At 62.1% G+C, this 55,652-nt stretch carries 54 protein-coding genes and 1 pseudogene (2 of these 55 only partly in view); 23 read left to right on the top strand and 32 right to left on the bottom strand.

Translation table 11 applies throughout. The features are described 5' to 3' along the window. Positions 1–453, bottom strand: the beginning of a protein-coding gene (locus CXQ82_RS27855; protein WP_101273207.1) for an MFS transporter. Its footprint begins 750 nt before the window's first position; 453 of the gene's 1,203 nt are visible here — the first part of the coding sequence; its start codon is at positions 451–453; its stop codon lies off the left edge, out of view. Positions 454–629: 176 nt separating this feature from the next. On the opposite strand from CXQ82_RS27855, the gene CXQ82_RS27850 reads away from it, so the two are divergent. Continuing rightward, on the top strand, positions 630–2,711 hold the full coding sequence (locus CXQ82_RS27850; RefSeq protein WP_101273206.1) for a mechanosensitive ion channel family protein: 2,082 nt from the start codon (positions 630–632) through the stop codon (positions 2,709–2,711). Positions 2,712–2,825: 114 nt separating this feature from the next. Here CXQ82_RS27850 and CXQ82_RS27845 read toward each other — a convergent pair whose 3' ends face one another. Continuing rightward, on the bottom strand, positions 2,826–7,073 hold the full coding sequence (locus CXQ82_RS27845) for a DEAD/DEAH box helicase (protein ID WP_101273205.1): 4,248 nt from the start codon (positions 7,071–7,073) through the stop codon (positions 2,826–2,828). 167 nt (positions 7,074–7,240) lie between these two features. Between CXQ82_RS27845 and CXQ82_RS27840 the strand changes: the two genes are divergently transcribed. Continuing rightward, complete coding sequence (locus tag CXQ82_RS27840; RefSeq protein WP_101273204.1) at positions 7,241–8,125, top strand: sugar nucleotide-binding protein; 885 nt, start codon at positions 7,241–7,243, stop codon at positions 8,123–8,125. Positions 8,126–8,261: 136 nt separating this feature from the next. On the opposite strand, the gene CXQ82_RS27835 is transcribed toward CXQ82_RS27840, so the two are convergent. The 5 genes from CXQ82_RS27835 to CXQ82_RS27815 form a co-directional block, all read right to left on the bottom strand. Beyond that, positions 8,262–8,960 carry an OmpW family protein gene (locus tag CXQ82_RS27835; protein ID WP_101273203.1) on the bottom strand — a complete coding sequence of 233 codons (699 nt, stop codon included), beginning with the start codon at positions 8,958–8,960 and terminating at the stop codon, positions 8,262–8,264. Between the two features lie 95 nt (positions 8,961–9,055). After that, positions 9,056–9,577: a DUF3299 domain-containing protein gene (locus CXQ82_RS27830; protein ID WP_101273202.1), complete on the bottom strand. Its 522-nt coding sequence runs from the start codon at positions 9,575–9,577 to the stop codon at positions 9,056–9,058. A gap of 11 nt (positions 9,578–9,588) precedes the next feature. Further along, positions 9,589–10,854, bottom strand: a complete 1,266-nt coding sequence (locus CXQ82_RS27825) for an ABC transporter permease (protein ID WP_101273201.1) — start codon at positions 10,852–10,854, stop codon at positions 9,589–9,591. A 1-nt stretch (position 10,855) separates the two neighbouring features. Next, entirely contained in the window at positions 10,856–11,566 is a 711-nt protein-coding gene (locus CXQ82_RS27820; protein ID WP_101273200.1) for an ABC transporter ATP-binding protein, read from the bottom strand. A gap of 150 nt (positions 11,567–11,716) precedes the next feature. Beyond that, a complete protein-coding gene (locus CXQ82_RS27815; RefSeq protein ID WP_101273199.1) occupies positions 11,717–12,319 on the bottom strand; it encodes a DUF2796 domain-containing protein in 603 nt (200 codons plus the stop codon). 132 nt (positions 12,320–12,451) lie between these two features. On the opposite strand from CXQ82_RS27815, the gene CXQ82_RS27810 reads away from it, so the two are divergent. Then, a complete protein-coding gene (locus tag CXQ82_RS27810) occupies positions 12,452–12,799 on the top strand; it encodes a hypothetical protein (protein ID WP_101273198.1) in 348 nt (115 codons plus the stop codon). On the opposite strand, the gene trxA is transcribed toward CXQ82_RS27810, so the two are convergent. From trxA to CXQ82_RS27790, 4 genes are all read right to left on the bottom strand, one after another. Next, positions 12,796–13,668 carry a thioredoxin gene (trxA, locus tag CXQ82_RS27805; protein ID WP_101273197.1) on the bottom strand — a complete coding sequence of 291 codons (873 nt, stop codon included), beginning with the start codon at positions 13,666–13,668 and terminating at the stop codon, positions 12,796–12,798. The genes CXQ82_RS27810 and trxA overlap by 4 nt on opposite strands. A 72-nt stretch (positions 13,669–13,740) precedes the next feature. Then, positions 13,741–14,742 carry an Abi family protein gene (locus CXQ82_RS27800; RefSeq protein WP_101273196.1) on the bottom strand — a complete coding sequence of 334 codons (1,002 nt, stop codon included), beginning with the start codon at positions 14,740–14,742 and terminating at the stop codon, positions 13,741–13,743. A gap of 263 nt (positions 14,743–15,005) precedes the next feature. Continuing rightward, a complete protein-coding gene (locus CXQ82_RS27795) occupies positions 15,006–15,659 on the bottom strand; it encodes a methyltransferase (RefSeq protein WP_101273195.1) in 654 nt (217 codons plus the stop codon). Further along, the gene (locus CXQ82_RS27790; RefSeq protein ID WP_101273194.1) at positions 15,656–16,111 is read right to left on the bottom strand and encodes a YbaY family lipoprotein; all 456 of its coding nucleotides are present in this window, start codon (positions 16,109–16,111) and stop codon (positions 15,656–15,658) included. The genes CXQ82_RS27795 and CXQ82_RS27790 overlap by 4 nt, the downstream gene beginning before the upstream one ends. A gap of 140 nt (positions 16,112–16,251) precedes the next feature. On the opposite strand from CXQ82_RS27790, the gene nrdR reads away from it, so the two are divergent. From nrdR to CXQ82_RS27735, 11 genes are all read left to right on the top strand, one after another. After that, positions 16,252–16,722, top strand: coding sequence for a transcriptional regulator NrdR (gene nrdR, locus CXQ82_RS27785; RefSeq protein ID WP_015886108.1), 471 nt, complete (start codon positions 16,252–16,254; stop codon positions 16,720–16,722). Further along, positions 16,719–17,855, top strand: coding sequence for a bifunctional diaminohydroxyphosphoribosylaminopyrimidine deaminase/5-amino-6-(5-phosphoribosylamino)uracil reductase RibD (ribD, locus tag CXQ82_RS27780; RefSeq protein WP_101273193.1), 1,137 nt, complete (start codon positions 16,719–16,721; stop codon positions 17,853–17,855). The genes nrdR and ribD overlap by 4 nt, the downstream gene beginning before the upstream one ends. Before the next feature lie 48 nt (positions 17,856–17,903). After that, positions 17,904–18,566 (top strand): riboflavin synthase, encoded by a 663-nt coding sequence (locus CXQ82_RS27775; RefSeq protein WP_029299435.1) that lies wholly within the window; start codon positions 17,904–17,906, stop codon positions 18,564–18,566. 15 nt (positions 18,567–18,581) lie between these two features. After that, entirely contained in the window at positions 18,582–19,673 is a 1,092-nt protein-coding gene (ribBA, locus tag CXQ82_RS27770; RefSeq protein ID WP_101273192.1) for a bifunctional 3,4-dihydroxy-2-butanone-4-phosphate synthase/GTP cyclohydrolase II, read from the top strand. 88 nt (positions 19,674–19,761) lie between these two features. Continuing rightward, positions 19,762–20,238, top strand: a complete 477-nt coding sequence (gene ribE, locus CXQ82_RS27765; protein WP_003176356.1) for a 6,7-dimethyl-8-ribityllumazine synthase — start codon at positions 19,762–19,764, stop codon at positions 20,236–20,238. Next, positions 20,235–20,735: a transcription antitermination factor NusB gene (gene nusB, locus CXQ82_RS27760; protein WP_101273191.1), complete on the top strand. Its 501-nt coding sequence runs from the start codon at positions 20,235–20,237 to the stop codon at positions 20,733–20,735. Before ribE ends, nusB begins: the two co-directional genes overlap by 4 nt. A gap of 18 nt (positions 20,736–20,753) precedes the next feature. Beyond that, positions 20,754–21,719: a thiamine-phosphate kinase gene (thiL, locus tag CXQ82_RS27755; protein WP_101273190.1), complete on the top strand. Its 966-nt coding sequence runs from the start codon at positions 20,754–20,756 to the stop codon at positions 21,717–21,719. Positions 21,720–21,783: 64 nt separating this feature from the next. Continuing rightward, positions 21,784–22,500 carry an ABC transporter substrate-binding protein gene (locus tag CXQ82_RS27750; RefSeq protein WP_101273189.1) on the top strand — a complete coding sequence of 239 codons (717 nt, stop codon included), beginning with the start codon at positions 21,784–21,786 and terminating at the stop codon, positions 22,498–22,500. Between the two features lie 129 nt (positions 22,501–22,629). Continuing rightward, the gene (ribA, locus tag CXQ82_RS27745) at positions 22,630–23,247 is read left to right on the top strand and encodes a GTP cyclohydrolase II (RefSeq protein WP_016978544.1); all 618 of its coding nucleotides are present in this window, start codon (positions 22,630–22,632) and stop codon (positions 23,245–23,247) included. Beyond that, positions 23,244–23,663, top strand: coding sequence for a nuclear FMR1 interacting 1 family protein (locus tag CXQ82_RS27740; protein WP_101273188.1), 420 nt, complete (start codon positions 23,244–23,246; stop codon positions 23,661–23,663). Before ribA ends, CXQ82_RS27740 begins: the two co-directional genes overlap by 4 nt. After that, positions 23,660–24,448: a cobalamin-binding protein gene (locus CXQ82_RS27735; protein ID WP_101273187.1), complete on the top strand. Its 789-nt coding sequence runs from the start codon at positions 23,660–23,662 to the stop codon at positions 24,446–24,448. Before CXQ82_RS27740 ends, CXQ82_RS27735 begins: the two co-directional genes overlap by 4 nt. A gap of 99 nt (positions 24,449–24,547) precedes the next feature. Here the strand turns inward: CXQ82_RS27735 and CXQ82_RS27730 are convergent, their stop codons facing one another. The 7 genes and pseudogenes from CXQ82_RS27730 to CXQ82_RS27700 all read right to left on the bottom strand — a co-directional run bounded on the left by CXQ82_RS27730 (position 24,548) and on the right by CXQ82_RS27700 (position 31,983). Beyond that, a complete protein-coding gene (locus CXQ82_RS27730) occupies positions 24,548–26,437 on the bottom strand; it encodes a TonB-dependent receptor domain-containing protein (RefSeq protein WP_101273186.1) in 1,890 nt (629 codons plus the stop codon). A 142-nt stretch (positions 26,438–26,579) separates the two neighbouring features. Then, positions 26,580–28,478, bottom strand: coding sequence for a 1-deoxy-D-xylulose-5-phosphate synthase (gene dxs / locus CXQ82_RS27725; protein WP_101273185.1), 1,899 nt, complete (start codon positions 28,476–28,478; stop codon positions 26,580–26,582). 110 nt (positions 28,479–28,588) lie between these two features. Then, entirely contained in the window at positions 28,589–29,476 is an 888-nt protein-coding gene (gene ispA, locus CXQ82_RS27720; protein ID WP_101273184.1) for a (2E,6E)-farnesyl diphosphate synthase, read from the bottom strand. Beyond that, entirely contained in the window at positions 29,473–29,715 is a 243-nt protein-coding gene (locus CXQ82_RS27715; RefSeq protein WP_003176346.1) for an exodeoxyribonuclease VII small subunit, read from the bottom strand. Before CXQ82_RS27715 ends, ispA begins: the two co-directional genes overlap by 4 nt. 77 nt (positions 29,716–29,792) lie before the next feature. Then, positions 29,793–30,922: pseudogene (locus tag CXQ82_RS27710) on the bottom strand (Fic family protein). Positions 30,923–31,019: 97 nt separating this feature from the next. After that, complete coding sequence (locus CXQ82_RS27705; protein ID WP_101273183.1) at positions 31,020–31,400, bottom strand: MerR family transcriptional regulator; 381 nt, start codon at positions 31,398–31,400, stop codon at positions 31,020–31,022. Beyond that, on the bottom strand, positions 31,339–31,983 hold the full coding sequence (locus CXQ82_RS27700; protein ID WP_101273182.1) for an NAD(P)H-dependent oxidoreductase: 645 nt from the start codon (positions 31,981–31,983) through the stop codon (positions 31,339–31,341). Before CXQ82_RS27700 ends, CXQ82_RS27705 begins: the two co-directional genes overlap by 62 nt. A 189-nt stretch (positions 31,984–32,172) precedes the next feature. On the opposite strand from CXQ82_RS27700, the gene CXQ82_RS27695 reads away from it, so the two are divergent. Together CXQ82_RS27695 and CXQ82_RS27690 are read left to right on the top strand one after the other, a co-directional pair. Beyond that, positions 32,173–33,255 (top strand): YhcG family protein, encoded by a 1,083-nt coding sequence (locus tag CXQ82_RS27695; protein WP_101273181.1) that lies wholly within the window; start codon positions 32,173–32,175, stop codon positions 33,253–33,255. Between the two features lie 180 nt (positions 33,256–33,435). Further along, complete coding sequence (locus CXQ82_RS27690) at positions 33,436–34,755, top strand: sensor histidine kinase (RefSeq protein ID WP_101273180.1); 1,320 nt, start codon at positions 33,436–33,438, stop codon at positions 34,753–34,755. A 49-nt stretch (positions 34,756–34,804) separates the two neighbouring features. Here CXQ82_RS27690 and ycaC read toward each other — a convergent pair whose 3' ends face one another. The 10 genes from ycaC to CXQ82_RS27640 all read right to left on the bottom strand — a co-directional run bounded on the left by ycaC (position 34,805) and on the right by CXQ82_RS27640 (position 45,207). Continuing rightward, on the bottom strand, positions 34,805–35,437 hold the full coding sequence (gene ycaC, locus CXQ82_RS27685; protein ID WP_101273179.1) for an isochorismate family cysteine hydrolase YcaC: 633 nt from the start codon (positions 35,435–35,437) through the stop codon (positions 34,805–34,807). A 383-nt stretch (positions 35,438–35,820) separates the two neighbouring features. Continuing rightward, positions 35,821–36,591, bottom strand: a complete 771-nt coding sequence (locus CXQ82_RS27680) for a S24 family peptidase (protein WP_101273178.1) — start codon at positions 36,589–36,591, stop codon at positions 35,821–35,823. A 212-nt stretch (positions 36,592–36,803) separates the two neighbouring features. Beyond that, complete coding sequence (ppa, locus tag CXQ82_RS27675; RefSeq protein WP_003176323.1) at positions 36,804–37,331, bottom strand: inorganic diphosphatase; 528 nt, start codon at positions 37,329–37,331, stop codon at positions 36,804–36,806. Between the two features lie 109 nt (positions 37,332–37,440). Then, positions 37,441–38,256 (bottom strand): zinc-dependent peptidase, encoded by an 816-nt coding sequence (locus CXQ82_RS27670; RefSeq protein WP_101273177.1) that lies wholly within the window; start codon positions 38,254–38,256, stop codon positions 37,441–37,443. Positions 38,257–38,262: 6 nt separating this feature from the next. Continuing rightward, entirely contained in the window at positions 38,263–38,919 is a 657-nt protein-coding gene (locus CXQ82_RS27665) for a DedA family protein (RefSeq protein WP_101273176.1), read from the bottom strand. 289 nt (positions 38,920–39,208) lie between these two features. Then, positions 39,209–39,667: an N-acetyltransferase gene (locus tag CXQ82_RS27660; RefSeq protein ID WP_003176320.1), complete on the bottom strand. Its 459-nt coding sequence runs from the start codon at positions 39,665–39,667 to the stop codon at positions 39,209–39,211. Positions 39,668–39,758: 91 nt separating this feature from the next. Next, a complete protein-coding gene (gene eutC, locus CXQ82_RS27655) occupies positions 39,759–40,592 on the bottom strand; it encodes an ethanolamine ammonia-lyase subunit EutC (protein ID WP_101273175.1) in 834 nt (277 codons plus the stop codon). Further along, positions 40,589–41,983, bottom strand: coding sequence for an ethanolamine ammonia-lyase subunit EutB (locus tag CXQ82_RS27650; protein ID WP_101273174.1), 1,395 nt, complete (start codon positions 41,981–41,983; stop codon positions 40,589–40,591). The genes eutC and CXQ82_RS27650 overlap by 4 nt, the downstream gene beginning before the upstream one ends. A 64-nt stretch (positions 41,984–42,047) precedes the next feature. After that, complete coding sequence (gene eat, locus CXQ82_RS27645; protein ID WP_028618090.1) at positions 42,048–43,481, bottom strand: ethanolamine permease; 1,434 nt, start codon at positions 43,479–43,481, stop codon at positions 42,048–42,050. 205 nt (positions 43,482–43,686) lie between these two features. Next, positions 43,687–45,207, bottom strand: a complete 1,521-nt coding sequence (locus CXQ82_RS27640) for an aldehyde dehydrogenase family protein (protein ID WP_101273173.1) — start codon at positions 45,205–45,207, stop codon at positions 43,687–43,689. A gap of 275 nt (positions 45,208–45,482) precedes the next feature. On the opposite strand from CXQ82_RS27640, the gene CXQ82_RS27635 reads away from it, so the two are divergent. From CXQ82_RS27635 to CXQ82_RS27620, 4 genes are read left to right on the top strand one after another with little or no spacing between them, the layout of a single operon-like run. After that, positions 45,483–47,384, top strand: coding sequence for a sigma-54-dependent Fis family transcriptional regulator (locus CXQ82_RS27635; RefSeq protein ID WP_101273172.1), 1,902 nt, complete (start codon positions 45,483–45,485; stop codon positions 47,382–47,384). A 57-nt stretch (positions 47,385–47,441) separates the two neighbouring features. Then, complete coding sequence (mpl, locus tag CXQ82_RS27630) at positions 47,442–48,791, top strand: UDP-N-acetylmuramate:L-alanyl-gamma-D-glutamyl-meso-diaminopimelate ligase (protein WP_101273171.1); 1,350 nt, start codon at positions 47,442–47,444, stop codon at positions 48,789–48,791. Next, the gene (ubiX, locus tag CXQ82_RS27625) at positions 48,788–49,417 is read left to right on the top strand and encodes a flavin prenyltransferase UbiX (protein WP_003219402.1); all 630 of its coding nucleotides are present in this window, start codon (positions 48,788–48,790) and stop codon (positions 49,415–49,417) included. Before mpl ends, ubiX begins: the two co-directional genes overlap by 4 nt. After that, positions 49,410–49,694, top strand: a complete 285-nt coding sequence (locus CXQ82_RS27620; protein WP_101273170.1) for a YceK/YidQ family lipoprotein — start codon at positions 49,410–49,412, stop codon at positions 49,692–49,694. Before ubiX ends, CXQ82_RS27620 begins: the two co-directional genes overlap by 8 nt. A 148-nt stretch (positions 49,695–49,842) precedes the next feature. Here the strand turns inward: CXQ82_RS27620 and CXQ82_RS27615 are convergent, their stop codons facing one another. The 3 genes from CXQ82_RS27615 to CXQ82_RS27600 all read right to left on the bottom strand — a co-directional run bounded on the left by CXQ82_RS27615 (position 49,843) and on the right by CXQ82_RS27600 (position 52,949). Further along, positions 49,843–50,484, bottom strand: a complete 642-nt coding sequence (locus tag CXQ82_RS27615) for an oxidoreductase (protein WP_101273169.1) — start codon at positions 50,482–50,484, stop codon at positions 49,843–49,845. Positions 50,485–50,513: 29 nt separating this feature from the next. After that, positions 50,514–52,232 (bottom strand): C13 family peptidase, encoded by a 1,719-nt coding sequence (locus tag CXQ82_RS27610; protein ID WP_101273168.1) that lies wholly within the window; start codon positions 52,230–52,232, stop codon positions 50,514–50,516. A gap of 261 nt (positions 52,233–52,493) precedes the next feature. Then, positions 52,494–52,949 carry a MaoC family dehydratase gene (locus CXQ82_RS27600; protein ID WP_101273166.1) on the bottom strand — a complete coding sequence of 152 codons (456 nt, stop codon included), beginning with the start codon at positions 52,947–52,949 and terminating at the stop codon, positions 52,494–52,496. A 181-nt stretch (positions 52,950–53,130) separates the two neighbouring features. Between CXQ82_RS27600 and CXQ82_RS27595 the strand changes: the two genes are divergently transcribed. The 3 genes from CXQ82_RS27595 to CXQ82_RS27585 are packed head-to-tail and all read left to right on the top strand — an operon-like array spanning position 53,131 to position 54,812. Next, the gene (locus CXQ82_RS27595; RefSeq protein WP_101273165.1) at positions 53,131–53,484 is read left to right on the top strand and encodes a CidA/LrgA family protein; all 354 of its coding nucleotides are present in this window, start codon (positions 53,131–53,133) and stop codon (positions 53,482–53,484) included. After that, entirely contained in the window at positions 53,481–54,197 is a 717-nt protein-coding gene (locus CXQ82_RS27590) for an LrgB family protein (RefSeq protein WP_101273164.1), read from the top strand. Before CXQ82_RS27595 ends, CXQ82_RS27590 begins: the two co-directional genes overlap by 4 nt. Before the next feature lie 21 nt (positions 54,198–54,218). Next, positions 54,219–54,812: an LON peptidase substrate-binding domain-containing protein gene (locus tag CXQ82_RS27585; RefSeq protein WP_101273163.1), complete on the top strand. Its 594-nt coding sequence runs from the start codon at positions 54,219–54,221 to the stop codon at positions 54,810–54,812. Here CXQ82_RS27585 and CXQ82_RS27580 read toward each other — a convergent pair. Then, a protein-coding gene (locus tag CXQ82_RS27580) for a bifunctional DedA family/phosphatase PAP2 family protein (RefSeq protein WP_101273162.1) crosses the window boundary here: on the bottom strand, positions 54,806–55,652 show its 3' portion. 470 nt of this gene lie beyond the right edge of the window; only the last 847 of its 1,317 coding nucleotides appear in the window; the start codon falls outside the window, past its right edge; its stop codon occupies positions 54,806–54,808. The genes CXQ82_RS27585 and CXQ82_RS27580 overlap by 7 nt on opposite strands.

Below are 55,652 nucleotides of genomic sequence, written 5' to 3'. Positions count from 1 at the left end.
GCCGATAAACGTGCCCAGCGGCACGCCGGTGACCAGTGCCACGGTCAGCCCGGTAAACATGATGGCAATCGCACTGGCGGCTTTCTCCTTGGGCACCAGGCTGGTGGCGATGGTTGAGCCAATCGAGAAAAACACCCCGTGGGCCAGGCCGGTGACAATCCGCGCCAGCACCAGCGATTCATAGCTCGGAGCCTGCCAGGCCAGCAGGTTGCCGAGGGTAAACAACACCATCAGCGACAGCAGCAGGAGCTTGCGCGGCACCTTGCCGGTGAGGGCGGTGAGTACCGGCGCGCCGATGGCCACGCCCAGGGCGTAGAGGCTCACCAGCAGGCCGGCGGACGGCAGGTCAACGCCAAGGTCGGCGCCGATAGTGGGTAACAGGCCAACGATGACGAACTCGGTCGTCCCGATGGCAAAAGCGCTGAGGGTCAGCGCGAGCAAGGCAATGGGCATGGCTGCAACTCCGGTGGGTTTCAATCAGGAGCGCAGTGTCGGGTTTTGGCTTGTGCGGAAAAATACCGATATGGGCATTTGATAGTTGCCAGCAAGTCAAAGATCCCAAAGCAGGGGAACGATCAGGGCTCAAACCCGTCAGTTTCTTACACACCCAGCTGAAGGAGCCCGGAGTTTTGCCGAATCTAAAGACTGCATTACTGCTCGGCGCGCTGCTGTTGTGTGGCAGCGGCGCACTGCACGCCGCGGCCGCCGCGCCCGAACCTGAAGCGCCGGCCAAGCCGGAATTGCTGGTGGAAGGCGGTCTGCTGGGAGCCATCAGCTCCAGCATTGACGATGTGCAGCAGAAGCTGGACCTCAACCAGAACCTGATCGATGAGTGGCGCCTGCGTGCCGACCGCGCGGCGGATGAAGTCGGGCGGTTGGTCAACCAGACGACGGAGCGCTCGCCGTGGAGTGTGGCCGGCGACTTCCTGCTGCTGTCCGGGGTATGGGTCGGTGCATTTACGCTGTTGACGCTGCTCGGGCGGTTTATCGTGCAGCGGCTGGGCCGACGCAGCTTCTTCGAACGGCGCAAACGCCTGCTTGCAGTGCTCGGGTATGTGCTGCCTTACACGATCCCCGCGCTGATCTGCCTGCCGCTGACCTTGTCCGTCAGCCATTTTTTACCCACGTCCATTGGCCGCGCGTTGGCACTGTGTTTTGCCTACGCCACCAGTAGCGGGATTTTTTCCACCTCCATGCTGCTGTGCGTCATCGTTATGTTTAACGTCGGCCACAAACGCCCGGCGGTGCAGATTATTCGCGACTACTGCCCCAAGCCGCTGTTCCTGATCGGCTTCCTCGCGGCCCTCAGTGACGCGCTGACCAGCCCGCAGATCGCGCGCCAGCTGGGCGGTAATATCACCAGCAGCATCGCGGTATTTACCGGCCTGTTCGCGGCGGTGATCTTTGGCGTGCTGGTGGTGCGCCTGCGCCGTCCGGTGGCGCATCTGATCCGTAATCGGCCGTTGGCCTCGCGCCTTAAACACCCGGCATTGCAGCAATCGCTGCGGGTGTTTTCCGGGCTGTGGTACTGGCCGATCCTGTTGATGGTGCTGGTCTCGGCGATCAACCTGATCGGCGCCGGCGACGATAACCAGAAAGCCCTGCGGTGCGCGCTGTTCACCACGCTGCTGTTGATTGGCACGGTGTTCCTCAGCACGGTGTTGCAGCACCTGTTCAAGTCGCGCAGCCAGGTGGCGGTCCAGCGCAGCAGCGCTTACAAGGAGCGCTTTCTCAGCCTGTTGCACGCGATCCTGCGCATCGTCATGGCGATTGCCTTTATCGAGATTCTCGGGCGGATATGGGGGGTGTCGCTGTTCGAGTTTGCGCAGCGCAACTCGGTGGGCCGGGCGATCAGCGATTCACTCAGCAGCATCGGCCTGATCCTGCTGATGACCTGGCTGTTCTGGGTGGTGCTCGACACCGCGATCCAGGAAGCGCTGAAACCGCCGGTAAACAAACGCTCCAGCCGCCAGCCCAGCACGCGGGTCAAGACCATCCTGCCGCTGCTGCGTAATGCGATAAAAATCATCCTGGTGGTGATCTGCGCGATCACCACCATGGCCAACCTGGGCATCAACGTGGCACCGCTGCTGGCGGGTGCCGGGGTGGTCGGCCTGGCCATCGGTTTCGGCTCCCAGCAACTGGTGCAGGATGTGATCACCGGCCTGTTCATCATCATTGAAGACACGCTGTCGATCGGCGACTGGGTGGTGCTCGACTCCGGCCACGCCGGCACGGTCGAAGGCCTGACCATCCGCACCCTGCGCCTGCGCGACGGCAAGGGTTTTGTGCACTCGGTGCCATTCGGGCAGATCAAGGCGGTGACCAACCAATCGCGGCAATTTGCCTATGCGTTCTTCTCGGTACAGTTCACCTACGACACCGACGTGGACAAGGCCGTGGAGCTGATCCGCGAGGCCGGCCAGTCGATCCGCGACGACGTGTTCCTCAAGTACAACCTGCAAGGGCCGCTGGAGGTATTCGGCGTCGACAAAATGGACCTTAACGGCGTGGTGCTCACCGCGCAGTTCCGGACTGTGTCGGGCGGGCAGTATGCGGTGAGCCGTGCGTTTAACCAGCGGCTCAAAAAGCTTGTGGATAACTGTGATGAGGTGCATTTCGCGCAAACTTATCCACAGCAGGTTTTGTTGCCCAAGCGCGGGGAGCCGGAGGCGGTGGCGATTACCGAGCAGCCGCGTACCTCGGGGTAGGTGGTGCCTGGGCGGACGCTATCGGGGGCAAGCCCCCTCCCACACTTGAATGTGTTCACAGATCAAAATGTGGGAGGGGCGGTGCGACGATTCGGCTTGCCCCCGATGGGGCCCTCAATGCCTGATCAGCTTCTCCTGCACCGCCTGCTGATCAACCTCCACCAGCACCTGCTGCTTGCCGCCGACCATCACTGCCGCCGGCAAGCCATCCCGATACACAATGCGGTTGCCACTCACTGCCGGCACTTTATCGCCCGGCAGCAAGGTTCCCACCAGGTTCAACGGGTCCGCCCCACACACCGCAATCAAACTCCCGTCATGGGGCCTGCGCCGCACCTCGCGCAGCAATGGGATCGCCTCAGGCAAGGCAAACTGCTCACCCGCCAACCCGCTGACAAACCGCCCGCCGCGAATCTCACCCCGTGCCTCCAGCCGGTGAAAGGTGCGCAGCAACTCGCGCCAGCTCGGTAGCCAGTCCGCCTCGCGCTCGAGTATCCGCCAGAACACCACGCCATAGCGGCGCAGCAAAGTCATCGCCACGTGTTCAAGTGTCTCCGCCGAGTGTGGGCCGGCGGCGGTGGCAGGGCGGCGGATCAGCGCCCAGCGCCCGGCATCGTCCATGCCGCCGATAAACGCCCCACGCCCGCGCCGGCTGCTACGTGCCTGGCGTTTGCTGGCTGGCGTGGTCAGGGCGCGCAGGCCGGCGAAGCTGTCGGCATTGACCAGGCCCGCGCCCACCAGCTCCTGCAGGGCGGTTTCCAGTTCGCTGCGCAGCAGATGCGCCTCCTGCACCAGCTCATCAAAGAACAGCGCACCGTGTTCGCGCAGGGCCAGGTGGACTTTTTGCGCCTTCGGCGACAGCGTCGTGCTGTCGCCAGGCTCAGTCAACCCGCTCCATAACCCCACCTGGCTGCGCGGCAGCAGCACCACCGGGGTACTGCGCAGCGCGATGGCGCTGGCCTTGTGACTCAGGCGCATCCATACCCACTTGCCGCTGCGGCACAGTTCATCGAGCCAGGTGGCGCTGTAATCCTTGAGACGCGCACTGAGCAAGTCACTGTCCCAGGCGGATGCGGCGGCGGCATAGCCTTCGAACTGTCCGATAATTTTCGGCAGCACGGCGCTGCCCTGGCCGCGAGTGCTCTGGGACAGATGCTGCCAGTCGAACAGAAAACGCATGAAGTCCTGCAACGCCACCGGCTCGATCTCACGGCGCAGACGTTTGACCGTGTAGCGATGAATGCGCGCCAGCAAATGCCGCTCGCACCATTGCTCGTGCGTGGCGCCGGGGCTGAAGCGACCGCGCAGCACATAGCCTTCCTGCTCCAGCCGGGCCAGGGCCTGGGTGACGTCGGCCACCGCCAGGCCCAGGGGCGCGGCGATCTCGATCAGCGTCAGCGGGCCAAAACCGCCGAGGCGCGCGCGTAGCACTTCCACCACCGCGTCCTCGAAGGTCCAGGGCTCATCGAAGCCCGCCAGCAGCGGCAGGTTGTTGGGGTAAATCGCCTGCAGACAGCCCAGGCGCTCAACTGCCACCCACAGGCCGTTGTGCAATTGATAGGCGCGCCCAGCCGTGGCCAGGGCTTGCAGCCACTGCGCCCACTGCGGCGTGACTTCGTTGGCGGCAATGCACGCCAGGCTCATCAGCGCCTCATGCATTTCATCCAGCCCATGGGGCGTCGGCCAGGCTTCTTCACGCACGCCGGCAATGGCGTCGGCATCCAGTGCGCCGAGGTCGTCGGTGCTCTGCGGGTCGCTCCAGCGCCGGTTGAGCACGGCCTGGGTGCGGCGTTCTTCCAGCGGCGCATCATCAAGAAAGGTGTAGGGCCGCGCGCTGAGAATCTCGGCAGCCATCGGCGAGGGGGCGGGCAGGTCGCGGCTGATCAGGCGCACCGCGCCGCGCTCCATGCGTCGCAGCAGGGCCAGCCAGGCGTCGCTGTCCATGGCTTCGTGCAGGCAGTCGTCGAGGGTCTGTTCCACCAACGGGTGTTCGGGTACTTCGCGTTCTCCGGCGAGGTTTTCCAGGCAGGCAATCTGGTCGGGAAACACGCTGGCGATCAGGTCTTCGCTTTTCATGCGCTGGATCTGCGGCGCCACTTTGCGCCCGCCGGTGTAGCGCGGCAACGCCAGGGCCACGCCGGCATTCCAGCGCCAGCGCACACCGAACAGCGGCGCATCCAGCACGGCCTGGATCAGGATGTGTTCGGCGCTGTGGCTGTGCAGATAACGCCATACCTCGTCCAGCTCGAAACTGTGGCTGGTGGACAGCGACAGCACGATTGCATTTTCGCTGGCCGCCGCCTGCAGTTCGAAGTTGAACGTGCGGCAAAACCGCTTGCGCAGGGCCAGGCCCCAGGCACGGTTGACGCGGCTGCCGTACGGGGTGTGGATGATCAGTTGAGTACCGCCGGATGCATCGAAAAACCGCTCCATGATCAACGTGTCCAGCGACGGCAGCGCACCGAGGACCAGGCGTGCGCGGGCCAGGTAATCGAGGATCTGCTCGGCGCTGGCGCGGTTCAGGCCAAGGGTGCCGGTGAGCCAATCCTGGGCCGGCTGCAGCTCGCCGGGCGTGGCGCCGAGCAACGCGTCCAGGTGGCCCTGCAAACGCGCCACGGCGGACGACAACTCGTTGCTGCGCCCCGGCGCTTCGCCGAGCCAGAACGGTATGGTCGGCGGCTGGCCGTGGGCATCCTCGACCCGCACCTTGCCGGCCTCGACCCGCAGGATGCGATAGGAGGTATTGCCGAGCTGGAAGATATCCCCGGCGATGCTTTCCACCGCAAAGTCTTCATTCACGCTGCCGATGTTCAGGCTCTGGGGCTCCAGCAGTACGCTGTAGTCGGCGTTGTCGGGGATGGTGCCGCCGCTGGTCACGGCGGTCAGCCTGGCGCCACGGCGACCGCGCAGGGTGCGGGTCAGGGCATCGCGGTGCAGGTAGGCGCTTCGGATGCCCTGGCGACCGTTGTAGCCCTCGGCGAGCATCTGCAACAGCGCCTGGTAGTGGCGCTGGTCCAGTGCGGCGTAGGGCGCGGCGCGGTGGATGAGGTTCAGCAGGTCTTGCTCCGGCCATTCGCGGGCGCTGACTTCGGCGATGATTTGCTGTGCCAGCACCTCCAGCGGGGCGACTGGAATGTGCAAGGTGTCCAGCTCACCCCGGCGCACGCAGTCGAGCAGCGCGGCGCACTCGATCAGGTCGTCGCGGGTGGTGGCGAACAGGCGCCCCTTGGGCGTGCCACCCACCTGGTGGCCGGAGCGGCCGACCCGTTGCAGAAAGCCGTTGATAGACCCAGGCGAGCCGATCTGGCACACCAGGTCGACATCGCCGATATCAATCCCCAGCTCCAGGGACGCGGTGGCGATCAGCACTTGCAGCCCGCCGGCCTTGAGCCGTTGCTCGGCATCCAGGCGCAGCTCTTTGGCCAGGCTGCCATGGTGGGCAGCCACGGCGGTCTTGCCCAGGCGTTCGCTCAAATGTCGGGCCAGGCGTTCGGCCAGCCGCCGGGTGTTGACGAACACCAGCGTAGTGCGGTGTTCGCGGGCCAATTCGGCAAGGCGGTCGTAGACCAGCTCCCACACATCGTTGGCCATCACCGCCGACAGCGGCACCGGCGGTACTTCGATACCCAGGTCGCGGGGGCGGGCGTGGCCGATATCGACGATGGCGCACTCACGGCCGGTGCCCACCAGAAAGCGTGACACCGCTTCGATAGGCTTTTGCGTGGCCGACAGGCCGATGCGGGTCAGCGGCTCGGCGCACAGCCCTTGCAGACGCTCCAGGCTCAGCGCCAGGTGGCTGCCGCGTTTGCCGGCGGCGATGGCGTGGATCTCATCGACAATCACCGTGCGCGTGCTGGCGAGCATCTGCCGGCCGGAGTCCGAGCCGAGCAGCACGTACAGCGATTCCGGGGTGGTCACCAGGATATGCGGCGCGCGCTTGCGCATCTGCGCGCGGTCTTTTTGCGCGGTGTCGCCGGTGCGCACGGCGGTGCGGATGACCAGCGGCGGCAAGCCCATGCCCTGCAAATGCTCGGTGATCCCGGCCAGCGGGGTCTGCAGGTTGATCTGGATATCGTTCGAGAGCGCCTTGAGCGGCGACACGTAGATCACCTGCGTCTCATCCGGCAGTTGCCCGCCGTGGGCCATACCCTGGTGGACGAGGTCGTCCAGTACCGCAAGGAACGCCGTCAGCGTCTTGCCGGAGCCGGTGGGCGCGGCGATCAGGGTCGAGCGGCGCTGGCGAATCAGCGGCCATGCCTGGGCCTGGGCGCTGGTCACCGAGGCGAACGTGGCGCGGAACCAGGCGCTGACCGCGGGGTGGAAACCGCTCAAGGCGGTGTCGGTTGATTCGGGAAGATTCATCTAGTGATTGATAGCCCGTGGTCCAACAAGTTGCAAACACGTACTTTATCCGTGACGGTTGCGCTACAAACCCGCAAAATGCAACGATTCTGGCAAATGCCAGCGGCATGGCTCACGGGCCTGCCGACCATAGCCATCGTTCCAAACAGACCGGGCCTGCACACTCTATGCGAATGCGCCTTATGTTACTGGGCGGCGGGAATGCCCTCGGGCAGGCGCTGATTCGCCTTGGTGCAGAGGAAGACATTGGTTTCCTCGCACCCAAACCGCCCCAAGACGGCTGGGATGCCGCGAGCCTTACCCAATTGCTCGACGACACCCGTCCCGATGCGTTGATCAACCTCGCCTACTACTTCGACTGGTTCCAGGCCGAAGCGGTCAGCGAAACCCGCTTGGCCGCCCAGGAGTTCGCCATCGAACGCCTGGCCGAACTGTGTCAGCACCACAACATCACCCTGGTGCAGCCGTCCAGCTACCGTGTGTTCGATGGCTCCCGCGCCACCGCCTACAGCGAAAAGGACGAACCGGTGCCTTTGGGCCTGCGTGGCCAGGCGTTGTGGCGCATTGAGCAGAGCGTGCGCGCCACTTGCCCGCAACACGTGCTGCTGCGCTTTGGCTGGCTGCTGGATGACAGCGTCGACGGCACTCTCGGGCGCTTCCTCGCCCGGGCCGAGAAACCCGATGAATTGCTGATGGCGGATGACCGTCGCGGCAACCCGACGCCGGTGGACGATGCCGCGCGGGTGATCATCTCGGTGCTCAAGCAACTCGATTGCGCGGCGCCGCTATGGGGCACTTACCACTACGCCGGGCATGAGGCGACCACGCCGCTGGCGCTGGGCCAGGCGATCCTCACCGAAGCGCGCAACTTCCACCCGTTGGCCATTGAATCGCCAACTGCCCAAGCCCACGCGGCCCGGCCGGATGCGGCGGATGAGCCGCAGCACGCGGTGCTGGCCTGCAAGAAAATCCTTCACACCTTCGGCATCAAGCCACGGGCGTGGCGGGCGGGGTTGCCGGCGTTACTGGATCGGTTTTATCGCCATAGCTGACAAAACCCGAAACCCCAATGTGGCAGGGGACCAAATGTGGGAGGGGGCTTGCCCCCGATAGCATAGTGTCAGTCAACAGATTCATTGGCTGATCCACCGCTATCGGGGGCAAGCCCCCTCCCACATTGCGTGTTGCTTAGAACTTGTAGCCAATACCCACCATGTAGACCATCGGGTCCACGTCCACATTGACCTTGGCGCGAGTGCCAGGGGCCACGGCGTTGTTTTCCACCGTCGCCTTGGTGCTGATGTCGATATAGCGCGCCTGGGCGTTGATCATCCACTTGTCGTTGATCATATAGTCAGCGCCGATCTGCGCGGCCCAGCCCCAGGAGTTCTCGGCCTTGAAGTTGTTGAAGCCGGCGCCTTGTGCGCGACTGCCGACGTGTTCGTCGTAGATCCAGGTGTAGTTGATGCCAGCGCCCACGTAGGGTTGGAAGGCGGACTTGTTGTCCAGTGGGTAGTACACGACGCTCAAGGTCGGCGGCAGATGCTTGAGGGTGCCCAGCTTGCCATTGGCGGCGCCGAGGGCCGTGCCCTTGATCTTCACGTCGTGCTCGAACGGCGTGGCGGCCAGCAGCTCGATACCGACGTGGTTGGTGAGCATGTAGGCAAAGTTCAAGCCCAGCTGAGTGTCGCTGCTCATGGTCGCCTTGCCGCCCAGGTTGGTGCCGGCCAATGGGCCCTGGTCAACCTTGACGTGGCCGCTGTCGGCTTTCGGGTTCACGGTGATTGCACCGGCACGAACCAGAATGTCGCCCGCTTCGTGAGCGTGAGCGACAGGGGCGGCGAGGGCGAGCGCGAAGAGGGACGCGCCGAGCAGAGACTTGTTCATGGGAGCTCCAAAAGGACGTTTAAAAGTTGTACGTCCAATGGTAAAGATCGTTCCGCGCGATCTTTTGACTCAGCTCAATGAAAGGGCGATCAGCTCTACTCCGGCAGTTCGTAGATATAAATCTTCTCGGCATCCATCTGGTAACCGGCGTCGGCCAGTTCGCTGCTGGACGGCTTGACCTGCATCGCGCCCTCGATCCAATAAGGCTGGTAAAGCTCATCGAGCTTCACGCCGACCTCGCTTTTCACATGCACAATCTGGTTCGACGGCGGTGGCGGCACATGGATGCACGCGCCGAAATACGGCACCAGCAGGAACTCGGTGGTGCGGCCTTCCTCGCTGACTTCCAGCGGCACGATATACCCCGGCAGGCGAATATGCTGGCCATCCAGACTCTGCACCACCGGCGCGTTAGGCAGGTCTTGCTTGGCTGCTGGCGCCGCCTCGACGGACAAGGCATCGGCCATGTTCGACAGGTCGTGCAGCGGTTTCATGTTGGGGATTTCCGGCGGTGCGTCCGGCGGAATCATCTCCTGCCAGGACAGGTCCTTGGGCTGTTCCTCAGCCCAGGCGGGCACCACCACCAGCAGCAATAACGCAAACAGAGCGCGACGCATCAGAGCCTTCCTCATAAACGTATGGACAGGCCATCGGCCAACGATTGTCGATAGGCGCGCCACGCGGGCACGCTGCCCATCAACAGCGCGGCGGCCAGGATACCGGCGAGCAGGGTCCATTCATATTCGCTCGGCCAGGCCATCGGCAGGTCCAGGCCATAGTTGGCCTGCAAGTACCCGCGCGAGGCGGCGATGCACACATACAACAAGCCCAGGCCCGCGATCACGCCGGACAAGGCCAGGGCGAAGGCTTCGAAGATCAGCAACGTCGCGATATGCCACGGGCGCGCGCCGACTGAACGCAGGATCGCCATTTCGCGGCGGCGTTCGTTGAGGCTGGTGAGGATCGCCGTGAGCATGCCGATCAACCCTGTGAGCACCACAAACAGCGAGATCACAAACAACGCTTTTTCGGCAGTGCCCATCATGCTCCACAGTTCTTGCAGGGCCACGCCGGGCAGGATCGCCAGCATCGGCTCACCACGGAATTCATTGATCTCGCGCTGCAGGGCGAAGGTGGAAATCTTGTTGTTCAGGCCGAGCATAAACGCGGTGATGGCCTGCGGGGTGAGGTCCATATTGCGTGCCTGGTCGGCGCTGATGCGGCCTTTGCCCTGGGCCGGCACGCCGTTGTGCCAGTCGATATGGATCGCTTCCATGCCGCCAAGGCTGATATGCAGCGTGCGGTCCACCGGCGTGCCGGTGCGTTTGAGAATGCCGACCACGGTGAAGGGTTTGTCATCGTGTTTCACCAGGCTGACCACCGCCACGCCGTGGGCCAGCACCAGCTTGTCGCCGAGCTTGTAGTGCAGCGCCTCGGCCACTTCGGCGCCGAGTACCACTTCGAACGGGTCGGTGGCGAAGGCGCGGCCGCTGGCCAGTTCGAGGTTTTGTTTGCGGCCGTACTGGTAATGCTCGAAATACGACTCGTTGGTGCCCATCACGCGGTAACCGCGATGGGAGTCGCCGAGGGAAATCGGGATCGCCCATTTCACCTGGGGGCTGGCGGCAAAATGCTCGTAGCTGTCCCAGCGGATATTGTTGGTGGCGTTGCCAATGCGAAACACCGAATACAACAGCAGGTTCACCGAGCCCGACCGCGCGCCGACGATCAGGTCGGTGCCGCTGATGGTGCTGGCGAAGCTGTTGCGTGCCTCGACGCGCACGCGCTCCACCGCGAGCAGCAAGCACACTGAAAGCGCGATGGCGAAGGCGGTGAGGATCGCGGTAAAGCGGCGGTTAGCCAGGCTGGCCATGGCTAGACGGAACAGATACATCTCAAACCTCTGCGGGCGTGGCGGCGCGATTGAGTTCGGCCAGCGACAGGTTGCGGTCGAACAGCGGCGCCAGGCTCTGGTCATGGCTGACAAACAACAGGCTGGCCCCGGCTTCACGGCACTCGGCGAACAGCAGTTGAAGGAAGGCTTCGCGGGCGTCGTAGTCCAGGGCCGAGGTGGGTTCGTCGGCGATCACCAGTTCGGGTTGGCCGATCAGGGCACGAGCGGCGGCCACCCGTTGCTGCTGGCCGATGGACAGCGAATCGGCGCGCCGCTCCAGCAGGTCCTTGTCCTTTAAACCGAGGTGCGCGAGCAAGGTGGCGGCGGCCTTGTCGACACTGCCGTGACGCTGGATCGCCCGTTGCGCACGCACCTTGGAAAAGTGGCAGGGCAGTTCGACATTCTCGCGCACCGACAGAAACGGCAGCAGGTTGAACTGCTGAAAGATATAGCCGGTGTGGTTCACCCGAAAACGATCGCGGGCGCCGGCCGAGAGTTCGGTGAGCTCCTGTCCGAGCAGGCGGATGCTGCCTCGGCTGGGTTTCTGCACGCCGCCCAGCAGGCCGAGCAAGGTGGTTTTGCCACTGCCGCTGGGGCCTTTGAGAAACAGGGTTTCCCCGCGTTCCAGGCGAAACGCGGGAATATCCAGCAACTGTGGGTGACCGGGCCAGTTGAAGCCCAGGTCGTGCAGTTCGATTAACGCTTGGGTCATAGGGAATCAGTGGTCTGGTTTGATTTGGATGATGACACCGATCAAATGTGGGAGCTGGCTTGCCTGCGATGGCAGCGCCGCAGTGTGCCTGATATACCGCAGCGCCTGGATCGCAGGCAAGCCAGCTCCCACAGTGATTGGGTTTTCAGATCAGAATTTCAGGGTAGCGGCCTGTGCTGTTGCTTCAACACCTTGCTGGCCGCTCGGACCGATCAGTTGTACCTGAATTTTCTGGGTGGCGGGGAAGGTCTTGAACACCTGGGTCAGGTCCAGGTTGCTCAGGGCGGTCGGCGTGGCACAGGTGAATTGGTAGTGGGCGTGGATCTCGCTGTGGTCGTGATGATGCTCGTGGGCGCCGCCTTTGGCGTCTTCGTCGTGATCATCATCATCGTGATCGGCTTCCGGCTTGTCACCGAACAGTGGGCTGTTGAGTTCCTGGGTGCTGATCACGCAACCGGCGGCCTTGGGCAGGTTGAACAGGGCCAATGGGTTTTCCAGCTGCTTGCGTGCGGCGGCGACCTTGGCTTTGTCGGCGGCGCTGGTGGCCAGGTGTTCGAAGCCCACCAGGTTCATCGCCGGGCTGTCCAGCTCAAGCTCCAGGGCCTGGCCGTCGAGTACCGCATTGAGGCGGCCGACGCCGTGCTCGTGGGCGCCGAGGCTGCCGTGTTCATGCTCATGGTCGTGTTCATCCGCCGCATGGGCGATGGCCAGTGGCAACAGGGCAAACGGCAAAGCGAGCAGCAGACGGCGCATGGGAAGGCTCCAGAACATGAAAGTTATGTTATGTGATCTTATAACAATAGTGCCAGAGTTTGACCGCCCGCTTGGCGTTGCGCAAGCCACATGGGAGCATGCCTGTCAGAAAAAAGTGCAGGAGTAAGGACGATGTTGCGAATTCGTGGAACCGTTGGCGACCTGCCGGTGGACTTGACCCTGGAGCTGGACGACGGCGATTGGGCGCGGCTCGGCGCGCAGTTACAGGCGGCCCCGGTTGCCAGTGCGGCCGCCGCGCCGGTGGTGCCGGTCAAGCACAATGACGATCTGTGGCAGAACGCCCAGGACCTGTTGCGCAACGCCGGCCAACTCAGCGGCCTGGAATTGCTCGACCAACTGGAAGGCTTGGCCGGCGATGCCTCGGCGGGCAAGCGCCTGCTGGTGCGCCTGCGCCATAGCGCCAAGGTCAAGGTGAGCAGCGGCGGGGATACGCCGCTGTACAGCTGGGTCGGCGATTAGTACAACGCGGCGAACAACTTGCGGCGGTACACAGTTACCAGCGGGTGGTCGTTGCCCAGCAGTTCGAACACCTGCAGCAAGGTCTTGTGCGGCAGGCCTTCGCTGTAGCTGCGGTTGCGGATAAACAGCTTGAGCAAGCCTTCCAGCGCCGCGTCGTACTGCTGGCGCGCCAGTTGCTGGATGGCCAGTTGATAGGCTGCTTCATCGTCCTGCGGGTTTTGCGCCAGGCGGCTTTTCAAGTCGGCGGCGTCGGGCAGGTCGGCAGCCTGGCGCAGGAAGGTGATCTGCGCCTTGGCGCCGGCCAGTGCGGCCTTGTGGTCGTCGCTTTTCACCGCGTCCAGCACGGCTTGGGCTTCACCCAGCTCACCGCGTTCGGCCAGGCAACGTGCGTACAAAATCAACCCGGCGGCGTTGGTGTTGTCCTCGCCCAGCAATGCCACCAGCACCGCTTCGGCATCGCTGATACGGCCTTCGGCAAACAGTGCCTGGGCCTGCTCCAGCGGGTCAGCCGCCGCTGGCGGCGGCATCTGCACATGCGGCTCCAGCATCGCCCGCACAGCAGATTCCGGTTGCGCCCCGGCAAACCCATCCACCGGCTGGCCATCCTTGAACAGCACCACCGTCGGCAGGCTTTGAATGCCAAAGCGCGCAACGATGTCCTGCTCGGCCTCGCAATCGACTTTAGCCAGCAATAGCTCGCCCTGATAACTCTCGGCAATCTGCGCCAGCATTGGCATCAGCGCCTTGCACGGCGCGCACCACTCGGCCCAGAAATCCACCAGCACGGGTTTCTCGAAGGAGTTCTGGATCACCGCCTGGTCAAAATTGGCAGTGGTGACATCGAAGATGTACGGCGAGGGATTACTCATGGGGCGTCTCGAATAAAGCGGGAATGGGGCAACTATAAGGGCTGGCGCGGGCGACCGGAAGCGGCATGGCGTTCAGGTGCGCGGCGCGTGCCAAAAAGGGTCTTGATGCCAGTCTGCAGGGAACCCCATCGCTTTCAGGCTAACGTCGGGGAACTCATGGACCAGTTGATACAAGCGTTGATTCCAGCGAGCATGCGGACTGACCTGATGCATCAAGTGATTCAGAATGCAGAGGGCCGAAAAAATGCGTGTATGCGGCCCTGGCTTAAAGAGATGCCCCGGCCAGAGGAAGGTGGCTTTTCTCGGCAACTCGGGGCGAATACCCAGTTCCCGGTTCCACATCCGCGAGTGATGGGCACACATGTTTCGAATGGTGGTCAGAGTGTGCAGCCATGACTGCATCAGGGGGGCCGCAAGTCCCAGGCTCTTGGCAATGACCTTTTTGTCTGAGTCCTTGGCCAGGCCCTTGTACAGGTGAGACAAGTCGCCCAGCGTCAATTCTTCCAACATGGCCCAGCCAGGCATCAGGGGAGGATCCGCGTAGGTCACCGGGTAGTGCCGGGCATAGCTTTCTTTCGATCTGTGACGTTTAAGAATGGATTTTCTTTTGTCATCTGCGTGCAGCCTGTCGATGCGCTCACATTCACGCTGGTAGTCACGTGTCGCGTTGGATTGTTTGATCGACAGGCTTGTCAGCAGGCGCTGATGATCAAATGCAGGGTGAAACATCTGTGGGCTGATATACCAGTGACAGCCATGGACAGGTCCCATGTGGTTACTGATAGCGGCGCGCGCTGCAATTTCAATTCTTTCGATGGCATCCATCGTCAGTAGACGAAGTCGACGGTCAAAATCGTAGAGGCGGGTTAGTTGACGAAATTGGCTACCGTCCCGAAAGCGATGCTCGATATCTTCCGGCTGTTGGAAGGGCCGCATATAGGGGCTTAATCGAAAGAAGCTGACTACCCGTAAAAAAGACTCGGCGCGAGCCTCATTTTGAATACACAAGCCGCGGCGCTTGAGCAGTTCCACCTGAGCAGGAACGTCAATGGCGGGCTTGCTGAATGACCTCATGCCCAAAAAGTACCGGGCATAAAAAACCCGCACAATTTGTGCTTGGCTACTGACGCAACCAGAGGCATGGCGGGTGTGTTGCCGCAGAGGTTAGGTAGGCGCCCGGCTTTTTGCAAGGCTTTTACCGGGCGGTTAGTAAGCGAAGTTTTCTGGAGAGGCATGCCGGTCGATTGTCCAAGCCGCGTGCGATAGGAGCGCATTTTCCACCGCGTTCCATTCTCTGTCTCAATCAACGTATTGCCAGAAATTTGTAACGCGTGGGCTTATCGCCGCGAATGGTACAAGCTCACCTTGCGAAACTCCCACGGCTCGGCCAAGTCCGGCAGGGTCAATGCATCGAGTATCTCCAACCGCTGATACGCCGGGTGCTGAAAGTCTCGCACCCGTGAGTCTGCTACCAGTGCTTCGCGACCACGGCTGAGGAAGTGGTCCAGCAACGGCAGGTTCGCCCGGTCGTAGAGCACGTCGGCGACCAGGATCAGGTCGAAGCGGTCGGCTTCGGCAAAGAAATCTGCCGAATACGCCAGCTCCACGCCATTTAGCTCGGCGTTTGCCCGGCAAGCCGCCAAGGCCAGTGGGTCCAGGTCGCAGGCCACCACCTCCAGGGCCCCGGCTTTGACGGCGGCGATCCCGGCCACGCCGGAACCGGCACCGAAATCCAGCACGCGTTTGCCTGCAACCCACTCCGGGTTTGCCGCCAGGTAGCGCGCCAGCGCCAGGCCGCTGGCCCAGCAAAAACTCCAGTAGGGCGGTTCGTGCAGGATGCGCCGGGTTTCTTCGGGGCTGAAGGCGCGGTCCATGTTGTCCGCATCCAGCAGCCACAGCGACAGCTCGGTGCCCGGCAGCGCGCAGGGCACCAGCTGCGCGTCGCCGATCAGTTCGCTGAGGGCCTCCTGCAGGGCCAGCGGTGGGGTCATGGCGCCTTGTCGAGTTGCAGGGGGCCGGTGGTCTGGGTGATCGGTTGGGTGATGCGTACGGGGGGCAGGTGCAGGATCAACTGGCCCGACTGGCTGGCGCGACCGCGCAATTCCACGCGCGCACCGGCCGGGAAGGCTTCCGGGTTGTAGCGCAGGCGGAAGGCCAGGGGCTGGCCGTTGCCGGTCAGCACGCTGCTGGCCAGCAGTTGTTGTGGGCGCGAGCGGTCATCGATCACCAGCAGCGCCATTTCGACTTCGGCACCGGCCGGCACGTTGGTGAGGCTGCCGCTGATTTCCCGCTGGAAGGCGGGCAGGGGGCCGAGGTCTTCGATGCCTGGGACTTTTTTCTCTTGTGCCGGCATCGGTTGAGGTGCGGCCGGCTTGGGGGCTTCGCTGCTGCAGGCGACCATAAAACTGAACAAAGTGAGCAAAACCAGTGGTCGTAACTGCATGTACGGCTCCAGAAAGGACAAAATCCGTGGCTTAAAAAATATGAAACATAATAGTCAGCCTATATACCGTAAAGGCTATGGCTTGTCTTGCCACGGGGATGCGCTACCATGGCCCTCCCATTTTTTGTTGCCTGCCTACCATGCACTGTCCCTTCTGCGGTGCCAACGACACCAAGGTCATTGACTCGCGTCTGGTCGCCGAGGGCGATCAGGTACGTCGCCGGCGTGAATGCTTGGCCTCTGGCTGCGGTGAGCGTTTCACCACCTTCGAAACCGCCGAACTGGTATTGCCCCGTCTGATCAAGTCCGACGGCAGCCGCCAGCCTTTCGACGAAGAAAAACTGCGCGCCGGTATGCAGCGCGCCCTGGAAAAACGCCCGGTAAGTGTGGAGCGGTTGGAAGCGGCGCTGGTGCATATCAAGCACAAGCTGCGCGCCACCGGCGAGCGCGAGGTCAAGAGCCTGGTGGTTGGAGAACTGGTGATGGGCGAGTTGCAAAAGCTCGATGAAGTCGCCTATATCCGTTTCGCCTCGGTGTATCGACGTTTCCAGGATCTCAATGAGTTCCGCGAAGAGATCGACCGCCTGGCCCGTGAGCCCGCCAAAGAATGAACCAGCCGTCTGCCGAACAAGCCGCCCTCGACGCCCATTACATGGCCCGTGCCCTCGAACTGGCGCGCAAAGGCCTGTACACCACCCATCCCAACCCTCGCGTGGGTTGCGTGATCGTGCGCGATGGGCAGATTGTCGGCGAAGGCTGGCACGAGCGCACCGGCGAACCCCATGCCGAGCCGAATGCCCTGCGTGCCGCCGGTGACAAGGCCCGGGGTGCCACGGTGTATGTGACTCTCGAACCGTGCAGTCACCACGGGCGTACCCCGCCATGCGCCGATGCGCTGGTGAGTGCTGGCGTCGCACGGGTGGTGGCCGGCATGCAGGACCCCAACCCTGATGTGGCGGGGCGTGGCATGCAGCGCCTGGCCCAGGCCGGTATCGAGATTTGCAGCGGCGTGCTGGAAAAAGACGCCCGCGCCTTGAACCCCGGCTTCCTCAAACGCATGGAACACGGCCTGCCGTTTGTGCGGGTCAAGCTGGCGATGAGCCTGGACGGTCGCACCGCGATGGCCAGCGGCGAAAGCCAATGGATCACCGGCCCGGCCGCCCGCGCCGCCGTGCAGCGCCTGCGCGCCGAGGCCAGTGTGGTACTGACCGGCGCCGACACCGTGCTGGCCGACGGCGCCCGCCTCACCGTGCGCGCCGCCGAGCTGGGCCTGGATGAAGCCACCACCGCGCTGGCGATGTCGCGCCCGCCGCTGCGCGTGCTGATCGACGGCCGCCTGCGTGTGCCGCTCAACGCACCGTTCTTCAAGGCCGGCCCGGCGCTGGTGATCACCTGCGTGACCGCGGAAAACCAGTTCCCCCGTGGCCCCGAGTGCCTGGTGGTGCCGGGCGTCGAAGGCCAGGTGGACCTGCGTTCGGCGCTGGTGGCACTGGCTGCCCGGGGCGTCAACGAAGTCCTGGTGGAGGCCGGCCCAAGCCTGGCCGGCGCATTTGCCCAGCAGGGGCTGGTGGACGAATACGTAATTTTCGTCGCCGGCAAGTTCCTCGGCTCCGCCGCCCGGCCTTTGCTCGACTGGCCGCTTGAGAAACTGGCCGACGCCCCCCAACTCAAGATCACTGAAATGCGCGCTGTAGGCGACGACTGGCGAGTCACTGCCATCCCGGTTCCAGCAGCGAGCGTATAATTCTGACCGGGCGCTCAGGTGCCCGCACCCCGTTTCCAGGAGAAGGCCATGTTCACCGGCATTATCGAATCCATCGGCAGCATCCGCGCCATGACCCCAAAGGGCGGCGACGTGCGCCTGCTGGTTGAAACCGGCAAGCTCGACCTCGGCGACGTCAAGCTGGGCGACAGCATCGCCGTCAGCGGCGTGTGCCTGACCGTCATCGAGTTGCCGGGCAACGGCTTTGCCGCCGACGTCAGCCGCGAAACCCTCGACTGCACGGCGATGAACGACCTCAAGGCCGGCAGCCCGGTCAACCTGGAAAAAGCCCTGACCCCCACCACGCGTCTCGGTGGCCACCTGGTCAGCGGCCACGTCGACGGCGTCGGCGAAGTGGTTGCCCGCAGCGAAAACGCGCGTGCCGTGGAATTCCGCATCCGCGCGCCGAAAGAGCTGGCCAAGTACATCGCCCACAAAGGCTCGATCACCGTCGACGGCACCAGCCTGACCGTGAACGCCGTGAATGGCGCCGAATTTGAACTGACCATCATTCCCCACACCCTGAGCGAAACCATCATGGCGTCGTACCAGCCAGGTCGCCGGGTGAACCTGGAAGTCGACTTGCTTGCCCGTTACCTGGAGCGCCTGTTGTTGGGCGATAAGGCCGCAGAGCCAGCAGCAGGGAACATCACCGAAAGTTTTCTGGCCGCTAACGGCTACCTGAAATCCTGACCAAGGGGGTGCCGCGTGGCGCTCAATAGCATCGAAGAACTGGTTGAAGACATCCGCCAAGGCAAGATGGTCATCCTGATGGATGACGAAGACCGCGAGAACGAAGGCGACATCATCATGGCCGCCGAGGCCTGCAAGCCCGAGCACATCAACTTCATGGCCAAGCACGCCCGTGGGCTGATCTGCATGCCCATGAGCCGTGAGCGCTGCGAACTGCTCAAGCTGCCGTTGATGGCGCCGCGCAATGGGTCGGGTTTTGGTACCAAGTTCACCGTGTCGATTGAAGCGACTACCGGCGTCACCACCGGCATTTCCGCCGCTGACCGCGCCCGCACCGTACAAGCCGCTGCCGCCAAAGATGCCAAGGCCGAAGACATTGTGAGCCCGGGCCACATCTTCCCGCTGATGGCGCAACCGGGCGGCACCCTCGCACGCGCTGGCCACACCGAAGCCGCCTGCGACCTGGCGCGCATGGCTGGTTTCGAGCCGAGCGGGGTGATCTGCGAAGTGATGAACGACGACGGCACCATGGCCCGTCGCGCCGAACTCGAAGCCTTTGCCGCCGAACACGACATCAAGATCGGTACGATTGCCGACCTGATTCACTACCGCATGATCCACGAACGTACCGTTCAGCGGATTGCCGAGCAGCCACTGGACAGCGAACTGGGCCAATTCAACTTGGTGACCTACCGTGATTCAGTGGAAGGCGACGTGCACATGGCCCTGACCCTGGGCTCCATCTGCGCCGACGAACCGACCCTGGTGCGCGTGCACAACATGGACCCATTGCGCGACCTGCTGATGGTCAAGCAACCGGGCCGCTGGAGCCTGCGCGCCGCCATGGCCGCGGTCTCCGAGGCCGGCAGCGGTGTAGTGTTGCTGTTGGGCAACCCGGTGGATGGCGACGTATTGCTCGCGCATATCCGCGAGACCGCCGAGCACACCCAGGTCAAAACGCCGACCACCTACAGCATCGTCGGTGCCGGTTCGCAGATCCTGCGCGACCTCGGTGTGCGTAAAATGCGCCTGATGAGCGCACCGATGAAATTTAATGCGATATCCGGTTTCGACCTGGAAGTTGTAGAATACGTGCCCTCCGAATAAAGGCCGGCGTTTTTTGCCCCTTGTTCGCGGTTAAATCATCACTGAGGGACGCACTTTTCGCGTCCCGGCTCTTTAAGAGAATTGCCGAATGACCCTGAAGACCATCGAAGGTACCTTCATCGCCCCCAAAGGCCGCTATGCCCTGGTGGTTGGCCGCTTCAACAGCTTTGTGGTTGAAAGCCTGGTAAGCGGTGCCGTGGACGCCCTGGTTCGCCACGGTGTGAGCGAGAGCGACATCACGATCATCCGCGCCCCTGGCGCCTTCGAAATTCCACTGGTTGCGCAAAAAGTTGCACAGCAGGGTGAATACGCGGCGATCATCGCCCTGGGCGCGGTCATTCGTGGCGGTACTCCGCACTTCGAATACGTGGCTGGCGAATGCACCAAGGGCCTGGCCCAGGTGTCCATGGAGTTCGGCGTGCCGGTTGCCTTCGGCGTACTGACCGTTGATTCCATCGAGCAAGCCATCGAGCGTTCCGGCACCAAGGCCGGTAACAAGGGCGCTGAAGCTGCCCTGTCCGCCCTGGAAATGGTCAGCCTGCTGTCGCAGTTGGAGGCCAAGTGATTTCCGACGAGAGCGATCGTTTCAACCCGCGCGACGAGCGTCCGGCCGATGCCGGCAAGCCTTCGAAAAGCGAAAAGCGCCGTGCTGCCCGCCAGCTCGCCACCCAGGCGCTGTACCAGCGCCATATGGCCGGTACTTCGCTGAACGAAATCGAAGCGCAGTTCCGCGTCGATAACGACTTCACCTTCGCCGACCAGAGCTACTTCCACGACATCCTTCACGGTGTTCCGGCCAACCTGACCGAGATCGATGCAGCGCTGTCGCCATGCCTGGACCTGACCCTCGAAGAGCTGGACCCGGTTGAGCTGGCCGTACTGCGCCTGTCCACCTGGGAACTGCTCAAGCGCGTCGACGTGCCGTACCGCGTGGTGATCAACGAAGGCATCGAACTGGCGAAAGTCTACGGTTCGACCGACGGCCACAAGTTCGTCAACGGCGTACTCGACAAGCTGGCCCCACGCCTGCGTGAAGCCGAAGTGAAGGAACACAAGCGCTAAGCCGCGCTTGAGTTCTCGATGGGCGAGTTTGAGCTGATCCACAAATACTTTGCCGCCGCGCCTTGTGCGCAGGGCGGCGAAGGCATTGCCCTGGGGATCGGCGATGATTGCGCCTTGCTGGCGCTCCCCGCCGGGGAGCAGCTGGCGATCTCCACCGATACATTGGTGGCGGGGGTGCATTTTGCCGACCCCTGCGACCCGTTCCTGCTCGGCCAGCGCTCGCTGGCCGTGGCGGTGAGCGACCTGGCCGCCATGGGCGCCCACCCCCTTGCCTTTACCCTCGCACTCACCACTCCCACCGTCGATGCCCATTGGCTGCAACGCTATGCCCAGGGTTTGAACGCCATGGCGCAAAGCTGCGGCGTAGGCCTGGTGGGCGGCGACACCACACGCGGCCCGCTGAGCCTGACCCTGACCGTGTTTGGCCGGGTGCCGGCCGGGCAGGCGTTGACCCGCAGCGGCGCGCAGCCCGGCGACCTGCTGTGCGTGGGCGGCGAACTGGGCAATGCCGCCGGCGCCTTGCCGCTGGTATTGGGCCAGCGCAGCGCCGACGCGGCGATTGCTGATCCATTGCTGGCGCACTACTGGTCGCCGCAACCCCAGCTGGCCCTCGGGCTGGCGCTGCGCGGCAAGGCCACGTCCGCGATGGATATCTCCGATGGGCTACTGGCTGATTGCGGGCATATCGCCAAGGCATCGGCTGTCAGCCTGTTGATCGAGCGCCAGCGCTTGCCGTTGTCCGAGGCCCTGCTGGCGTTTGTCGGCGATGACGTGGCGCGGGTGGCGGCTTTGAGCGGCGGCGACGACTATGTGCTGGCGTTTACCCTACCGCCCGTCGAGTTGGCACCCTTGCTGGCCGGCGGCTGGCCGGTCCATGTGATCGGCCGGGTCGAGGCAGGGCAGGGCGTAACGCTGCTCGACGCCCATGGGCAGGACATCACCCCGGCCGTGCGCGGCTATCAGCATTTTCGCGAGACGCCCTGAATCGGTGAGCTGCGCTAACCTCTATGCAGTCAAATGGACGCAAGACCTGTAGGAGGTCACCACTATGGATGTGCGCCGTTGGCTGCTGATACTGCTCTGTGCCTTTACGGCCCTTGCGCAGGCACAGGTGCCCGGCAAGGTTCTGCTGGCCAGCGAGGCCTGGGACGACTACACCAACGCCGACGGCAGCGGCCTGGCCTGGGACGTGCTGCGCCAGGTGTTCGAGCCGGCCGGAATCAAGCTGCAAACCCGCAGCGTGCCTTATACCCGCTCGGTCGGCCTGGCCCGGCGCGGCGAGGTGGATGGCTGGGTCGGTTCCTATCGTGATGAAGTCAAAGGCGTGGTGTACCCAAAATGGCGCTACGATTCCGACCATATCTATGCGCTGGGGCTGGCTACTGCCCCGACGCCGACTATGGCGACGCTGGCCAATTACCGCCTGGCTTGGGTGCGTGGCTACAAGTTCGAGGCCTATTTGCCCAACGTACAACGCTTCAACCAGATCGAGCGCCGGGATGGCATCCTGCCGATGCTCGAGCATGCCAGGGCGGACTTTTACATCGACTCTCTGACTGAGTCCAAATTCGTACTCAGCCAGGCGAAAGATCCCACGCAATTCAAGCTCAGCCCCATCGTCGAATTACCGCTCTATATCGGGTTTACCGACAACGAGCGAGGCAGAGCGTTGGCGGGCGTGTTCGACCAGCGTATGGCCGCCTTGATAGCAAGCGGCGAGCTCAGGCCGATTTTCGAGCGCTGGCACCAGGCTTATCCGTTCTGAGTTGCATAGAACCAGGACGAAGGCCAATCGAACCGATTGATCTTTATCAGCGATAATTCAGCTTAAGCGTGTGTAGGAACGTACTGTTACAATGGCCGCCTTTGTAAAAACTGAGATCAGGAGCACACGGTGCCCGTCGTTTTCGTCGCTGCTTCCAAGCTGCCTACCCCTTTTGCCACGTTCACCATGAACGGCTTTCTCGAAGAGGCCACCGGGCGCGAGCATGTCGTGCTCAGCCTGGGTGATATCGCTGATGGCGCACCGGTGCTGGGGCGTGTGCACTCCGAATGCCTGACCGGCGATGCACTGTTCAGCCAGCGTTGCGACTGCGGTTCGCAACTGGAAGCTGCCATGCGCGCCATCGCCCGCGAAGGTCGGGGCGTATTGCTGTACCTGCGTCAGGAAGGCCGTGGCATTGGCCTGATGAACAAGATTCGCGCCTACGAGTTGCAAGATGGCGGCGCCGATACCGTCGAGGCCAACGAGCGCCTGGGGTTCGCTGCCGACCAACGTGACTACGCGATCTGCCTGCCGATGCTGGAGCACTTGGGGGTCAAGTCCCTGCGGCTGATGACCAACAACCCGCGCAAGGTCAAAGCCTTGACCGAGATGGGCATCACCGTGGCCGAGCGCGTGCCGCTGCACACCGGGCACAACCCGCACAACAAACTCTACCTGGCCACCAAAGCCAGCAAGCTCGACCACATGATGGGCAACGAGCATCAGGGCGAGGTCGACCGCGCGTGACCCGTGGCCAGGTGAAGCGGAGACTGTCCTTCAACTGGTGGCAGTACCTGGCCCTGGCGCTGCTGCCGTTGTTCGTGATCAACCTGGTGTTTGGCCAGGCCGAGTCCCTGCTGCCGGTGCTGGCCATGCCGTTCTTTATCGCCGGCGTGGCCTCGATGTTTCTGAGCCTGCGCTACTTCAACGGCTATAAACACGCGCTGATCGCCACCTCCAAAGCCCTCGACACCCCCGAAGAACCGGCTGCGTGGATTACCCTCGCGGCCCGCCGGCGCACGGCGTTGCTGGTGGCGGCCGTACCGGCCTGGATCGGCGCGCTGGCGGTGTTCGTCGGCCTCGAAGCGGTGCCACTGTTTCTGTTGGCGCTTTCGACAATGGTGCTGTTCTACCTCTACCGCATCCCGCGTCAACTGGGATGATCCGTCACTGGCTGGCGGTGCTGCTGCTGGCGCTGAGTGCCCAGGCTTGGGCGGTTGAGCGTGTGGTCAGCCTGGCGCCTTCCCTGTCTGAAATCGTGGTTGAGCTGGGCGCCGCCGACTTGCTGGTGGGCGTGCTCGACGGCGGCGATCGCCCGGCGGTGCTGGCGCACGTGGCGTCGGTAGGGCATTACGGTCAGTTGGACATGGAGCGTCTGCTGAGCCTTAAGCCCGACCTGATCCTACTGTGGCCCGGCAGTGTCGGCCCGGCCCAGCGCGAGCAACTGCAGCGTCTGAATATTCCGGTGTATGTCGCCGAACCCCATAGCCTTGAACAACTGACCACCCAGGTCCAGGCCATCGCCGAGCAATTGGGCCGCGCTGCAGCCGGACGGCAACTGGCCGCGCAATTGCGCCAACGCCTGGCCGAACTGCGCCAGCGCTACCAGCGTGCCGAACCGGTGCGGGTGTTTTATCAGGTGTGGAACCAGCCGCTGTATACCGTGGGCGGTGGGCAGGTCATCAGCGATGCGTTGAGCGTGTGCGGTGCGCGCAATGTGTTTGACGACCTGAAGTTGCCAGCGCCGCAGGTGAATATCGAGTCGGTGTTGCAGCGTGATCCCGAGATGATTTTGGTGGGGGATCAGGCTCAGGCGCTGGCCTGGAAAGCCTGGCCAACGATGGCGCCGCGGGTGCGGCTGGTGCCGGACAAAGGCCTGGAGCGGCCCAGTGGCCAGATGCTGGAGGCGGTGGGGCGGTTGTGCCAGGTGATTGCGCCGAACCGGTAAGAGCGCTTTCGCAGGCAAGCCAGCTCCCACATTTGAATGTGTTCGCAATTCAAAATGTGGGAGGGGGCTTGCCCCCGATGAGGCCTGCCCAGGCGATAATCAGATTTCAGGTGTCCACGTCACCCCAAACATCCACACCCGACCCTCTTCGCGATAATCCTGATTGTTCAAGAACCCCGGATCGTCGTAGCTGTACATGGCCCGCGCATAGGATTTATCCAGCAGGTTATCGACCTTCACCGACAGCATCACTTCTCGATTCAACGCCCAGCTGCTGCGCAACCCAAGTAAGGCATAACCGCCCAGGCGGTTGCGATTGTCTTCATCGTCATAGCTGCCGCTGATCGCCTGCCAACTGGCGCCCAGCCCGAGTTTGTCGAACTGCCGATCCAGATCCAGATTCACCGTGCGTCGTGCACGGCGGGCCAGAGTGTGGCCGGTATCGCGGTCGCGCGGGTCGATAACCGAAAGCCCCAGGTTGGCCTGCCAGCCGAACAGCTCCTGCTTGAGCGCCGCCTCAAAGCCATTGATGCGCGCCGACGCCACGTTCTGCGGCTTGCTGGCGCTGTCGAGGATGATCGCATCACTCAGGTCCGTGCGGTACAGCGAGGCTTCCAGGCGCGTGCTGTCACTCAGTTGGCTGCGCCATTGCAGCTCATAACTCTTTGAGGTTTCGGGCTGCAGGTTAGGGTTGCTGTACTTCGTGTCGGGGTAATACAGATCGTTGAAGGTCGGCGCGCGAAAGCCTTCGCTGTAGCTCAGCAATACGTCATTGTCAGGGTTGACCGGCACGGTCAGGGTGCCGCTCCAACTGTTCTGCCCACCGAACTGCTGGTTCTGGTCGCGACGCAGGCCCAGTTCTGTGGAGAACCACTCGCTGTGGAAACGATGCTGCACAAACGCCGCTCGGTTCCAGCGGCTGTTTTCGGTAAAGGTGGTGGAGCCGTGGAAGCGGTCTTCGTACCAGTCGCCGCCGAGGATCAGGCTGTTGCGCTCGTCCAGCGTCAGGTCGTTTTGCCAGTTGACCGAGTCGCGGTAAGTGTTGAATACGCTGAAGTCATCGCTGAGGGTGTCGCGCTTGGTGTCGCGGTTCTCACTGTGGCCCAGCTCCACGCGGGTTTGCCAGCGCTCAGTGAGCGTGGCATCGACATAGCCGCTGGCGCTGCTCACGGCGTAATCGGTGTAGGGTTTTTGCCCAACCGTTTGCCCCGTGGCGACGACATAGCGGCCGAAGCTGTTGTCGTACTCCGATTTGCCACGGTTATCCAGCAGGTTGAAACCCACCTCCAGCGCATCGTTGAAGGCGTGGCTGAGGTTGAGGCTGATCGATTGGTTGCGGTAGGCGTCATGGTCGCCGTCGCTGGGGAATGACTGGTGGGTTGAATTGATGCCGGCGGTTTCATCCAGGCTCGCCCCCAGGTTGAAACGCGTGTGCTCATCGCCGCCGGAGAGGCCAAGGCTGCGCTCCCGGGCCCGGTTGCTGCCAAACCCCAGCTTCAGGCGCGGCTGCAGGCCCTGTTCGGCGTTGCGCCGGGTAAACACCTGGATCACCCCGCCAATCGCATCGCTGCCATAAATCACCGAGCGCGAGCCGCGCAGCACTTCCACCCGTTCAATCTGGTCGACGTTCAGGTATTGCAGGCCGCTGTCGCCGGAGGTGGTATTGGCGATGCGCTGGCCATCCACCAGCACCAGGCTCTGCGCGGATTTGGTGCCGCGAATGTACACGCCCGGCAAGCCGCCACGGCCGCCGGTGGGCGCGATTTGTACGCCGGGCACGCGGCTGAGCAGGTCGGTGAGGCTGGTGGGTTGCAGGCGGTCGATGTCGTCGCGGGTGAACACCGTGTTGGCGGCGCTGCTGTCATTGCGCGCCTGGACCTGGCGGTTGGCGCTGATGACTACGTCGGGGAGTTTGAGGGCGTCGTCGCGGGTTGCAGCGAGCAGCTCCGAGGAAGGTAGAAGCAGCAAGGCAAGGTACAGGTGCTTCATGAGCTGTTCATCGCGTTTGAAAGTGGCATAAATCAAATGTGGGAGGGGGCTTGCCCCCGATTGCAGTGTGTCAGTCTCAGTATCTATAACTGACCCACCGCTATCGGGGGCAAGCCCCCTCCCACATTGTTCAACCCGGTTTCTAAAGGGAGAGCAGCGCCATGCGCTCGCGCACCGAAGCCTCGATCCCTGCCTCATCCAGCCCGCACTCGGCCAGCATCTGCGCCGGCTTGGCATGTTCCACATACACATCCGGCAAGCCCAGGTGCAGCACCGACTTGAGGATATTCTCCCGCGCCAGGAACTCGCTGACCGCCGCACCGGCGCCGCCCATGATGGCGTTTTCCTCGACAGTCACCAGCAGCTCATGGCCAGCGGCGATTTCGCGCACCAGGGCTTCATCCAGGGGTTTGACGAAACGCATGTCGACCACGGTGGCGTCGAGTCTCTCGGCGACTTTCAGGGCTTCGGCCAACTGCACGCCAAACACCAGGAACGCGGCCTTGCTGCCTTGGCGACGCACGATGCCTTTGCCGATCTCAATCGGTTCCAGGTCTTTTTCGATCACTGCATTCGGGCCATTGCCACGCGGGTAACGCACGGCGGCCGGGCCGTTGTACAGGTGGCCGGTGCTGAGCATTTTGCGCAGTTCGTTTTCGTCGCTTGGGGTCATCACCAGCATGCCGGGGATGCAGCGCAGGTAAGACAAGTCGAAACTGCCAGCGTGGGTCGGGCCGTCTTCGCCCACCAGGCCGGCACGGTCGATGGCGAACAGTACGTCGAGGTTCTGCACCGCCACGTCATGCACCAGCTGGTCATAGCCGCGCTGCAGGAAGGTGGAGTAGATCGCCACCACCGGCTTGGCGCCTTCACAGGCCATGCCGGCGGCGAAGGTTACGGCGTGTTGCTCGGCTATCGCCACGTCGAAGTAGCGCAGCGGGAAGCGTTCGCTGAACGCCACCAGGTCGGAGCCTTCCTTCATCGCCGGGGTAATGCCCACCAGGCGCGGGTCAGCGGCGGCCATGTCGCACAGCCATTCGCCAAACACGCCGGAGTACTTGGGCCCGCTGGCCTTTTTCGGCGCGGCGGCGGGGGCGTCCACAGGCTCGAGCTTGGTGATGGCGTGGTAACCAATCGGGTCGACTTCCGCCGGGGCGAAGCCTTTGCCTTTTTTGGTGACGATATGCAGGAACTGCGGGCCCTTGAGGTCACGCATATTACGCAGCGTGGCGATCAGGGTGGGCAGGTCATGGCCGTCGATGGGGCCGATGTAGTTCCAGCCCAGCTCTTCGAACAGGGTGCCGGGTACCAGCATGCCCTTGGCGTACTCTTCGGTGCGCCGGGCGATTTCCCATGCGCCGGGCAGGCGCGACAGCACTTTCTTACTGCCTTCGCGCATGCTGGCGTAGGTACGACTGGAAAGGATTTTGGCCAGGTAGTTCGACAAACCACCAACATTGCGCGAAATCGACATGTCGTTGTCGTTGAGGATCACCAACATATTGGCGTCCACTTCCGGCGCATGGTTCAACGCTTCGAAGGCCATGCCGGCGGTCAGCGCGCCATCACCGATCACGGCAATCGCCTTGCGGTCGCTGCCTTGCAGGCGGGCGGCAATCGCCATGCCCAGCGCGGCACTGATGGAGGTGCTGGAGTGGCCGACGCCAAAAGTGTCGTACTCGCTCTCGGAGCGACGCGGGAAGGCGGCCAGGCCATCCTTCTGGCGCAGGGTGCCCATGCGCTCGCGACGACCGGTGAGGATTTTATGCGGATACGCCTGATGGCCCACGTCCCACACCAGCCGGTCGTCCGGGGTGTCGAATACGTAATGCAAGGCGATGGTCAGCTCGATGACGCCCAGGCCAGCACCGAAATGCCCACCGGTCTGGCCGACCGTGTAGAGCAATTCCAGGCGCAACTCATCGGCCAGGGTTTCCAGCTCGGCTTCACCCAGACGACGCAGGCCGTCCGGCGTGGCAGCACGGTCGAGCAGGGGCGTAGACGGGCGCTTGCGGGGAATCTCTTGAAACGTCGTGGGCATCAGGCGAATCGTTATAGGTATAGAAGAGGCGGCAGTTTACCTCAAGCATCGCAAACTGCCCACGCAGAGCGCCGAACTTGGCTGATATGCGGCTGCAATGGCCGCCGTTATCAGTGGCGGCGTTCGACGATATACCGCGCCAGGTCGCGCAGTGGCTCGGCCGCCGCGTCGAAAGGTCGCAGGGCGTCCAGCGCCTGGTCGCGCAGTTCCAGGGCGTAGGCCTTGGCAGCTTCAAGCCCGAGCAGCGCAGGATATGTCGGCTTGTCCCGTGCGATATCGGCGCCCTGGCGTTTACCCAGGGTGGCGGTGTCACTTTCTACGTCGAGAATGTCGTCCTGCACCTGGAATGCCAGGCCGACAGCCCGGGAGTAAGTCTGCAGGGCCGCCAATTGCGCGGGTTCGGCGCGGCCGCTGGCCAGGGCGCCGAGGTGCACGGCGGCTTCGATCAGCGCGCCGGTCTTGTGGCGATGCATGTGTTCGAGGGCTTTTTGATCCAGCTTGAGGCTCACCGAACCCATGTCGATGGCCTGGCCGCCGACCATTCCGGCCGGGCCGGCAGCGTGGGCCAGTGCGGTGACCATGCGCAGGCGGATCTCGGCGTTGACGCTGCTTAGCGCCGGGTCCAGCAATGCGCTGAACGCCAGGCTCTGCAGGCCATCGCCGGCCAGGATTGCATAGGCTTCATCAAAGGCTTTGTGGGTGGTGGGCTGGCCGCGACGCAGATCGTCGTCGTCCATCGCCGGCAAATCGTCATGCACCAGGGAATAGGCGTGAATCAGCTCCACCGCACAGGCCGCGCCGTTGGCTTGCTCGGCAGGCACGCCAAGCGCTTCGCAGGCGGCGTAGGCCAGCAGCGGGCGCACGCGTTTTCCGCCGTTCATCACGCTGTAGCGCATGGCGTCGTACAGGCGCTGCATTTGCGGGCTTGGCGCAACAAACAAGGGCTCGAGCGCCGCATTCACCCGGGCTTGGCTACTGGCCTGATACGCGTCGATCATTCTGGCTGTTCCGCATCGAAGGGTTCTTCGGCCAACTCCCCGTCACGTTCCAGCAGCACTTGCACCTTCTGCTCCGCCTGCGCCAAGGCGCTCTGGCAGTCGCGGGTCAGGCCGATGCCTTGCTCAAATGCCGTCAGCGAGTCTTCCAGCGACAACTCGCCGTTCTCCAGACGCTCGACCAGAGTTTGCAGGTCGGCGAGGGATTGTTCGAAATCGAGTGCAACTTTTTTGCGGGCCATGGCGGCTATTCCGGTAGACGGTAAACCGGCGCGACACTAGCAGACATGCGGAATCTGGGCAAATGAGCGGGGCCCGCTCAAGCGCCCTCGCCGTTGATCTGATAACGCGTGCTGCGGCCTGCGCCGGGCAAACGGACCAGGCAATTTTTTTCCAGCAGATCGGCCAGGTGCCGGGTGGCTGTCGCCTTGGACACTTTCGCTACCGCCTGGTATTGCGCGGCGCTGATGCCGTGCTCGAAGCCTTTTTCACCATCGTCCAGCAAGCGATTGAGCACCTTGATCTGCTCGGCAGACAAGGCGACGCCACGGTGTTGTTGCCAGAACCGGGTCTTGCCCAACACCCGCTCAATCCGCGCCATCGCCTGCTGCAGGCTGCGCAGCAGGGTCTTGAGGAACCAGTCCAGCCAGTCGGTGATATCCAGCGTGGCCTTCTGGCTGGATTCCAAGGCGCTGTAGTAACCCTTGCGGTCCTCAAGGATGCTGGCAGACATGGCATAAAAGCGGATGGCCTGGTGCTCGCCCTGGGCCAAGGCCAAATCAGTAATGGCGCGGGTCAGCCGGCCATTGCCGTCATCGAATGGATGCAGCGTCACAAACCAGAAGTGTGCGACGCCGGCGCGCACCAGAGGGTCGAGCTCCGGCTGGCTTCGAACCATTCAAGGAAATCGTCCAGCGCCTGCTCCAGACCCCGCCGGGGCTGCGCCTCGAAATGCACGGTCGGCCGATCGAGCCGCCCCGACACTACCTGCATCGGTTCATCGCCCCGCAGTGCCCCGACATTGAGCGCGCGTGCAGCAAAACCGACTTCCGGGGCCGGAAACAGCCAATGGTGCCAGCTCAATAAACGAGTGAGGGTGAACGGCTGGGCGAATTGCTCGGTGGCATCCATCATCAGCTCGGCCAGGCCTTCGCTGCGGCGGCTTACCTGGCCATCCTCCCTGGTCTCCAGACCCAAGCGTCGCGCCAGGGAGGAGCGCACCGAGCCGACATTCAGCTGTTCGCCCTCAATGGCCGAGGAGGTCAGGACATTTTGCAGCAACGCATCCAGTTCATTTTGCGCGCTGATCGCCTGGCTAACCGAGCCGAGCATACCCAGCAGCTTGCCCTGTGCCTGCCCGCACTCGCGCAGCAAGGCTGCCAGGCGTCCGGGCTGCCAGTGGAAGTGGGGCCAATCGGCGTGCTGCCAGATCCAGAGCGGATGATTCATGGAGGAATACCTGGGTCGTGAGCCGAATAAAAAGGTTATTCGGCTCATTTAGTGAGCCGATTGTGCATTCTATTCGGCTCATCGTCCACTCGGGCACTTAGGCAGAGGCTGTATTGGGTTGGGCGCATCGCCCGTGCGCGTCTTTCAACTGAGCTTCGAACTCAAGTAGCCCGGCGTGCATCTTTTGCAGCGCGGCAATCTGCACCGCCAATTCCTGCTTCTTGTTGGCGATAGCTTGGTCCGCCCGGTCCCAAGGCAAGCTATCTCCTCGGTGGTTACCCAGGATTTCCTGCAACTCTTTAAGCTTGAACCCCAACTGCTGCGCGCACTTGATAAACATCAGCAGCTCAACGCTTTGCTCCGAATAAACCCGGTATTGCCCCTGGCGGTGCGGCGGTGGCATCAGGCCGATCGCCTCATAGTGACGAATCGCCTTGATGGTGGTGCCCGACAACTGCGCGGCTTTGCCGATGTACATGAAAACTTCCTTTTCCAAATAGTCCGCCGGCCTGCTTCAGCCACGTTTCCCGTTGCGCTGCAGTCGACCCCAGCACGGGCCCGAACATCAATGTCTTGATCGGCTTGATGCCACAAAACGCCAGCGTGGTCTTGCGCATCTGATGCACGCCCGGCATGCGATAGACCCAGCGGTAATACCATGGCGGCGTGTCCAGGGTCACCAACAGGTGTGCGGTTCGCCCGTGTAGCAGCTTGTCGGGGAATGCCTTGCCCGCACGGTATTTAAAGGCAAAGCCGGGTAGGAAGATGCGGTCGATAAAGCCCTTCATCAACGCCGGGATGCCGCCCCACCAGATCGGGAAAACCAACGCCAGGTGAGTGGCCCAAAGGATCTCGGATTGGGCGCTGAGCAGGTCGTCTTCCAGCGGTTGGGGCTGGGTGTAGCCGTGGCGGAGGATTGGGTCAAAAGTGAGGTCGCCCAGGCGTAGGACACGTACCTCATGGCCGGCGATTTTTGCGGCGTGGCTGTAAGTGTCGGCGAGGGCGGAGCAAAAACTGGTGGCGGACGGATGGCCGAGGATGACGAGGATACGTTGAGTCATGGGCTAGGGCCTGAAAAGGGGGCTTTCAGGATAGGGGCTGCTGTATAGGGGAGAGTCAAGGGGAGAGGTCGCAACTCGCCAGCAGGACCTTTCTGCAAGGTGTGCAAGGCCCTTCCTGTTGCGCGCTTGACGCCTTGTGACGGCACCGGTCCCTGACTAGCCTGCTGAAAACTCAAGAGTGAAACAGGCATGAGCGAAACCTCTATCGGCTTGACCAACCCACCGGCAGGTTACAGCGACTGGCTGAGTGATCTCAAAGGTCGTATTCACACGGCTCAACAGCGCGCGACGCTGGCAGTGAACCGCGAACTGGTGCTGCTTTATTGGCAAATTGGCCACGATATCCTTATCCGCCAGGCTGAGCAGGGTTGGGGCAGTAAGGTGATTGATCGTCTTGCTCAGGATTTGCGTGCGGCGTTTCCTAGGATGAAGGGTTTTTCGCCGCGCAACCTCAAGTACATGCGTGCTTTTGCCGAGGCGTGGCCAGATGCGGAGTTTGTGCAAGGGGTGCTTGCACAATTGCCGTGGTACCACCAATTGGCGTTGCTGGACAAGCTTCCGGGCCCGGAAACCCGCCGCTGGTATGTCACCCAAGCGATCGAGCACAGTTGGTCGCGCAGCACACTGGTGATGCAAATCGAAAACCGTTTGCTGGAGCGCAGTGGCAAGGCGGTCAGCAATTTTGAAAACCACCTGCCCAAGCCGCAATCCGACCTGGCACGCGAGTCCCTCAAAGACCCTTACCGCTTTGATTTCCTCAGCCTCGGCCTGGATGCGCAAGAGCGCGATATTGAAAACGCGTTGATCAAGCATGTCACCGACTTTCTATTGGAGTTGGGCGCGGGCTTCGCCTTTGTCGGGCAGCAGGTGCTGCTGGATGTGGGCGGAGATGAGTTCTTCGTCGATCTGTTGTTCTATCACCTGAAGCTGCGTTGTTACGTCGTGATTGAACTCAAGACGGGCAAGTTCAAGCCTGAACACCTTGGCAAATTGAGCTTCTACCTGGCAGCTGTGGATGCGCAGCTCAAACATCCGCAGGACGGTCCGACCATTGGCCTGTTGTTGTGCAAAAGTAGAAATGAAATCGTGGCCGAGTACGCACTACGCGATAACAATCGCCCTATCGGCGTGGCTGAGTATCAACTGGTCGAGTCGTTGCCGGCGGAGCTGCAAACCAGCTTGCCCAGTATTGAACAGATCGAGCGTGAGCTGGCCGGTGCTGATGCCACCGTGCAAAAGAAGGCATCAGCCACCCAGGCTGGGAACGAATAATGGCTTAGTGCTTCTAACCATCAACTTCATAAGCACCTATAACGGCCAAAACGTCAAAAAACCCACAATCGACCCCCTGGTGTTGCCTAAGAGACCTACGGGTATAAGGTTTTCTTCATTTATCTTGCTGCGCCGCTCCTCCCCAAGCATCATCATTTTCCCTGGACCCGACCGCGACGTATGCAGATGCCTCATGTTCCTGCCCCGTTCCCCGCCAATGAGCAAGAGCGCCTCCGGTCCCTGGAACACTTGGGCATTCTGGACAGCACACCTGAGCCGGGTTTTGATGACATTGTGTTGCTGGCAACCAGCCTGTGCGACGTGCCGATTGCGCTGGTGTCGCTGGTAGACAAAGAGCGCCAATGGTTCAAGGCCTGCATTGGCCTGGACGTGCGTGAGACCCACCGCGACCTGGCATTTTGCGCGCACGCCATCCTGTCGCCCGATGAGGTGCTGGTGGTCGAAGATGCCACGCTGGATACGCGTTTTGAGCACAGCGCGCTGGTGCTGGGGCCGCCGTACATCCGCTTTTACGCGGGCGCGCCGATTCGCGATGATCGTGGGTTTGCCCTGGGCACGGTCTGCGTGATTGATACCCGCGCACGTACGCTGACGGTCGCGCAACACAATGCCTTGCTGGCGCTGGCCCGTCAGACTGCCTCGTTGCTGCAACTGCGCCTGCTCAGCGAACAGCGCGAACTGCGCGCCCGACACCTGGAACACGAACTCGCCCAAGCCCAGGCGCTGGGGCGTCAGGCCGAACAGTTCATGCACCATGCCAAGCGCGTTTCGTCGCTGGGCATGGTTGCGGCCAGCATCGCCCATGACTTCAACAATTTGCTGCAAGCCTTGAGTGCCAGTTTGCAGATGGTGCGATTGCGCGCGCGCCGGCCGGAGGAGGTCGAGCGCTTCAGCGATGCGGGCCTGCAGGCGGTGGATCAAGGCCGGTTACTGGTCAACCACCTGCTGGCCAGCGTGCGCCACGACAGCCCGAACTTGATGTGCATCGACGTGAATGAGCGCCTTGAAAGCATGCGTGACGTGTTGCTACGGACCGTATCGGGCGGCGTTGAACTCTCCCTCGACCTGGCGGCTGCCGGCACCGGCGTGTTGTGCGAAGAGGCGCAGTTGAGTGCAGCGGTGATCAATCTGCTGGCCAACGCCCGCGACGCCTTGGGTGGCAAGGGCCGCGTGCACATCAGCTCGCAGTTGGTCAGCGTCGAGCAGGACGAAGCGCTGGGCACCGGCAATTACCTGCTGCTGAGCATCACCGACAACGGCCCCGGTATGCCCGAGGCGCTGGCCGCCAAGGTCTTCGAGCCGTTCTTCACCACCAAATGCGCGGGCAAAGGCACTGGCCTTGGGTTATCCCAGGTCCTGGAGTTCGCCCAACGTGCAGGCGGCACGGTCAAAGTGCAAACCGCCCCGGGCGCCGGCACCACCATGAACGTATATCTGCGTGCCCTTGGCCGTATAGACACCAACTTGCCTACCGGCTGACACGCCGAAAGCCCGCTTTTCAGCGGGCTTAGGGTAACTCGCAGGTGGTTCAGTCTTTACGCGCCGACAGCGCAGAGTAACCATTCATCAAGTTGCGATAGTTGGGAATACGCTGGGACAACAGATTTCCCAGGCCTTCGATATCGTTGCGCCAGTCACCCTGCAACTCGCACGCTACCGAGAACCAGTTCATCAACTGCGCGCCGGCTTGCGTCATGCGGCTCCACGCCGCCTGCTGCACGGTGGTGTTGAACGTACCCGAAGCATCCGTCACTACAAACACATCAAACCCTTCCGCCAGCGCCGACAACGTCGGGAACGCTACGCACACATCCGTGACCACACCGGCAATGATGATCTGCTTGCGGCCGGTAGCCTTGATCGCCTTGACGAAATCTTCGTTGTCCCAAGCGTTGATCTGGCCAGGGCGGGCGATATACGGCGCGTCCGGGAACATCTCTTTCAACTCCGGCACGATCGGGCCGTTGGGGCCTTGCTCAAAACTGGTGGTGAGGATGGTCGGCAGGTTGAAGAACTTAGCCAGGTCAGCCAGGGCCAGCACGTTGTTCTTGAACTCGTTGGGCGAGAAGTCCTGCACCAGGGAGATCAGGCCGGTCTGGTGGTCGACCAGCAGAACAATGGCGTCGTCTTTGTTCAAGCGCTTGTAGGTTGGAGTGCTCATGGTTGAATCCTTTTTTGTTTAAGTGGGTTTGGCGTTGCGTTCAACATGGGCACAGATTAATGGGTAGGTGGCGGGGGATAAATCGGGTGTGAGGAGTCTTACTGTCAACTCAAAAAGGACAGTGGTTTTAGAAGGTGGGATGTGTCTGAGAGAAGGTTGGTCAGGTTTTTTAAAGGCAATAAAAAGCCGGCTTGTGGCCGGCTTCTCGGGGACTGGTTCAGCTTATTTTTGGTAAACCTCACCAGCCTTCAAATCGCTCAGCCCACATCGCGTCTGGCTGAATAGTAGGGGCATCAGCGGGAACTCCTCCGCGTCGCCGAGCAGGGTGAATAGCGCGAAGCCACCCCCTGCCAAATGTGCGGCGCATGATACCCACATTCACTTCAAATGCCCACCTCCGGATCCGATTTAGAGCCTTCCCAGCCCAGCAGGTGTTCGTCCAGCGGCACCGGCCGACGGTTGTTCAGCGTGGACCACCAGAACACCCACCCCAGGACCTGGAAGTTCTGTTCGAACCGCTGCTCGTGGGTGAGGTATTCATCCGGGTGTTCGCCGGCATTGTGGCTACGCATGCGCAAACCACCACCCGGCCGGTTGTAGAGGTATTTGATGCGCAGCATGCCGTCGTGTTCGACGGCGTAGATTTCGCCGTCGGTGATTTGGGTACGGCCACGGTCGATGGCGAGGGTAGCGCCTTGTTGGATGATGTCGATCATGCTGTTGTCGACCATGTAGGCGCCCAGCGCGCGGTCGGGGTTTACTTTGAGTGTTTCTAAGGTGTGCAGGGAGATGCGGATGTGTTCGATGGAGGTGAATGAGGCGTGGAGGGGGATCTCCACGTCGATTTTTTCCGGGCGGCAGGCGGGGCCTGTAAGGTATTTGCCACTCTCTTCGCGGGTAGGAAGTCCTTTCCTGGTATCCGGGCCTTCCAACAGGAAATTGGCCGGTGGGTGTTTGGGGCCTTCGCCGGTGCGCAGCCAGCGGCTGGAGATGCACAGCAGTTCTGCGATCTCATTGAGCCGGCCCATGGGTACACCGCGTTTGAACCAGTTGTTCACGTGTTGAGGCGTGACGCCGCGGTTCTTGGCGAAGTCGGAGGCGGAAAGATGAACTTCCCGTAATAGTGCTTTTAAGCGATCACCTGATGTATTCATAAACGACGAGTTTACTGGCCGGAAAAACAGATCAAATAAACCATGCGTTGAGTTGTGCATGTAGGTATTGGCTTAGTTGTAGCCTGATACTTCTTATTTTAAATCCGGTTAAACGGTGTTTATAAGCTGATGAACTTGCCGTTTATTTTCCATAAAAAAAAGCCCCGAATGATCGGGGCTTTTTTAATTGCCGAAGCAATGAGCAGCAAGTATCAGCCTTTGTAGGCGGCTACCGACTTCATGATCTCGGCGCGGGCAGCGTCTGCGTTGCCCCAACCGTCGATCTTCACCCATTTGCCTTTTTCGAGGTCTTTGTAGTTCTCGAAGAAGTGCTTGATCTGCTCCAGCAGCAGTGGCGGCAGGTCGGTGTATTCCTTCACGTCCACGTACAGCTGGGACAGCTTGTCGTGTGGCACAGCGATAACTTTGGCATCGCCGCCGCCGTCGTCGGTCATGTTCAGGATGCCGACTGGGCGTGCACGGATAACCGAACCTGGGGTAACCGGGTAAGGGGTTACGACCAGTACGTCGAGGGGGTCACCGTCGTCAGCCAGGGTGTTTGGGATGAAACCGTAGTTGGCCGGGTAGAACATCGGGGTGGCCATGAAACGGTCAACGAACAGGCAGTCGCTGTCTTTGTCGATTTCGTATTTGATCGGCGCGTGGTTGGCCGGAATCTCGATGGCGACGTAGATGTCGTTCGGCAGGTCTTTGCCAGCCGGAATCTTGCTGTAGCTCATTGGGCGTTGCCCCCGTTAATTGGCCAAGAAACTTGGCCGGATTGGCCTAAAAGTGGCGGCGATTATAGGCATATTCCGCCGCCGATGCCATGCGCCAGACGTCGTACGGTCATTCGTCCTGCGGCTGATAGCGCGGGTCATGCGCTTGCAGTTGGGTCAGGCGGGCCAGGGGATCCTGGCGGTAGAAGCGGCTGAGTTGGGCGTACACCTGTGGATAACTGTTGACCAGTAAATCCGGGGCGCTGAAAAAATATTCGCTGGTGACGGCAAAGAATTCCGCCGGGTTTTCCGCGGCATAGGGGTCGATCTCGGTTTCCAATTCCGGGTTGGCGTCCAATTGGCGATTGAGGTCGTCATAGGCGCCTTGCATCACGCTGGCCCACTCTTGCACGCGCATGTCGTGGTGCAACGGTGGCAGGCCGTTGGCGTCGCCATTGAGCATGTCGAGCTTGTGCGCCAGTTCGTGGATCACCAGGTTGTAGCCTTCCCATTGCCCGCTGGCCAGCACGCCGGGCCAGGCGAGGATCACCGGGCCCTGTTGCCAGGCTTCGCCGCTGTGTTCGCCGTCCCATTCGTGTTCGATGCCGCTGCTGTCGCGATGGCGCTGGGGGCTTAGGAAGTCGTCGGGGTACAGCACGATTTCGTGGAAACCCTGGTACCAGTCGAGGTCGCCGAGGTTCATCAACGGCAGCTGCGCCTGGGCGGCGAGCAGCAGGCGTTGTTCCTGATGCAGTTCGACGCCGGGCAGGGCGGTGAGGTGTTTTTCGGCGAGGAACACCACGCAGGCTTCACGCAGCCACTGGTCTTGCTCGTCGCTGATACCGTCGAGGAAAGTCAGGTGGTGGCGCACCCGTTGCCAGGTGTCATCGGCAATCGGGTGCTTGGCCAGCAGGCGCCGACGGCGCCAGGCGCTGAGGGACCACACCGCCGGTTACTGCGGCTTGGCTTCGGAGGACGTGCGGCCAAAACGGCTGCGGAACACACCAATGATCATCGGCACCAGCGACAGCAGGATGATGAACACCACCAGCAGCGACAGGTTTTTCTTGATAAATGGCACGTTGCCGAAGAAGTAGCCCAGGGTCACCAGGCCGCCGACCCAGAGGATGGTGCCCAGCACGCTGAAACCGAAGAAGCGTGCGTAGGGCATCTTCGCGATGCCGGCAACGAACGGCGCAAAGGTCCGCAGGATCGGCAGGAAACGCGCCAGGGTCACGGTTTTGCCACCGTGCTTGTCGTAGAAGTCGTGGGTCTTTTGCAGGTAGTCGCGACGGAAAATTTTCGAGTTCGGGTTGTTGAACAAGCGCTCGCCGACCGTTCGCCCTATCACGTAGTTGGTGCTGTCGCCGAGGATCGCCGCCAACATCAACAGGCCGCCCAGTAATACCGGGTCCATGCCACCGCCTGCCGCTACTGCACCGGCGATGAATAGCAAAGAGTCACCCGGCAGGAAGGGCATGACCACCAGGCCGGTTTCGCAAAAAATGACCAGGAACAGAATGGCGTAGATCCACGGACCGTAATTGGTTACCAGCAGGTCGAGGTAAACGTCGAGATGCAGGATAAGGTCAAGCGGGTTGAAATCCATGGATGGCACCTGTGTGAATGGCCCGGCTCAGCAGGCCTGTGCGGAAGCTCGGGTAATAAGGCTACAAGTGTATGCCGCATTTCTTACAACCCTGAAAGGTCCGCATTATACGGATTGAGAGGTGAAAAGCCTGTTGGTTTTGTAGCGGGGGATGTCGCAGATGCATCATAAAACCAAATGTGGGAGGGGGCTTGCCCCCGATGAGGTCGTGTCCGTTATAAATAGTCTGACTGACACACCGCCATCGGGGGCAAGCCCCCTCCCACATTGAATCTACGGTGTCTGGAAGTCAGTCTTCGCTGATCGGCAAGGTGTAGTTTTTGAACTCGGTGTCCTCGCGAAACCCGATCGACTCGTAGGTCTTCTGTGCCACTTCATTGTCACTGCTGGTCGATACCCGCAGCCGCACGGCATGGGTTTCCTTGGCCATTTTTTTCGCCGTGCGCATCAGGTTGTCCGCCACCAGCTGGCGCCGCGCATCTTCGGCCACATAGATGTCATTGAGGATCCACACCCGCTTGAGCGACAGCGACGAAAAGCTCGGGTACAGCTGGCAGAACCCAAGCACTTTTTTGTCGTCATCGTCGGCCAGGGCCAGGTAGATCACCGACTCCTTGCGGCGCAGGCGTTTTTCCAGAAAGGCCCGCGACGAGTCCGGGAAGGGCAGGGCCCCATAGAACTCGCGGTATTTGACGAACAACGGGGTCAACAGGTCCAGGTGTTCCAGGGTCGCTTGAGTAATCCGCATGCCAGGCCTCAACTTCCAAAGGGGTATGACCACACAAGCGGCCGTGACTTGATGCTGCCTAAAGGCGTGAAAAAGCGCAATCGTGCGGGTATCAGTCGGTGGGCGGGCTGAGCAGGAAATTGCCTTTGATCAAATCCGGGTCGTCGGATTCGATGGTTTGCACCTGCGCCTCGTCCTTCAGATTGACCCCCGACAGTTGCCGGCGACACGCCTCTCGCATCAAGTACAGCAGGCGATGCGCCGCCATGCCATAACTCAAGCCTTCCAGGCGCACATTCGAGATGCAGTTGCGATAGGCATCGGTAAGGCCGACCTTGGGGTTGTAGGTGAAATACAGGCCCAGACTGTCCGGCGAACTGAGCCCCGGGCGCTCGCCGATCAGGATCACGGTCATCTTGGCCCCAAGCAACTGACCCACCTCATCGGCCACCGCCACACGGCCCTGTTCCACCAGTATCACGGGTGACAGCGACCAACCGTCCGCGTTGCTCTGTTCCTCCAGGCGTGTCAGGAACGGCAAGGTGTGTTTATGCACCGCCAGGGCCGACAGCCCGTCGGCGACCACTATCGCCAGGTCCACCCCGCCCGAGTTGGCCGCCGCGTAGTCACGCAGGCTCTGGGCCGACTCATCACTTAAACGCCGGCCCAGGTCCGGGCGTTGCAGATACATATGCCGGTCGGCCGCCGCGCTGTGCAGCAACAGGCTGTCACGCCCGCGTTCGGCCAGTTGGCTGCTCAGGCCTGCGTGGTCGAAGGGCAGGTGCACGGCGTCCCGCGCCTGGGCGTGGGCGAATTGGAAATCCAGTTGGGCACCTGTGGGAATGCTGGTGCCGGTACGGCCCAAGGCGATACGCGCCGGGGTCAGGCGGCGCAATTCCAGCCACGGGTTGTCGGGCAGGTCTGGTTGCACGGTCGGCTCCTTCATCCCAGTTGCGCCAGGGCGTGGCGAAATGCCGGTGGCAGGCTGTTGCCGAAATGCACCTTGCCGTCGGCTTGCGTGAAAATGCCCATTTTCGCCAGCCATTGTTCAAATTCCGGTGCCGGCTTTAAACCCAATGTTTGTCGGGCGTACAAGGCGTCGTGGAATGAGGTGGTCTGGTAGTTGAGCATAATGTCGTCGGAGCCGGGGATGCCCATGATGAAGTTGATACCAGCCACCCCTAGCAGGGTCAGCAGGGTGTCCATGTCGTCCTGGTCGGCTTCGGCATGGTTGGTGTAGCAGATGTCGCAGCCCATCGGCACGCCGAGCAACTTGCCGCAGAAGTGGTCTTCGAGGCCGGCGCGGATGATCTGCTTGCCGTTGTACAGGTACTCGGGGCCGATAAAGCCGACCACGGTGTTCACCAGAAACGGTTTGAAGTGGCGGGCCACTGCGTAGGCGCGGGTTTCGCAGGTTTGCTGGTCGACCCCAAAGTGCGCATTGGCCGACAAGGCGCTGCCCTGGCCGGTTTCGAAATACATCAGGTTCTGGCCCAAGGTCCCGCGATTGAGGCTCAAGCCCGCATCGTAGCCTTCCTGCAGCACGTTCAGGTTGATGCCGAAACTGGCGTTGGCCGCTTCGGTACCCGCAATCGATTGAAACACCAGGTCCAGCGGCACGCCGCGGTTGATCGCTTCGATGGAGGTGGTGACATGCGTCAGCACGCAGGCCTGGGTGGGGATTTCGTAGCGCTGGATGATCGCGTCGAGCATTTCCAGCATGGCGCAGATCGAGGCGATGCTGTCGGTAGCCGGGTTGATGCCGATCATGGCGTCGCCGTTGCCGTACAGCAGGCCATCGAGAATGCTGGCGGCAATGCCGGCCGGTTCATCCGTGGGGTGGTTGGGTTGCAGACGGGTCGACAGGCGCCCGCGCAGGCCCATCGTGCCGCGAAACTGGGTGACCACGCGAATCTTCTGGGCCACCAGTACCAGGTCCTGCACGCGCATGATCTTCGATACGGCGGCGGCCATTTCCGGGGTCAGCCCTGGCGCCAAGGCGCGTAGGGAATGTTCGTCGGCCGCATCGCTGAGTAACCAGTCGCGCAGGCCGCCGACGGTGAGGTGGCTGACCGTGCTAAACGCCTGTTTATCGTGGGTGTCGATGATCAGCCGCGTGACTTCATCGCTTTCATAGGGTATCAGCGCTTCTTCGAGGAAGTGCTTCAACGGAATATTGGCCAGCGCCATTTGCGCCGCCACTCGCTCGCCGTCGTTCTGCGCGGCAACACCGGCGAGAAAATCCCCGGAACGTGCGGGGCTGGCCTTGGCCATCACGTCCTTGAGGCTATCGAAGCGGTAGGTTTGTGCACCCACCGCGTGGGAAAAGCTTGCCATACAGTGTCTCCTTGGCGACGCGGAATACCTGTGAGTCAAGCATCCGCGTCGAGGTTTACGGCTATTAGTGCAAGGCGGCCTCTGCGGCCTGGATCGCCGCGAATTCCTCTTCGGGCGTGCCTGCTACCAAGTGATGCCGGCTGTAGAAAGCAAAGTAAGCAATTAATACTCCATAGATGATCGCGGCGCCAATCACCACCCGTGGGTCCACCAGAAAGCCCGCCACTACGGCCACGCAGGCCAGTACCAAGGCAACGCCCGAAGTGAAGATGCCGCCCGGTGTGCGGTATGGGCGGTCCATTTTGGGGCGGCGGATGCGCAGGGTGATGTGCGCGGCCATCATCAGCACGTAGGAAATGGTCGCGCCAAACACCGCGACCAGAATCAGCAAATCACCCTGGCCGGTCAGCGACAGGCCAAAACCGATGATCCCGGGGATCACCAGCGCCAGCACGGGCGCCTTGCTCTTGTTGGTCTGGGACAGTTTGCGCGGCAGGTAGCCGGCGCGGGACAAGGCAAAGATCTGCCGCGAATAGGCATAGATGATCGAGAAAAAGCTCGCGATCAAGCCCGCCAGGCCCACCAGGTTGACGAAGCTGCCCATCCAGGTCGAGCCGCCGTAGGACAGCGCCAACGCTTCCACCAAGGGGTTGCCGGACTTGATCAGCGCGTAGGTGCCGGCGCCGCCCGGTGCGATCACCAGAATCAGCAAGGCAAAACTGGTGAGCACCACAATGGCGCCGATCAGGCCGCGCGGCAGGTCGCGTTTGGGGTTCTTGGTTTCTTCGGCGGCCAGGGGCACACCCTCTACGGCGAGGAAAAACCAGATTGCATAGGGGATCGCTGCCCACACGCCGACGTAGCCGAAGGGCAGGAAGGTGCTGGCGCCCTTGGCTTCGGTCACCGGGATGTCGAGCAAGTTGGCGACGTTGAAGTGCGGCACCATCGCCACCAGAAACACGCCCAAGGCAATCGCAGCCACGGCGGTGATCACAAACATCAGCTTCAATGCCTCGCCGACACCGAAGATGTGGATGCCGATAAAGATGATGTAGAACGCCAGGTAAATCATCCAGCCGCCGATACCGAACAGCGACTCACAATACGCGCCGATAAATACGGCGATGGCGGCGGGGGCGATGGCGTATTCGATCAGGATGGCGGTGCCAGTCAGGAAACCACCCCAAGGGCCAAAGGCGCTGCGGGCGAAGCCGTAGCCGCCGCCGGCGGTAGGAATCATGGAAGACAGTTCGGCCAGGGAAAAACACATGCACAGGTACATGGTGGCCATCAGCAATGTGGCGAGGAACATCCCGCCCCAACCACCCTGGGCCAGGCCGAAGTTCCAGCCGGCGTAGTCGCCGGAGATAACGTAGGCAACGCCGAGGCCAACTAAGAGCACCCAGCCGGCGGCACCTTTTTTCAATTCGCGTTGTTGGAAGTATTGGGAGTCGACTTTTTCGAAGTCGACGGAAGAGCCAGTGGGTTCGCTAGGCATGGGAAGTACCTTTCATTGTTATTGTTCTGATTCGGCATCTTTGTGCCGGTCGCAATTTGCAAGTACTTATGAAGATCCAAATGTGGGAGGGGGCTTGCCCCCGATTGCAGTGTGTCAGCCAAAAATCAAGTAACTGACACACCCTCATCGGGGGCAAGCCCCCTCCCACATTTGATTGCATTTCAACTGTGGGAGGGGGTGCTAGTTAGAAGAAACCGAGCGGATTAATGTCGTAGCTCACCAGCAAGTTCTTGGTCTGCTGGTAGTGATCCAACATCATCTTGTGCGTTTCACGGCCCACACCGGACTTCTTGTAACCGCCAAACGCGGCATGCGCCGGGTACAGGTGGTAGCAGTTGGTCCACACGCGGCCTGCCTTGATCGCGCGGCCCATGCGGTAGGCGCGGTTGATGTCGCGGGTCCACACGCCGGCGCCAAGGCCGAACTCGGTGTCGTTGGCAATGGCCAGGGCTTCAGCTTCGTCCTTGAAAGTGGTGATGCTCACCACCGGGCCAAAGATTTCTTCCTGGAATACGCGCATTTCGTTGGTGCCCTTGAGCAGCGTCGGCTGGATGTAATAGCCGCCGGCCATGTCACCGGTGAGTTGTTCAACCTTGCCGCCGGTAAGCAGCTGCGCGCCTTCGCCCTTGGCGATTTCCAGATAGGACAGGATCTTGTCGAACTGTTGCTCGGACGCCTGGGCGCCGACCATGGTGTCGGTGTCCAGCGGGTCGCCGCGTTTGATCTGCTCGATCTTCTTCATCACCACTTTCATGAAGTCGTCGTAGATCGACTCTTCCACCAGCGCGCGGGATGGGCAGGTGCACACTTCGCCTTGGTTGAAGAACGCCAGCACCAGGCCTTCGGCGGCTTTCTCGATGAACGAGGGTTCGGCTTTCATGATGTCGGCGAAGAAAATGTTCGGCGACTTGCCACCCAGTTCAACGGTGGACGGAATGATGTTCTCGGCCGCCGCATGCATGATGTGCGAGCCCACTGGCGTAGAGCCGGTGAAGGCGATCTTGGCGATGCGCTTGCTGGTGGCCAGGGCTTCGCCGGCTTCTTTGCCGAAACCGTGCACCACGTTCAGCACGCCCGGTGGCAGCAGGTCGCCGATCACTTCCAGCAGCACGTTGATGCCCAGCGGGGTTTGCTCGGCCGGCTTGAGCACCACGCAGTTGCCGGCGGCCAGGGCGGGTGCGAGTTTCCACGCGGCCATCAGCAGCGGGAAGTTCCACGGGATGATCTGCCCGACCACGCCCAGCGGCTCGTGGAAGTGGTAGGACGCGGTGTGTTCGTTGATTTCGGCGCTGGTGCCTTCCTGGGCGCGGATGCACCCGGCGAAGTAGCGGAAGTGGTCGGCGGCCAGCGGGATGTCGGCGTTGAGGGTTTCACGCACGGCCTTGCCGTTGTCCCAGGTTTCGGTGATGGCCAGCAGTTCGAGGTTCTGTTCGATGCGGTCGGCGATTTTCAGCAGCACCAGCGAGCGGTCCTGGGCCGAGGTCTTGCCCCAGGCGTCAGCGGCAGCGTGGGCGGCGTCGAGGGCCTTGTCGATGTCTTTGGCAGTGGAGCGCGGGAATTCGGCGATAGGCTTGCCGTTGACCGGCGAGGTGTTGGTGAAGTAGTTGCCGTCGACCGGCGCAACGAATTCGCCACCAATGTAGTTGCCGTACTTGGCCTTGAACGAAACGATCGCGCCTTCAGTACCGGGGTGTGCGTAACGCATGGTGGGTATCTCCTGGCTTTTATGTTTATTGGAGTGCAGCGCTGTTGCTGCGCTTGATAAAGCGTAGAGCAAAGGTTGGGCCACTGCTTTGCCGGCCAGGTAAATCAAGGGGTTGAGCTTTGTTGCGAGGCGTTGCTGTCACGGCGCCGAGACACCCTGGGTTACAGTTTGTGCCACAAACGGTACAGGCTGTGACCGGTGGGTCGGCGCGGGATTGCAATGGTTGGATGGCTGGGGGATGCTGGCTGTTCTCACGCAGGGAGAATAATAAGAACATGCATAACGATCATTTCAGTCGCCATGCCCAGCAAGTCCTCACTGTGGCGCGCGGCCGCGATCCGTCCAGCGATCCCTCCATCGCCCGTTCCTGGCTGCGTTGCCTCGAGGATTACCACCTCGACCCGGCGCAGACTATCGCCCCTACCGTGCTCGAACACGGGCGCCTGCTGGAAAGCCGCGAGCGCCTGCAACAAGTGCTGAGCATCGCTGGCAATGAGATGAACAGCTTGCACCAACAACTCTCGGGCGCCGGCCATGCGGTGCTGCTGACCGATGCACGCGGGGTGATCCTCAACTGTGTCACCGCGCCGTCCGAGCGCAAGATCTTCGAGCGCGCCGGGCTGTGGCTGGGCGCCGACTGGAGTGAGGCCAGTGAAGGCACCAACGGCATCGGTACCTGCCTGGTGGAGCGCCAGTCGTTGACCATTCATCGCGATGAGCATTTCCGTGGCCGTCATACGGGGCTGACCTGTTCGGCGAGCCCGGTGTTCGACCCCCATGGTGAATTGCTGGCGGTGCTCGATGTGTCCTCGGCGCGCGAAGCGGTGTCGCGACAAAGCCAGTTCCATACCATGGCGCTGGTGAACCTGTCGGCGAAGATGATCGAAAGTTGTTACTTCCTGCGTCACTTTGAGCGCCACTGGTTGCTGCGTTTTCACTTGCAGGCCGAGTCGGTAGGGTTGTTCAGCGAAGGGCTGTTGGCGTTCGATGGCGAAGGGCGCATCTGCGCCGCAAACCAGAGTGCGCTGAACCTGTTGGGGCAGGCGCGTGGCGGCCTGATGGGGCAGCCGGTGGAGGCGTTTTTCGACTGTTCCCTGGACCAGTTGCTGGGGCGTGCCAGCGCGAATGCGACTGCCAGTTGGCCACTGCGCACCCGCGATGGCCGGCCTCTGTTCGCGGCCTTGCGTGGGCAAGTGCGCAGCCAGGCGGCAATCCCCCCTCCAGCACCCGAGCGGCCGCGCCTGCCTGGCATGTGCATGGGTGACCCGGCGCTGCAGAATGATTTTCGCAAGGCGCTGCGGGTGTTCGAGCGCGACGTGCCCTTATTGATCAATGGCGAAACCGGTTCCGGCAAGGAAGCCTTCGCCAAGGCGGTGCACCACGCCAGCATGCGCGCCGACAAAGCCTTCGTGGCCCTCAACTGTGCGGCCATCCCGGAAAGCCTGATCGAAAGTGAACTGTTCGGTTATCGCGGTGGCAGCTTCACCGGAGCGCGCAAGGAAGGCATGCAGGGCAAGTTGCAGCAGGCCGACGGCGGCACGCTGTTCCTCGACGAAATCGGCGATATGCCACTGGCGCTGCAGACCCGCCTGCTCAGGGTGCTGGAAGACCGCATGGTGGTGCCGCTCGGCGGTGAGCCCCAGGCAGTGAATGTAAGAATTATCAGCGCGACCCACCGGAATTTGCTGGAACGCGTGCAGGACGGCAGTTTTCGTGAGGACCTGTACTACCGACTCAACGGCCTGGAAGTCGGCCTGCCGCCGCTGCGTGAGCGCAGCGACACGCCGCAATTGCTGGATTTCCTGCTGGCGCAAGAAGCGGCCGGGCAGCCGGTGCAGCTCGCCCCGGCCGCGCGTGCGGCGCTGCTGGCCTTCGCCTGGCCGGGCAACGTGCGGCAGTTGCGCACCGTGCTGCGCACGCTGGCGGCACTGTGCGACGACGGGTGTGTCGGCCTTGAGGATTTGCCCGCGCAGATCCGCCAGGCTCAGCCGCAATCGGTCGCCGAGGCCAAGCGGGTGGAGTCGCCACTGGAAGACGCAGAGCGACTCGCGCTGCTGACGGCCCTGGAGCAACAGCGCTGGCACATGACCCATACGGCAGCGCAGTTGGGGGTCAGCCGCAACACCCTGTATAGAAAGTTGCGCAGGCACGGCATAGCCCGGCAGGCCAACAGCTAAAGAGTGCGATTTTCGCCCCCCTGCGCTAACCTGCCTCGATGTTTTACGAGGTCGACTATGCACATTCATATTCTTGGTATTTGCGGTACGTTCATGGGCTCGATGGCGGTTCTGGCCAAAGAGCTGGGTCATCACGTCACCGGCTCCGATGCCAATGTTTACCCGCCCATGAGCACGCAACTCGAGGCCCAGGGCATTGAGCTGACCCAAGGCTACGACCCGGCGCAATTCGACCCGGTCCCAGACCTGGTAGTGATCGGCAATGCCATGTCCCGTGGCAACCCGGCGGTCGAATACGTGCTCAATAAAGGTTTGCCGTATGTGTCCGGCCCGCAGTGGCTGGCCGACCATGTGCTGCAAGGCCGTTGGGTATTGGCGGTGGCCGGCACCCACGGCAAGACCACCACCAGCAGCATGCTGGCCTGGGTGTTGGAGCATGCGGGCATGAGCCCGGGCTTCCTGATTGGCGGCGTGCCGCAGAACTTCTCGGTGTCGGCGCGCCTGGGCGATACGCCGTTCTTCGTGATCGAGGCGGACGAGTACGACAGCGCCTTCTTCGACAAGCGCTCGAAGTTCGTCCACTACCGCCCACGTACGGCGATCCTCAATAACCTTGAGTTCGATCACGCCGACATCTTCCCCGACCTGGCAGCCATCGAACGACAGTTCCACCACTTGGTGCGCACCATCCCGAGCGAAGGCCTGGTTATCCACCCGACCACTGAGCCGGCGTTGCAGCGCGTGATCGAGATGGGCTGCTGGACCCCGGTGCAAACCACCGGTGCGGGCGGGCAATGGCAGGTCAAGTTGCTCAGTGAAGACGGTTCCAGGTTTGAAGTGCTGTTTGAGGGCGTGGCCCAAGGCATCGTCGACTGGGACATGACCGGCCAGCATAACGTCGCCAATGCCTTGGTCACCTTGGCTGCGGCACGCCATGTGGGCGTGGTGCCTTCCATGGGTATTGCCGCATTGAGCGCCTTCAAAAGTGTGAAGCGCCGCATGGAGAAGGTCGCGGACGTGAATGGGATTACCATCTACGACGACTTTGCCCACCACCCAACGGCAATCGCTACTACCCTCGACGGCTTGCGCAAGCGTGTCGGTGATGCGCAGATCATCGCCATTGTGGAGCCGCGCTCCAACTCGATGAAGCTCGGCGCGCACCGTGATGGCCTGCCGGAAAGCGTCAACGATGCCGATCAGGTTATCTGGTATGCGCCCTCGAACCTCGGCTGGGACCTGCCGGCGATTGCGGCGCTGTGCACCGTGCCGTCGATTGTGTGCGATTCGATCGAAGGCATCATCGAACACGTCAAGCATCAGGCCAAGCCCGGCACCCACGTGGTTGTGATGAGCAATGGCGGCTTCGGCGGCCTGCACGGCAAATTGGCCGAGGCGCTCAAATGAGCGGCCCGGAGCGCGTTACCCTGGCGATGACGGGCGCGTCCGGCGCGCCCTATGGCCTGCGCCTGCTCGATTGCCTGGTGCGTGAGGACCGCGAGGTGCATTTCCTGATCTCCAAGGCCGCGCAGTTGGTGTTGGCGACTGAAACCGACGTGGCGCTGCCGCCCAAGGTGCAGATGATGCAGGCCTTCCTCACCGAGTACACCGGTGCGGCGGCGGGGCAGATCAAGGTCTACGGGAAAGAGGATTGGATGTCACCGGTGGCCTCCGGCTCCGGCGCGCCGGCGGCGATGGTGGTGGTGCCGTGCTCCACGGGTACCCTGTCGGCGATTGCCACCGGCGCCTGCAATAACCTCATCGAGCGCGCGGCGGATGTGACCCTGAAGGAGCGTCGCCAGTTGATCCTGGTGCCGCGTGAAGCGCCGTATTCGAGTATTCACCTGGAGCACATGCTCAAGTTGTCGAACATGGGCGTGACCATCTTGCCGGCGTCGCCGGGGTTCTATCACCAGCCACAGACCATCGATGACCTGGTGGACTTTGTGGTGGCGCGGATTCTCAACCTGCTGAATATCCCTCAGGACATGCTGCCGCGTTGGGGCGAACACCATTTGAGCAGCGATGAATAAGGCGCTGCTGGTGGTTTTGGCCTTGCAACTGGCGGGTTGCGCCACGGCGCGCACGCTGGATGCGGCGCAACCCGGCGCGCCGGTGGTGTATGCCGGCACACGCCTGGACTTGTACGCCATGAACGGCGGCTGCTGCGCCAAGGATCGCTTTGGCGCCGAGGCGCCGAGCTATCCGGGTGTGGACCTGCCGGCGAGTGCGTTGCTCGACACCCTGCTGCTGCCACTGTCGGTGTTGACGGTGCTGGGGGTGGGGTTCAACGCTACAGGCGGGCTTTAACCCTGATCCTGAATGCACTACAAAACCAATGTGGGAGCGGGCTTGCTCGCGAATACAGTGTGTCAGTCCCTGCATAAGTTGACTGATTCACCGCCTTCGCGAGCAAGCCCGCTCCCACATTTATATCTCTGACAGTAGCTAAATCGGCTTATTTACCGAGCTTACGCAACTCATCCGACTCCACCACGCGCACCCCATCCTGCTCTTCCAGCGCCAGGCGCCACATGGCTCGGGCCAGTTCACATACTTCAATGCCGTGGTACTTGCCCGGAATCAATCGCGACAGCGGCCCGGCCAATTGCTCGGCCAGGCGCGGCTCCAGCCGTTCCCCCAGCAGCAAGGACGGCCGCACGATGGTCAGTTGCGGCCAGTTTTGGGCCTTCAGCGCCTGTTCCATTTCGCCCTTGACGCGGTTGTAGAAGATCGAGGATTTCGGGTCGGCGCCAATCGCGCTGATCACGATCAGGTGCCGCGCGCCCATGTCCCGTGCGCGTTGGGCGAAGGCCACCACCATGTCCAGGTCGACGGCGCGAAATGCCGCTTCGGAGCCCGCCTGCTTGATGGTAGTGCCCAGGCAGCAGAAGGCGATATCCACGCGGCCGCTCAGTTGCGGCAGGAACACCGCCGGGTCGCCCACCGGGTTTTCCAGGTGCGGGTGTTCCGCCAACGGTTTGCGGCTGGGTGCCAGCACGCGGGTCACGGTGGGTTCGTTGAGCAGGCGGTCGAGCAGGTGTTCGCCGGTGAGGCCAGAGGCGCCAGCCAGCAAGATATGCTGAGGTGTCAGGTACATGGTGTTTCCCCCTTGTTACACGTTACAGCTTAGTTGCCTTTGGCTTCCTTGCTATTCATTGAGACGCTTTCGAGCGCCTTTCGTGCCTGCTGCTTGCGTAATAATTGCCAGTGGGCGATCACGCCTTTGGGGGCCCAGATCTGCGGTTCGGACGCTTCGAAGTTGTCCGCCTGCTCGCGTTCGGCCACGTGCAGTTGCGCCAGCTTGAAGGCTTGCTGCAGGTCGTCGGTCTGGTTGAAGGCTTGGGCGAAGAGGGCGTCGCCGAAGTAGGTAAAGTCGGCTTCCTCGGAACATCCGAAGGACACCCGATCGGCGCGCGAGGCGGTCATGATCAGCGTGCGTTCGTCTTTGAGCGCGGGGATGAAACCGCCGGAGTAGCAGGCGGAAATCACGATGATCTTGTCGCGGTTTTTCAGTGGCGTAAGCACGGCGGCCAGTTCATCGGCCGGCAGGTCGGCCAGCTCCATGCGCGGCTGGTCCAGCACCAGTTCGTGTTCGTGGGTACCGTGGCTGGTCAGGTAGATAAACACCAGGTCTTCCGGCCCGCTGCGTTCGGCCAGGGTCTGCACGGCGCGGCGCAGGCTTTCGCGGGTGGCCAGGGGGCGGTCAGCGATATGGTCGCGGTGGTTGACCAGGCGGATCTGCCCGCGCGCACCGAAGCGCGTGGCGAGCATATTGCTGACGTAATCGGCTTCGCGCAGGAACACGCTTTGCTTGCCGTCGCCGGCCACGGCCAAAGTGTACAGCTCCACTGCCGGGGTGGACGCCGGTACGGCGGCGAGTGCCGCGTCGAGCAAGTGGCCCTGGGCCAGCACGCCGATTTCCAGTGGGTCGGGCAGCAGCTTGCCATCGGCGTCACGCACACGCATGCCATTGACCCAAGTGCCGGCCTGCACGGTGCCGTCGGTAAGTACCAGGGTGCCGGTGCCTTGATAGCTGTCGCTGTCAAAGCCGCCAATATAGAAGCTGCCATCGGTGAGGTTCAGGCGGCCTTCGCCGGTAAAGCGCCAGTCGCTGAACTGGCCGACATAATGGCTGCCGTCCACGCCAATCAATTCGCCTTTGCCGCTCAGGGCGCCTTCCTTGAACTGGCCGATCCACACGTCGCCGTCGGCGTTTTCGTAGCGGCCCTTGCCATTGAGCTGGTTTTGCTTGAACTGGCCCACATAGATATCGCCGTCGGCGCTATTGAAGGTGCCGTTGCCTTCCAGCTGGCCATCCACAAAGTGGCCGCTGAACTGGTTGCCGCTGTCGTCGTTACGCTGGCCTTCGCCATTCGGCTTGCCGTGGGCGAACTGGCCCTGATATTGGCTGCCGTCGGCCAGCTCAAGGCGGCCGAGGCCGGAATACTGGTCATCCTTGAACTCGCCGCGATAGGTCATCTGCCCCTCTTTGAGGGTGCCTTCGCCGTTGCGTCGACCGTTCTTGAACCCGCCTACGTAGTGGCTGCCGGCGGTGGTCAGGCTGCCCTGGCCGTCGAACAGGCCTTGCTGGAACTGGCCTTTGTAGACTTCGCCATTACTGCCATGCCATTCGCCCGCACCGTGCCACTGACCTTTGTCGAACTGGCCGGCGTACCAACTGCCGTTGGGGTAATCCACGCGGCCCTGGCCCTGCAGCAAGCCATTGACCACATCGCCCCGGTAACGGCCGCCATCGGGCAGGCGCGCATCGGGCGGCAACAGCGATTCGCCGTCTCCGCAAGCGGTGAGCAACAGGGCAAGGGCGAGGGGGGCGAGTGGGCGCATAGCGGGATCCGGATAATTGAGCGCCGAGTATGCCGCAGCTGTAGATTTCATACATGAATTTGTGGCCGCATTTTGGAGGGGGGCGGCTGCGCCGCCCAACGCGGGCAAGCCCGCTCGCCACAGCAAGCCCGCTCGCCACAGCAAGCCCGCTCGCCACAGCAAGCCCGCTCGCCACAGCAAGCCCGCTTGTCACGACAAGCCAGTTGCCACAGCAAGCCCGCTCGCCACGACAAGCTTGCTTGCCACAATGTTGGTCGGGGTTTACACGAAGTAGAGCGACAACGACTCTGCAACGTAAGCGGGTTTTTCCTGGCCTTCGATCTCCAGGGTAGCGGTGGCCTTGAGCAGCCATTGGCCGGGCTTTTTCTCGGTCACATCGGTGAGGGTCACGTTCAGGCGTACCTTGGAGTTGACCTTCACCGGCTGGATAAAGCGCACGCTGTCCAGGCCGTAGTTGACCGCCATCTTCAGGCCTTCGGGCACGATCAGGATGTCTTCCATCAGCTTGGGCATCAGCGACAGTGACAGGAAACCGTGGGCGATGGTGGTGCCAAACGGCGTTTGCGCGGCCTTGACCGGGTCGACGTGGATAAACTGATGGTCGCCAGTGGCTTCTGCGAACAGGTTGATGCGGGCCTGGTCGATGGTGAGCCATTCGGAACGTCCCAGTTCCTTGCCGACATAATCTTTGAGCTGCGCTACGGGTACATAGGGCATTGCGTCTCTCCTTGGTTCATCGAGTCTTTATACAAAGTCGGTGTTTTTTATGGGTTACAGAGAACCAATGTAGATCATCATGGCCAATGGGCCCGGTCAACCCACCATGCTTTTGGCGAATGCCGGTGCATAGGGCGGGCGTGCTTATAATGCGGGCGGGTTTTGAAGGGGGAGAGAACGGATGCTGTTACGTGGGCTGACCTGGCTGGTGCTGTTTCAATTGATCGGCACGGCGATCAACCATTTGGTGTTGCCGGTGCTGCCTGGGCCGATCATCGGCCTGCTGCTGATGCTGGGGTTTCTGATCTGGCGCGGCGAAGTCGGCGAGCCCTTGAGCCTGGCCGCCAGCAGCCTGTTGCGCTACCTGCCGTTGCTACTGGTGCCGCCGGCGGTGGGGGTGATGGTGTACGCCAAGGACATCGCCGCCGACTTCTGGGCCATCGTCGGTGCGCTGGTGCTGTCGCTGGTGATCGCCATGGGCTTTGTCGGCGTGCTGATGCAGCAGATGGTCAAGCGCAAGGAGAAGGATCAATGACCTTCGACTGGCAAGGCGCGTGGACGGCCGTCATTCATCACCCGCTGTTTGGCATCGGCATCACCCTCGGCGCCTACCAGTTGGTGCTCGCCGGCTTCGAGAAAACCCGCTGGATTTTCCTGCAACCGGTGCTGGTCTCCATGTTATTGGTGATCGGCGTGTTGCTGACTTGCGGCCTCAGTTACGCCGAGTACCGTAAGAGCACCGAGATCATGGGTATTCTGCTCGGCCCGGCCACGGTGGCCCTGGCGGTGCCGCTTTATCTGAACCTGCGGCGCATTCGTCAATTGTTCTGGCCGATTTTTACTACGCTGGTGGTAGGTGGTGTGTTGGCCACTGGCCTGTGTGTGCTGCTGGGCTGGTGGTTTGGCGCCGAACACATGATGCTGATGACCATGGCGCCGAAGTCGGTGACCTCGCCGATTGCCATGTTGGTGGCCGAGCAGATCGGCGGGGTGGCGGCGCTGGCCGCGGTGTTTGTGCTGATCACCGGCGTGATCGGCGCGATGATCGGCCCGGCGTATTTGTCGCGCCTGGGCGTGCACAGCCCCGAGGCGCGCGGCATGGCCCTGGGCATGACTGCCCATGCCGTCGGCACCTCGGTGGCCCTTCAGGAAAGCGAAGAGTGCGGCGCCTTTGCAGCGCTGGCCATGAGTCTGATGGGCGTGGCCACGGCAGTGTTCCTGCCGTTGGCTGTGTCGGTGATTGTTTAAACCAGGTTTAAGGAAACCTTTATGAGTCTGGCGTTGTTCCCGCTCAATACCGTGCTGTTCCCTGGTTGCACCCTTGACCTGCAACTGTTCGAGGCGCGCTACCTGGACATGATCAGCCGCTGCATGAAAAAGGGCGAAAGCTTTGGCGTGGTGTGCATCCTCGACGGCAAGGAAGTGGGCATGGCTCCGGATGGCTACGCGCTGATCGGCTGTGAAGCGCTGATCCGCGACTTCAAGCAGCAGGACAACGGCTTGCTGGGGATTCGCGTCGAAGGCGGCCGCCGCTTCCGCGTGCGTGACGCCGGCGTGCAGAAAGACCAGCTATTGGTGGCCGAGGTGCAATGGCTGGAAGAGCTGCCGGACCAGCCCCTGGAAGAAGAAGACGCCGACCTGCTGGCCTTGCTCCAGGCCCTGGCCGAACACCCGATGGTGGCCTCGCTGGACATGGACGCCCACGCCGATGGCCAGCAAGCCTTGGGCAATCAGCTGGCGTACCTGCTGCCGTTCACCGAGGCCGACAAGATCGACCTGCTGCAACTCGACGACCCCCAGCAGCGCCTGGACGCCATCCAGATGCTGCTGGACGAGCTGCAAGGTGAACTCTTCACTCAGTAGGCGTAGCGCAGCAGGGCGTGGGAGGTGCCGGTGAGGGCGATAAAACTCAGCACCGCCACCAGCGCCGGCAGCAGCAGCCACCAGGTTTTCTGCGACATCGCCGGCAGCGGGCTGCGGTACTGGCTCACCGCGAGGCTGAAGGCGCACACGGTCATCGCCAGCAGGGTGCCGGCAAGAATGTCCGTCGGCCAATGGGCCCCCAGGTAAACCCGCGACAGCGCGATAAAGGCTGCCGGGATACAGCCCAGCAGCAGCCAGGTCAGGCGCAACCGCGTGGGTTGCCCGCGCCCGGCCAACACCGCCAGCGCCAGGAAAAACGCAAAGGCCCCGGAGGCATGCCCGCTGGGCATGCTGAAACTGGTCAGTGGGTCGGTAAGAATTTCCGGCCGGCCCCGTGCGAAAAACAGCTTGGTGCCGGTGTTGATCACCGCCGCGCCGGCCAGGGTGGCGCCGACAAACACCGCATGGCGCCATTGCCGCGCCAGTAACAGCAGGCCGGTAAATATGGCGCTGGCGACGAACATCTTCTTGAACTCACCCAGTTGGGTGATCCGCACCATCACCTCGTCCAGCCACGGGCTGCGATGCTCCTGCACCAGCGCGCTCAGGCCCTGGTCGAAGTCATTGAGGTGCGGGTAGCCAATAAACAGTGCGATCAACAACACCAGGCTGGCGCAGCCGATCCACAGGGTGGTGCGACGGTGTCCGCGCAGGCTGCTGTTCAAACTCAGCCCCACCACGACAGCCAGACACGCGGCGACAATCCCCGCTTCCGGCCAGAAACCTTCCGGCAAGGGCAGGCGGAAGGCGGCACCGGTGGCCCAGCCTGGCAGTAGATAG

The sequence above is a fragment of the Pseudomonas sp. S09G 359 genome (assembly GCF_002843605.1).
Lineage (GTDB): Bacteria > Pseudomonadota > Gammaproteobacteria > Pseudomonadales > Pseudomonadaceae > Aquipseudomonas.
Note: the sequence above shows the minus strand (reverse complement) of the source record. Positions and strands in the feature narration are given on the sequence as shown.

Excerpts from the sequence above, each read along its gene's own strand:
- CXQ82_RS27845 (WP_101273205.1), bottom strand. The coding sequence starts at position 7,073 with ATGAATCTTCCCGAATCAACCGACACCGCCTTGAGCGGTTTCCACCCC.
- CXQ82_RS27840 (WP_101273204.1), top strand. The coding sequence starts at position 7,241 with ATGCGAATGCGCCTTATGTTACTGGGCGGCGGGAATGCCCTCGGGCAG.
- CXQ82_RS27835 (WP_101273203.1), bottom strand. The coding sequence starts at position 8,960 with ATGAACAAGTCTCTGCTCGGCGCGTCCCTCTTCGCGCTCGCCCTCGCC.
- CXQ82_RS27830 (WP_101273202.1), bottom strand. The coding sequence starts at position 9,577 with ATGCGTCGCGCTCTGTTTGCGTTATTGCTGCTGGTGGTGGTGCCCGCC.
- CXQ82_RS27825 (WP_101273201.1), bottom strand. The coding sequence starts at position 10,854 with ATGTATCTGTTCCGTCTAGCCATGGCCAGCCTGGCTAACCGCCGCTTT.
- CXQ82_RS27820 (WP_101273200.1), bottom strand. The coding sequence starts at position 11,566 with ATGACCCAAGCGTTAATCGAACTGCACGACCTGGGCTTCAACTGGCCC.
- CXQ82_RS27815 (WP_101273199.1), bottom strand. The coding sequence starts at position 12,319 with ATGCGCCGTCTGCTGCTCGCTTTGCCGTTTGCCCTGTTGCCACTGGCC.
- CXQ82_RS27810 (WP_101273198.1), top strand. The coding sequence starts at position 12,452 with ATGTTGCGAATTCGTGGAACCGTTGGCGACCTGCCGGTGGACTTGACC.
- trxA (WP_101273197.1), bottom strand. The coding sequence starts at position 13,668 with ATGAGTAATCCCTCGCCGTACATCTTCGATGTCACCACTGCCAATTTT.
- CXQ82_RS27800 (WP_101273196.1), bottom strand. The coding sequence starts at position 14,742 with ATGAGGTCATTCAGCAAGCCCGCCATTGACGTTCCTGCTCAGGTGGAA.
- CXQ82_RS27795 (WP_101273195.1), bottom strand. The coding sequence starts at position 15,659 with ATGACCCCACCGCTGGCCCTGCAGGAGGCCCTCAGCGAACTGATCGGC.
- CXQ82_RS27790 (WP_101273194.1), bottom strand. The coding sequence starts at position 16,111 with ATGCAGTTACGACCACTGGTTTTGCTCACTTTGTTCAGTTTTATGGTC.
- nrdR (WP_015886108.1), top strand. The coding sequence starts at position 16,252 with ATGCACTGTCCCTTCTGCGGTGCCAACGACACCAAGGTCATTGACTCG.
- ribD (WP_101273193.1), top strand. The coding sequence starts at position 16,719 with ATGAACCAGCCGTCTGCCGAACAAGCCGCCCTCGACGCCCATTACATG.
- CXQ82_RS27775 (WP_029299435.1), top strand. The coding sequence starts at position 17,904 with ATGTTCACCGGCATTATCGAATCCATCGGCAGCATCCGCGCCATGACC.
- ribE (WP_003176356.1), top strand. The coding sequence starts at position 19,762 with ATGACCCTGAAGACCATCGAAGGTACCTTCATCGCCCCCAAAGGCCGC.
- thiL (WP_101273190.1), top strand. The coding sequence starts at position 20,754 with ATGGGCGAGTTTGAGCTGATCCACAAATACTTTGCCGCCGCGCCTTGT.
- CXQ82_RS27750 (WP_101273189.1), top strand. The coding sequence starts at position 21,784 with ATGGATGTGCGCCGTTGGCTGCTGATACTGCTCTGTGCCTTTACGGCC.
- CXQ82_RS27735 (WP_101273187.1), top strand. The coding sequence starts at position 23,660 with ATGATCCGTCACTGGCTGGCGGTGCTGCTGCTGGCGCTGAGTGCCCAG.
- CXQ82_RS27730 (WP_101273186.1), bottom strand. The coding sequence starts at position 26,437 with ATGAAGCACCTGTACCTTGCCTTGCTGCTTCTACCTTCCTCGGAGCTG.
- dxs (WP_101273185.1), bottom strand. The coding sequence starts at position 28,478 with ATGCCCACGACGTTTCAAGAGATTCCCCGCAAGCGCCCGTCTACGCCC.
- ispA (WP_101273184.1), bottom strand. The coding sequence starts at position 29,476 with ATGATCGACGCGTATCAGGCCAGTAGCCAAGCCCGGGTGAATGCGGCG.
- CXQ82_RS27715 (WP_003176346.1), bottom strand. The coding sequence starts at position 29,715 with ATGGCCCGCAAAAAAGTTGCACTCGATTTCGAACAATCCCTCGCCGAC.
- CXQ82_RS27705 (WP_101273183.1), bottom strand. The coding sequence starts at position 31,400 with ATGTACATCGGCAAAGCCGCGCAGTTGTCGGGCACCACCATCAAGGCG.
- CXQ82_RS27700 (WP_101273182.1), bottom strand. The coding sequence starts at position 31,983 with ATGACTCAACGTATCCTCGTCATCCTCGGCCATCCGTCCGCCACCAGT.
- CXQ82_RS27695 (WP_101273181.1), top strand. The coding sequence starts at position 32,173 with ATGAGCGAAACCTCTATCGGCTTGACCAACCCACCGGCAGGTTACAGC.
- CXQ82_RS27690 (WP_101273180.1), top strand. The coding sequence starts at position 33,436 with ATGCAGATGCCTCATGTTCCTGCCCCGTTCCCCGCCAATGAGCAAGAG.
- ycaC (WP_101273179.1), bottom strand. The coding sequence starts at position 35,437 with ATGAGCACTCCAACCTACAAGCGCTTGAACAAAGACGACGCCATTGTT.
- CXQ82_RS27680 (WP_101273178.1), bottom strand. The coding sequence starts at position 36,591 with ATGAATACATCAGGTGATCGCTTAAAAGCACTATTACGGGAAGTTCAT.
- ppa (WP_003176323.1), bottom strand. The coding sequence starts at position 37,331 with ATGAGCTACAGCAAGATTCCGGCTGGCAAAGACCTGCCGAACGACATC.
- CXQ82_RS27665 (WP_101273176.1), bottom strand. The coding sequence starts at position 38,919 with ATGGATTTCAACCCGCTTGACCTTATCCTGCATCTCGACGTTTACCTC.
- CXQ82_RS27660 (WP_003176320.1), bottom strand. The coding sequence starts at position 39,667 with ATGCGGATTACTCAAGCGACCCTGGAACACCTGGACCTGTTGACCCCG.
- eutC (WP_101273175.1), bottom strand. The coding sequence starts at position 40,592 with ATGAAGGAGCCGACCGTGCAACCAGACCTGCCCGACAACCCGTGGCTG.
- CXQ82_RS27650 (WP_101273174.1), bottom strand. The coding sequence starts at position 41,983 with ATGGCAAGCTTTTCCCACGCGGTGGGTGCACAAACCTACCGCTTCGAT.
- eat (WP_028618090.1), bottom strand. The coding sequence starts at position 43,481 with ATGCCTAGCGAACCCACTGGCTCTTCCGTCGACTTCGAAAAAGTCGAC.
- CXQ82_RS27640 (WP_101273173.1), bottom strand. The coding sequence starts at position 45,207 with ATGCGTTACGCACACCCCGGTACTGAAGGCGCGATCGTTTCGTTCAAG.
- CXQ82_RS27635 (WP_101273172.1), top strand. The coding sequence starts at position 45,483 with ATGCATAACGATCATTTCAGTCGCCATGCCCAGCAAGTCCTCACTGTG.
- mpl (WP_101273171.1), top strand. The coding sequence starts at position 47,442 with ATGCACATTCATATTCTTGGTATTTGCGGTACGTTCATGGGCTCGATG.
- ubiX (WP_003219402.1), top strand. The coding sequence starts at position 48,788 with ATGAGCGGCCCGGAGCGCGTTACCCTGGCGATGACGGGCGCGTCCGGC.
- CXQ82_RS27620 (WP_101273170.1), top strand. The coding sequence starts at position 49,410 with ATGAATAAGGCGCTGCTGGTGGTTTTGGCCTTGCAACTGGCGGGTTGC.
- CXQ82_RS27615 (WP_101273169.1), bottom strand. The coding sequence starts at position 50,484 with ATGTACCTGACACCTCAGCATATCTTGCTGGCTGGCGCCTCTGGCCTC.
- CXQ82_RS27610 (WP_101273168.1), bottom strand. The coding sequence starts at position 52,232 with ATGCGCCCACTCGCCCCCCTCGCCCTTGCCCTGTTGCTCACCGCTTGC.
- CXQ82_RS27600 (WP_101273166.1), bottom strand. The coding sequence starts at position 52,949 with ATGCCCTATGTACCCGTAGCGCAGCTCAAAGATTATGTCGGCAAGGAA.
- CXQ82_RS27595 (WP_101273165.1), top strand. The coding sequence starts at position 53,131 with ATGCTGTTACGTGGGCTGACCTGGCTGGTGCTGTTTCAATTGATCGGC.
- CXQ82_RS27590 (WP_101273164.1), top strand. The coding sequence starts at position 53,481 with ATGACCTTCGACTGGCAAGGCGCGTGGACGGCCGTCATTCATCACCCG.
- CXQ82_RS27585 (WP_101273163.1), top strand. The coding sequence starts at position 54,219 with ATGAGTCTGGCGTTGTTCCCGCTCAATACCGTGCTGTTCCCTGGTTGC.